The 56,529-nt window shown below is 67.3% G+C and carries 49 protein-coding genes and 1 tRNA gene (1 of these 50 cut by a window edge); 17 read left to right on the forward strand and 33 right to left on the reverse strand.

Annotation, left to right across the window (positions count from 1 at the left end; translation table 11 throughout):
* Nucleotides 1-481 carry the 3' portion of a response regulator transcription factor gene (locus GGR03_RS14710; protein ID WP_246368046.1) on the forward strand. The gene continues 218 nt to the left of window position 1, outside the view, so only the last 481 of its 699 coding nucleotides appear in the window; its start codon lies off the left edge, out of view; the stop codon is at nucleotides 479-481.
* A 24-nt stretch (nucleotides 482-505) separates the two neighbouring features.
* Here GGR03_RS14710 and GGR03_RS14715 read toward each other — a convergent pair whose 3' ends face one another.
* Nucleotides 506-3,970, reverse strand: a complete 3,465-nt coding sequence (locus tag GGR03_RS14715; protein WP_183209373.1) for an ATP-binding protein — start codon at nucleotides 3,968-3,970, stop codon at nucleotides 506-508.
* A 165-nt stretch (nucleotides 3,971-4,135) separates the two neighbouring features.
* Here GGR03_RS14715 and mscL point away from each other — a divergent pair, with 165 nt between their 5' ends.
* From mscL to GGR03_RS14730, 3 genes are all read left to right on the forward strand, one after another.
* Nucleotides 4,136-4,573, forward strand: coding sequence for a large conductance mechanosensitive channel protein MscL (gene mscL / locus GGR03_RS14720; RefSeq protein WP_183209374.1), 438 nt, complete (start codon nucleotides 4,136-4,138; stop codon nucleotides 4,571-4,573).
* Nucleotides 4,574-4,694: 121 nt separating this feature from the next.
* Nucleotides 4,695-5,864, forward strand: coding sequence for a pyridoxal phosphate-dependent aminotransferase (locus tag GGR03_RS14725; protein ID WP_183209375.1), 1,170 nt, complete (start codon nucleotides 4,695-4,697; stop codon nucleotides 5,862-5,864).
* A complete protein-coding gene (locus GGR03_RS14730) occupies nucleotides 5,861-6,964 on the forward strand; it encodes an AbrB family transcriptional regulator (RefSeq protein WP_183209376.1) in 1,104 nt (367 codons plus the stop codon). Before GGR03_RS14725 ends, GGR03_RS14730 begins: the two co-directional genes overlap by 4 nt.
* Here GGR03_RS14730 and GGR03_RS14735 read toward each other — a convergent pair.
* From GGR03_RS14735 to GGR03_RS14745, 3 genes are all read right to left on the reverse strand, one after another.
* Nucleotides 6,932-7,309, reverse strand: a complete 378-nt coding sequence (locus GGR03_RS14735) for a cupin domain-containing protein (protein ID WP_183209377.1) — start codon at nucleotides 7,307-7,309, stop codon at nucleotides 6,932-6,934. The genes GGR03_RS14730 and GGR03_RS14735 overlap by 33 nt on opposite strands.
* A gap of 45 nt (nucleotides 7,310-7,354) precedes the next feature.
* Nucleotides 7,355-8,635, reverse strand: coding sequence for a 5-aminolevulinate synthase (hemA, locus tag GGR03_RS14740; RefSeq protein WP_210292159.1), 1,281 nt, complete (start codon nucleotides 8,633-8,635; stop codon nucleotides 7,355-7,357).
* A gap of 220 nt (nucleotides 8,636-8,855) precedes the next feature.
* The gene (locus GGR03_RS14745) at nucleotides 8,856-9,035 is read right to left on the reverse strand and encodes a hypothetical protein (RefSeq protein ID WP_183209378.1); all 180 of its coding nucleotides are present in this window, start codon (nucleotides 9,033-9,035) and stop codon (nucleotides 8,856-8,858) included.
* Between the two features lie 170 nt (nucleotides 9,036-9,205).
* Between GGR03_RS14745 and GGR03_RS14750 the strand changes: the two genes are divergently transcribed.
* Together GGR03_RS14750 and GGR03_RS14755 are read left to right on the forward strand one after the other, a co-directional pair.
* Nucleotides 9,206-10,522, forward strand: coding sequence for an NAD(P)H-dependent oxidoreductase (locus GGR03_RS14750; RefSeq protein WP_183209380.1), 1,317 nt, complete (start codon nucleotides 9,206-9,208; stop codon nucleotides 10,520-10,522).
* Nucleotides 10,500-11,273 (forward strand): endonuclease/exonuclease/phosphatase family protein, encoded by a 774-nt coding sequence (locus GGR03_RS14755; RefSeq protein WP_183209381.1) that lies wholly within the window; start codon nucleotides 10,500-10,502, stop codon nucleotides 11,271-11,273. The genes GGR03_RS14750 and GGR03_RS14755 overlap by 23 nt, the downstream gene beginning before the upstream one ends.
* On the opposite strand, the gene GGR03_RS14760 is transcribed toward GGR03_RS14755, so the two are convergent.
* The 7 genes from GGR03_RS14760 to GGR03_RS14790 form a co-directional block, all read right to left on the reverse strand.
* A complete protein-coding gene (locus GGR03_RS14760) occupies nucleotides 11,233-11,622 on the reverse strand; it encodes a MarR family winged helix-turn-helix transcriptional regulator (RefSeq protein WP_183209383.1) in 390 nt (129 codons plus the stop codon). The genes GGR03_RS14755 and GGR03_RS14760 overlap by 41 nt on opposite strands.
* A 275-nt stretch (nucleotides 11,623-11,897) precedes the next feature.
* Nucleotides 11,898-12,911, reverse strand: a complete 1,014-nt coding sequence (locus GGR03_RS14765; RefSeq protein ID WP_183209385.1) for an oligopeptide/dipeptide ABC transporter ATP-binding protein — start codon at nucleotides 12,909-12,911, stop codon at nucleotides 11,898-11,900.
* Nucleotides 12,908-13,894, reverse strand: a complete 987-nt coding sequence (locus tag GGR03_RS14770) for an ABC transporter ATP-binding protein (protein ID WP_183209387.1) — start codon at nucleotides 13,892-13,894, stop codon at nucleotides 12,908-12,910. Before GGR03_RS14770 ends, GGR03_RS14765 begins: the two co-directional genes overlap by 4 nt.
* A complete protein-coding gene (locus GGR03_RS14775) occupies nucleotides 13,891-14,742 on the reverse strand; it encodes an ABC transporter permease (RefSeq protein WP_183209389.1) in 852 nt (283 codons plus the stop codon). Before GGR03_RS14775 ends, GGR03_RS14770 begins: the two co-directional genes overlap by 4 nt.
* Nucleotides 14,739-15,686, reverse strand: a complete 948-nt coding sequence (locus GGR03_RS14780; RefSeq protein ID WP_183209390.1) for an ABC transporter permease — start codon at nucleotides 15,684-15,686, stop codon at nucleotides 14,739-14,741. The genes GGR03_RS14775 and GGR03_RS14780 overlap by 4 nt, the downstream gene beginning before the upstream one ends.
* Before the next feature lie 7 nt (nucleotides 15,687-15,693).
* A complete protein-coding gene (locus tag GGR03_RS14785) occupies nucleotides 15,694-17,202 on the reverse strand; it encodes an ABC transporter substrate-binding protein (protein ID WP_183209392.1) in 1,509 nt (502 codons plus the stop codon).
* Between the two features lie 125 nt (nucleotides 17,203-17,327).
* Entirely contained in the window at nucleotides 17,328-18,044 is a 717-nt protein-coding gene (locus GGR03_RS14790; protein ID WP_183209394.1) for a class I SAM-dependent methyltransferase, read from the reverse strand.
* A gap of 194 nt (nucleotides 18,045-18,238) precedes the next feature.
* Here GGR03_RS14790 and GGR03_RS14795 point away from each other — a divergent pair, with 194 nt between their 5' ends.
* Nucleotides 18,239-20,923 carry a bifunctional acetate--CoA ligase family protein/GNAT family N-acetyltransferase gene (locus GGR03_RS14795; protein WP_183209397.1) on the forward strand — a complete coding sequence of 895 codons (2,685 nt, stop codon included), beginning with the start codon at nucleotides 18,239-18,241 and terminating at the stop codon, nucleotides 20,921-20,923.
* Between the two features lie 30 nt (nucleotides 20,924-20,953).
* Here the strand turns inward: GGR03_RS14795 and GGR03_RS14800 are convergent, their stop codons facing one another.
* Entirely contained in the window at nucleotides 20,954-21,118 is a 165-nt protein-coding gene (locus GGR03_RS14800) for a hypothetical protein (RefSeq protein WP_335630777.1), read from the reverse strand.
* A gap of 302 nt (nucleotides 21,119-21,420) precedes the next feature.
* Here GGR03_RS14800 and GGR03_RS14805 point away from each other — a divergent pair, with 302 nt between their 5' ends.
* On the forward strand, nucleotides 21,421-22,098 hold the full coding sequence (locus GGR03_RS14805) for a hypothetical protein (protein WP_183209399.1): 678 nt from the start codon (nucleotides 21,421-21,423) through the stop codon (nucleotides 22,096-22,098).
* 203 nt (nucleotides 22,099-22,301) lie between these two features.
* Here GGR03_RS14805 and GGR03_RS14810 read toward each other — a convergent pair whose 3' ends face one another.
* The 6 genes from GGR03_RS14810 to cpdR form a co-directional block, all read right to left on the reverse strand.
* Complete coding sequence (locus tag GGR03_RS14810) at nucleotides 22,302-22,529, reverse strand: hypothetical protein (protein ID WP_183209401.1); 228 nt, start codon at nucleotides 22,527-22,529, stop codon at nucleotides 22,302-22,304.
* A gap of 86 nt (nucleotides 22,530-22,615) precedes the next feature.
* Complete coding sequence (locus GGR03_RS14815; RefSeq protein ID WP_183209402.1) at nucleotides 22,616-22,843, reverse strand: hypothetical protein; 228 nt, start codon at nucleotides 22,841-22,843, stop codon at nucleotides 22,616-22,618.
* A 38-nt stretch (nucleotides 22,844-22,881) separates the two neighbouring features.
* Entirely contained in the window at nucleotides 22,882-23,361 is a 480-nt protein-coding gene (locus GGR03_RS14820) for a hypothetical protein (protein WP_183209404.1), read from the reverse strand.
* 219 nt (nucleotides 23,362-23,580) lie between these two features.
* A complete protein-coding gene (locus GGR03_RS14825; RefSeq protein ID WP_183209406.1) occupies nucleotides 23,581-24,963 on the reverse strand; it encodes a GGDEF domain-containing protein in 1,383 nt (460 codons plus the stop codon).
* 342 nt (nucleotides 24,964-25,305) lie between these two features.
* Nucleotides 25,306-25,380, reverse strand: a tRNA-Val gene (locus tag GGR03_RS14830).
* An 88-nt stretch (nucleotides 25,381-25,468) separates the two neighbouring features.
* Entirely contained in the window at nucleotides 25,469-25,834 is a 366-nt protein-coding gene (gene cpdR, locus GGR03_RS14835) for a cell cycle two-component system response regulator CpdR (RefSeq protein ID WP_163043860.1), read from the reverse strand.
* A gap of 164 nt (nucleotides 25,835-25,998) precedes the next feature.
* Here cpdR and GGR03_RS14840 point away from each other — a divergent pair, with 164 nt between their 5' ends.
* On the forward strand, nucleotides 25,999-26,895 hold the full coding sequence (locus GGR03_RS14840; RefSeq protein ID WP_425486720.1) for an N-formylglutamate amidohydrolase: 897 nt from the start codon (nucleotides 25,999-26,001) through the stop codon (nucleotides 26,893-26,895).
* A gap of 224 nt (nucleotides 26,896-27,119) precedes the next feature.
* On the forward strand, nucleotides 27,120-27,893 hold the full coding sequence (gene hisN / locus GGR03_RS14845; RefSeq protein ID WP_183209410.1) for a histidinol-phosphatase: 774 nt from the start codon (nucleotides 27,120-27,122) through the stop codon (nucleotides 27,891-27,893).
* Here the strand turns inward: hisN and GGR03_RS14850 are convergent.
* Nucleotides 27,843-28,934 carry an alpha/beta fold hydrolase gene (locus GGR03_RS14850; RefSeq protein WP_183209412.1) on the reverse strand — a complete coding sequence of 364 codons (1,092 nt, stop codon included), beginning with the start codon at nucleotides 28,932-28,934 and terminating at the stop codon, nucleotides 27,843-27,845. The two genes, hisN and GGR03_RS14850, sit on opposite strands and share 51 nt — an antisense overlap.
* Nucleotides 28,935-29,494: 560 nt before the next feature.
* Between GGR03_RS14850 and GGR03_RS14855 the strand changes: the two genes are divergently transcribed.
* Nucleotides 29,495-29,959: an Hsp20 family protein gene (locus GGR03_RS14855; RefSeq protein ID WP_183209414.1), complete on the forward strand. Its 465-nt coding sequence runs from the start codon at nucleotides 29,495-29,497 to the stop codon at nucleotides 29,957-29,959.
* A 94-nt stretch (nucleotides 29,960-30,053) separates the two neighbouring features.
* On the opposite strand, the gene GGR03_RS14860 is transcribed toward GGR03_RS14855, so the two are convergent.
* The 4 genes from GGR03_RS14860 to GGR03_RS14875 all read right to left on the reverse strand — a co-directional run bounded on the left by GGR03_RS14860 (nucleotide 30,054) and on the right by GGR03_RS14875 (nucleotide 32,773).
* Complete coding sequence (locus tag GGR03_RS14860) at nucleotides 30,054-30,275, reverse strand: ribosome modulation factor (protein ID WP_183209416.1); 222 nt, start codon at nucleotides 30,273-30,275, stop codon at nucleotides 30,054-30,056.
* 74 nt (nucleotides 30,276-30,349) lie between these two features.
* Nucleotides 30,350-31,399, reverse strand: coding sequence for a threonine aldolase family protein (locus tag GGR03_RS14865; RefSeq protein ID WP_183209418.1), 1,050 nt, complete (start codon nucleotides 31,397-31,399; stop codon nucleotides 30,350-30,352).
* Between the two features lie 64 nt (nucleotides 31,400-31,463).
* Entirely contained in the window at nucleotides 31,464-31,685 is a 222-nt protein-coding gene (locus tag GGR03_RS14870) for a metal-sensing transcriptional repressor (protein WP_246368050.1), read from the reverse strand.
* Between the two features lie 233 nt (nucleotides 31,686-31,918).
* Complete coding sequence (locus GGR03_RS14875; protein ID WP_183209421.1) at nucleotides 31,919-32,773, reverse strand: manganese catalase family protein; 855 nt, start codon at nucleotides 32,771-32,773, stop codon at nucleotides 31,919-31,921.
* A 492-nt stretch (nucleotides 32,774-33,265) separates the two neighbouring features.
* Between GGR03_RS14875 and gltB the strand changes: the two genes are divergently transcribed.
* A complete protein-coding gene (gene gltB, locus GGR03_RS14880) occupies nucleotides 33,266-37,987 on the forward strand; it encodes a glutamate synthase large subunit (protein WP_183209423.1) in 4,722 nt (1,573 codons plus the stop codon).
* A 229-nt stretch (nucleotides 37,988-38,216) separates the two neighbouring features.
* Entirely contained in the window at nucleotides 38,217-39,671 is a 1,455-nt protein-coding gene (locus GGR03_RS14885; RefSeq protein ID WP_183209425.1) for a glutamate synthase subunit beta, read from the forward strand.
* A gap of 24 nt (nucleotides 39,672-39,695) precedes the next feature.
* Here GGR03_RS14885 and GGR03_RS14890 read toward each other — a convergent pair whose 3' ends face one another.
* Nucleotides 39,696-41,075 carry an SGNH/GDSL hydrolase family protein gene (locus tag GGR03_RS14890; RefSeq protein WP_183209427.1) on the reverse strand — a complete coding sequence of 460 codons (1,380 nt, stop codon included), beginning with the start codon at nucleotides 41,073-41,075 and terminating at the stop codon, nucleotides 39,696-39,698.
* A gap of 22 nt (nucleotides 41,076-41,097) precedes the next feature.
* Nucleotides 41,098-42,327 carry a lytic murein transglycosylase gene (locus GGR03_RS14895; protein WP_183209429.1) on the reverse strand — a complete coding sequence of 410 codons (1,230 nt, stop codon included), beginning with the start codon at nucleotides 42,325-42,327 and terminating at the stop codon, nucleotides 41,098-41,100.
* A gap of 214 nt (nucleotides 42,328-42,541) precedes the next feature.
* Between GGR03_RS14895 and galU the strand changes: the two genes are divergently transcribed.
* Nucleotides 42,542-43,447, forward strand: coding sequence for a UTP--glucose-1-phosphate uridylyltransferase GalU (galU, locus tag GGR03_RS14900; protein WP_183210046.1), 906 nt, complete (start codon nucleotides 42,542-42,544; stop codon nucleotides 43,445-43,447).
* Nucleotides 43,448-43,456: 9 nt separating this feature from the next.
* Here the strand turns inward: galU and GGR03_RS14905 are convergent, their stop codons facing one another.
* Entirely contained in the window at nucleotides 43,457-45,175 is a 1,719-nt protein-coding gene (locus tag GGR03_RS14905) for an outer membrane beta-barrel protein (protein WP_183209430.1), read from the reverse strand.
* A 205-nt stretch (nucleotides 45,176-45,380) separates the two neighbouring features.
* Between GGR03_RS14905 and GGR03_RS14910 the strand changes: the two genes are divergently transcribed.
* Nucleotides 45,381-46,370, forward strand: a complete 990-nt coding sequence (locus tag GGR03_RS14910) for a KpsF/GutQ family sugar-phosphate isomerase (RefSeq protein ID WP_418884981.1) — start codon at nucleotides 45,381-45,383, stop codon at nucleotides 46,368-46,370.
* A 9-nt stretch (nucleotides 46,371-46,379) separates the two neighbouring features.
* Here the strand turns inward: GGR03_RS14910 and GGR03_RS14915 are convergent, their stop codons facing one another.
* From GGR03_RS14915 to GGR03_RS14940, 6 genes are all read right to left on the reverse strand, one after another.
* Complete coding sequence (locus GGR03_RS14915) at nucleotides 46,380-46,847, reverse strand: NfeD family protein (RefSeq protein ID WP_183209432.1); 468 nt, start codon at nucleotides 46,845-46,847, stop codon at nucleotides 46,380-46,382.
* Nucleotides 46,844-47,866 (reverse strand): SPFH domain-containing protein, encoded by a 1,023-nt coding sequence (locus GGR03_RS14920; protein ID WP_246368054.1) that lies wholly within the window; start codon nucleotides 47,864-47,866, stop codon nucleotides 46,844-46,846. The genes GGR03_RS14915 and GGR03_RS14920 overlap by 4 nt, the downstream gene beginning before the upstream one ends.
* A gap of 105 nt (nucleotides 47,867-47,971) precedes the next feature.
* Nucleotides 47,972-49,033 carry a ferrochelatase gene (gene hemH, locus GGR03_RS14925; protein WP_183209434.1) on the reverse strand — a complete coding sequence of 354 codons (1,062 nt, stop codon included), beginning with the start codon at nucleotides 49,031-49,033 and terminating at the stop codon, nucleotides 47,972-47,974.
* Between the two features lie 163 nt (nucleotides 49,034-49,196).
* Entirely contained in the window at nucleotides 49,197-49,574 is a 378-nt protein-coding gene (locus GGR03_RS14930) for an Omp10 family outer membrane lipoprotein (protein ID WP_183209436.1), read from the reverse strand.
* Nucleotides 49,575-49,727: 153 nt separating this feature from the next.
* Nucleotides 49,728-50,171 (reverse strand): nuclear transport factor 2 family protein, encoded by a 444-nt coding sequence (locus GGR03_RS14935; RefSeq protein WP_183209438.1) that lies wholly within the window; start codon nucleotides 50,169-50,171, stop codon nucleotides 49,728-49,730.
* 96 nt (nucleotides 50,172-50,267) lie between these two features.
* Nucleotides 50,268-51,713 carry a homospermidine synthase gene (locus tag GGR03_RS14940; protein WP_183209440.1) on the reverse strand — a complete coding sequence of 482 codons (1,446 nt, stop codon included), beginning with the start codon at nucleotides 51,711-51,713 and terminating at the stop codon, nucleotides 50,268-50,270.
* A gap of 205 nt (nucleotides 51,714-51,918) precedes the next feature.
* Here GGR03_RS14940 and GGR03_RS14945 point away from each other — a divergent pair, with 205 nt between their 5' ends.
* Entirely contained in the window at nucleotides 51,919-52,893 is a 975-nt protein-coding gene (locus GGR03_RS14945) for a small ribosomal subunit Rsm22 family protein (RefSeq protein ID WP_183209441.1), read from the forward strand.
* 9 nt (nucleotides 52,894-52,902) lie between these two features.
* Here the strand turns inward: GGR03_RS14945 and GGR03_RS14950 are convergent, their stop codons facing one another.
* Nucleotides 52,903-54,732: a M3 family oligoendopeptidase gene (locus GGR03_RS14950; RefSeq protein ID WP_183209444.1), complete on the reverse strand. Its 1,830-nt coding sequence runs from the start codon at nucleotides 54,730-54,732 to the stop codon at nucleotides 52,903-52,905.
* A 231-nt stretch (nucleotides 54,733-54,963) separates the two neighbouring features.
* Between GGR03_RS14950 and GGR03_RS14955 the strand changes: the two genes are divergently transcribed.
* Nucleotides 54,964-56,346, forward strand: coding sequence for a sigma-54-dependent transcriptional regulator (locus GGR03_RS14955; RefSeq protein WP_246368056.1), 1,383 nt, complete (start codon nucleotides 54,964-54,966; stop codon nucleotides 56,344-56,346).
* Nucleotides 56,347-56,529: the final 183 nt, after the last annotated feature.

Consider the following 56,529-nt stretch of genomic DNA (forward strand, 5'->3'; position numbering starts at 1 on the left):
GCCCGGCACCAGCGGGCTTTCCGGCCTCGCCTTGCTGCGCGCCGAGCACCCATCGGTCCCGATCGCCATCGTTTCCGGCAGCGAGGATGCGCCGATCGTCGCCCGGGCGCTGGACCTCGGCGCCTCGGGCTTCATCCCCAAATCCACCGGCTTCGACGAGATCCGCCGGGCGATCCAGACCCTCCTCGCCGGCGACGTCTGGCTGCCGCCGGACGTGCCGCTCGACGCCGAGCGCGATCCGGAAGTGACCCAGCTGATCCAGCGGATCCGCACGCTCACCCCGCAGCAGACAAGGGTCCTGACCATGCTCGGCCGGGGCCTCCTCAACAAGCAGATCGCCTACGAGCTCGGAATATCCGAGGCGACGATCAAGGCACATGTTTCGGCGGTCCTGCTCAAGCTCGGCGTCGACAGCCGCACCCAGGCGGTGATCCGGCTCTCCAAGCTCGGCATCGATCTCGATACCGGCTTCCTCGCCTGAGACCTCGTATTCCTGCGGCGATGCTTATTCGGCGGCTTCCCGACTTCCGCCGCGCCGCGCCATGGCGGCCCTCAGCGAGGCCGGCCGCAGCGGCTTGGTGAGGACGTCGACATCGACCGCCAGTGCCTCCTCCCGCAATTGCGGCGAGCGGTCCGCCGTCACCAGGATCGCCGGGAGGGCTGGGTCGAGCACCTTGCGCAGCAGCAGGATCGCCTCCAGGCCGGTGCCGAAGTCGAGATGGTAGTCGACCAGCGCGATGTCGGGGACGACGCCGCGCGCGGCCAAGGCCGCCGCCGCTTCCGTGCCGGTGGCGAAGGTGTCGACCCGGCAGCCCCAGCCGCTCAGGAGCGTCTGCATGCCGTCCCGGATCGACGCCTCGTTGTCGATGCACAGGACATGGGTTCCGCGCAGCGATACGCCGCCGGGCGCCGGCGCTGCCTCCGCCTCGGCGATCTCCACTGGCCGGGTGCGGGCCAAAGGCAGGCCCACGCGGAAGCGGGTGCCGCGGCCATGCTCGGACGTGGCGACGACCGGCAGGTCGAGCACGCGGGCGATCCGGTCCACCACCGAAAGGCCAAGGCCGAGTCCACGCGCGGTCCGGGTTCCTTCGTCGAGGCGCACGAATTCCTGGTAGATCGACTGGAGCTTGTCGGCCGGGATGCCAATGCCGCTGTCGGCGACCTCGATCTCGATACGGCGTTCGCCGCGGTGGCGTACGCCGACGACGACCTTGCCTTCCGGGGTGTATTTCACAGCGTTGGAGACGAGGTTCTGGATCAGCCGCCGCAGCAGATTGCGGTCGGACCGCACCGCGACACTGGTGCCGACGAAACGCAGGGACAGACCCCGCTCGTCGGCCAGCGGCCTAATGTCCGTCTCGATCTGGCGCAGCAGCGGTCCGAGCGGAAAATCCTCGATCTTCGCCTGCATCCCGCCTGCATCCAGCCGGGAGATGTCCAGCACGGCGCCGATGATCGCCTCCACCGCCTCGAGGGAGGACCCGATATTCGCCGCGATCTCGGTGCCGGGCAGGTTCTGGTGCCGCTCCTGCAGCGCGGAGACGTAGAGCCGCGCCGCGTTCAGCGGCTGCAGGATGTCGTGGCCGGCGGCAGCCAGGAAGCGCGTCTTGCCGAGATTGGCGGCATCCGCGGCGTACCGCGCCTTGCCCAGCTCGGCATTGGCGGTGAGAAGTTCCGCGGTGCGGCTGCGCACCCGCTCCTCCAGCGTCTCGTTCATCTCGCGCAGCGCGGCCGCCCGCCGCACCCGCTCGGTCATGTCGGACACGGTGGCGACGAGGCCGCCTTCCGGCATCGGATTGGCGCGGAATTCGAGCACCCGCCCGGACCGGATGAGGCTGATCTGCCGGAGCGCAGGCGGCCGCGTCAGGACCTCGAAGCTCGCCTGGTACTCGGCGCGGTCGATCTCGCCGGCCCCTAGAAGTTCCTCGAGGACGACGGTGAGCGGCGTGCCGATCTGGCCGAATTCCGGCGAGAGCCCCACCAGGTCGCGAAACTGCCGGTTCCAGAAGGTCAGCCGGTAGTCGGCATCGAAGATCGCCAGGCCCTGATCGACCTGCTCGAGCGCGATCCGCAGGAGGTCGCGATTGTACTGCAGCGCCTCGGACGCATCGTCCAGCAGGCGCAGTGCCGAAGGGCTCGACTTTGCGTGCCGCTGGAACAGCAGGGAGAGGACCAGCCGCGACGAGGCCGAGCCGATCGCCGAGGCCAGCAATTGCTCCGAGAATCGGATGGTGGCGCTGTCGGCCGGCGCGGTCTCGACGAGTTCACGCTCTTCGGTTTCGGCGAAGCGGGCGAGCGAGCGGTCCGTACGCTCGGGGCCGAGATACCGGGCGATCGTCGCGCGCAGCTCGCCGACGGTCACGCCCGCACGCGTCCTGCGCATGCCGGCGGTCGGTCCGGCATCCGTGGCGGTGAAGGTCGCGGCCTGGATACGCTCCAGCGGTTTCGACTGCCGGCTGAGCGAGCCGAGGATCAGGAAGGCGACATTCGCGGAGAGACTGACCAGGCAACCATAGAGCAGCGGGTCCATGGCCGGGCCAGGAGCCCCGATGCCGTCGAGGGATTCCGCCACGGCGGCGGGGCCGAAGATCGCCGGCAGCAGCAGCGTGTAGGCCCAGCCGATGATGCCGGCGCTGAGCCCCGCCATGGCGCCCCGGGCGTTGGCCCGCTTCCAGAATAGGCCGGCAAGGAAGGCCGGTGCCAGCTGGGCGATCGCCGCGAAGGAAAGCAGGCCGATCGAGGCGAGGCCGCTGCCCGTGCCGGCGAAGCGGTAGTAGCCATAGCCGAGGAACACCACGACGAGGATCGCCGAACGTCTGACATTGAGGATCAGGCGGGTCTCGTCACGCTTGGGATCGGTGCCGTGGCCGCGATGCTTCAGCAGCCGCGGCAGCACCAGATCGTTCGAGATCATGATCGACAGTGCGACGCTGGCGACGATGACCATGGCCGTCGCCGCGGAAAGCCCGCCGAGAAACGCGATCAGCGCCAGAGCGTCCTGTCCCTGCGACAGCGGCAGGGACAGGACGTAGAGATCGGCGTCGACGGTGGGCCCGAGCATCAGGACGCCGGCGGCGGCGATCGGCGCGACGAACAGGTTGATCAGGATCAGATAGAGCGGGAACAGCCAGCGCGCGCGGCGGATCTCCTCGCGCGTGCGGTTCTCCACCACGGTCATGTGGAACTGCCGCGGCAGCAGCAGGATGACCAGCGCGCTCAGGCCCATCGAGGCGAGGAAATGGCCGCCGATCCCGCCGTCGAAGGAGGCCGCGAAGTCCGGATGCGCCCGGGCCGCCTCGAACAGCGCGCGCGGCTCGAACAGGACGAAGGTAGCCCACACGCCGACGGCGAGAAACGCGCCCAGCTTCACCAGCGACTCCATCGCGACCGCCAGCACCAGCCCGTCCTGGTGCTCGGTGGCGTCGGCGTGGCGGGTGCCGAAGAGGATAGCGAATACGCCGAGCACCATCGTCACCAGCAGCGCGAGATCCGCGAACATCGGCGGCATCTCGGGGGTGGCGTTGTAATGCGTGACCAAGGCCGCGACGCTGGTGGAGATCGCCTTCAGCTGCAGCGAGATGTACGGCACGGTGCCGATGATGGCGATCACCGTCGCCAGCGCCGCCACCGAGGGGTTCTTGCCGTAGCGCGAGCCGATGAAATCGGCGACGGTGGTGATCCGCTCGGCCTTGGCGTGGCGCACCAGCCGCTCGATGAAGCGCGGCGCCAGCAGGAACACGAGGATCGGCCCGATATAGATCGCCAGGAACGAGAACCCGTCCCGGGCCGCGACGCCGACCGAGCCGAAGAACGTCCACGACGTGCAGTAGACCGCAAGGCTCAGCGCATAGACGCCGGGACGGCTGGTGCGCGCCGAGTGGCGGGTGGCGCGGCGGTCGCCCCACCATGCGACGGCGAAGAGCAGCAGCAGATAGGCGATGGCGGTGACGACGATGATACCGCTATGCACCGATGCCTCCCGACCGGCGGCGAGGATCGCCGCAGACGCATCGACAGAAACACCGGCGGCGTCGCAAGTCCAGTTTGCGCACGTCGGCGGCATTTGTTCGGGGACGCGGCGAGAGTATGATCGGCGAATCCCGCTTAAGTCGGGCCGCGTCAGGGAGTCGTGTCCATGCTGAAGGAGTTCAAGGAATTTGCCCTCAGGGGCAACATGGTGGACCTTGCCATCGGCATCATCATTGGCGCCGCCTTTTCCGGGCTGGTCAATTCCATCGTTAGCGACCTGTTCATGCCGGTGGTGGCGGTGATCACCGGCGGCGTCGACTTCTCGAACAAGTTCATCGCGCTGGGCAGCGGGGTGACGGCGAGCGATCTCGCGGGTGCGCGCGAGCAGGGGCCGGTGCTCGCCTACGGAAACTTCCTCACGCTGACGATCAACTTCCTGATCGTCGCCTTCATCCTGTTCCTCGTCGTCAAGGCAATGAACCGGCTGAAGCGCCAGGAGGAGGCGAAGCCTCCCGAGGTCTCCGAGGTGCCCCGGAACGAGAAGCTACTCGAGGAAATCCGTGACCTGATGGCCGTCGCGACCGAGCGCACGCCCCGCGTCTGACCGCCGGCCTTGCCGATCTCGATCCGGTCCCTGCCGGGGCTTGACTGAATCGGCCGGAAGGTCGAAGGCGAAAACGTGGGAGAGCTTCCCGCGTCCCGACCCTTCCCGGAAGGCCCAAGTCATGAGCGATCTGTCACGCCTCAGCCGCGAGGCGGTCGAGGCGCCGGAGAGCGGCATCGTCGCCGTGATGACCTACGCGCGCGGCCGCGAGGGGTTGATCCCGCTCTGGGCGGGGGAGGGCGATCTGTCGACGCCCGCCTTCATCAGCGAGGCCGCCGCCGCCAGTCTTGCCGCCGGCGAGACGTTCTACACCTGGCAGCGCGGCATTCCGGAGCTGCGCCAGGCCCTCGCCACCTATACCGAACGGCTTTACGACCGGCCCACCGCGCCGGACCGGTTCTTCGTCACCGGCTCGGGAATGCAGGCGATCCAGCTCGCCATCGCCTCAGTCGCGAGCCCCGGCGACGAGGTAGTCTATCTCGGCCCCGCCTGGCCGAACTTCGCCGCTGCCGTCGGCGTCAAGGGCGCCGTCGCGCGCGAGGTATCGCTGGACTTCACCGAAGCCGGCTGGCACCTCGACGTGCAGAAGCTGGCGGATGCGATCGGGCCGAAGACCCGCGCCCTGTTCATCAACACGCCGTCCAATCCGACCGGCTGGACCGCCAGCGAGGCCGAGCTTCGGGCGATCCTCGATCTTGCCCGGGCGCGGGGTATCTCGTTGATCGCCGACGAGATCTACAACCGCTTCTATTACGGCGGCGGCCAGGCGCCGTCGTTCCACGACGTCATGGAGGCAGACGACTCGATCTTCTTCGTCAATTCCTTCTCCAAGAACTGGGCGATGACCGGCTGGCGGATCGGCTGGATCGAGACCAGCGCCGCCTATGGCGACGTTCTGGAGAACCTGATCCAGTACTCGACCTCGGGCGTGGCGACCTTCATGCAGCGAGCTGCGGTTGCCGCGCTGGAGGAGGGGGAGAGCTTCGTCGCCGGCCAGGTCGAGCGCGCGGCCAAGGCGCGCGACATCTTCACCGACCGGCTGCTGGCCACCAACCGCGTGTCGATGACCCGGCCGGACGGCGCTTTCTATGCGTTCTTCGCGGTCGACGGCATTACCGACACCCGGGCCGCTGCGTTCCGGCTGGTCGACGAGGCGCTGGTGGGACTGGCGCCCGGAACCGCCTTCGGCCCTGCCGGCACGCCTTTCCTGCGGGCGTGCTTCCACCGCCGGCTCGACGAGGTCGAGATCGCGGCGGACCGCATCGCGGACTGGATCGGCCGGTCGGCGTGAGGGCCGTTTCCCGGCAACGGATCGTCGCGCTCGCCGCGACGCTCGTCCTCGCGGCCCTGGCGGGGGCGGTCGGTGTCGTCCTCGGCTTTCCGGTGCCGTGGCTGCTCGGCCCGGTTCTCGCGGTCTCCGCTGCAAGCATCGCCGGCCTCGATACGCGCCTGCCGCTGACCCTGCGCGGCTTCGCCTTCTTCGTGCTGGGGATCCAGGCCGGTTCCGGCGTCACCCCGGCGGTGCTCGAGCAGCTGGCGCTGTGGCCGGCCTCCTTCGCCATACAGATGGTGGGCGTCGGCTTCGTCATCGCGGCGAGCTACGCTTTCCTGCGGCGCGGACTCGGCTGGGACCATCCGACGTCGCTGTTCGCCTCGATGCCGGGAGCGCTGTCCTTCGTGGTCGCTGCGGCGGCGCAGACCCGGGCGGACATGACGCGCGTCGCGGTGGTCCAGAGCGTGCGACTGCTGATGCTTATCGGAGTGCTCACGCCGACCCTTGCCTGGCTGCAAAGCGACATCGGCATTCTCGCTGCCGGTCATGCCAATACCAGCGCCGGGGAATATGCGGCGATGTTCGCGCTCTGTGGCGTCGGGGGCGTGCTCGGCCATTTCTCCCGCGTGCCGGGTGGGATGATGCTGGGTGCTTTGATCGCCAGCGCCATCCTCCACGGGGGCGGCTTCGTCACCGCGCCAATTCCGGCGACGCTCGCGGCATTCTGCCTCGTGCTGCTCGGGGCGGTGATCGGCGCGCGACTGCGCGGCATCAGCCGGCGTGAACTCGCCGTCCTCCTGCCGGCCTCGGTCGGCTCGTTCATCATCGGGCTCGGTCTGTCGGCCATCGCCGCGATCGCGGCGATCTTCGCGCTCGGCCTCGCCCCCGGCAAGGTTGCGCTGGCCTATGCGCCCGGGGCGCTGGAGGCGCTGACCGTGCTGGCCTTCCAGTTCGACGTGGACCCCGCCTACGTCGCGGCGCATCACGTGGTGCGGTTCCTGGCGATCGCGCTCCTGGTCCCGTTGCTGGCGACCCGCATTGCCCGGAACGGGGTGGTCGAGGACAGTCCTGCGCCGGAAACTGCCTCAGGCGTCGATGGCGGCGAAGACCGAGGGTGACGGTGCCGGGGCCTCGCCGCCCACCGGGCCCCAGAAGATCACCCAGGTGACGAAGTCGTCGGACATGCCCACGAAGCGGTGCTCGATGCCGGCCCGCACGAACAGCGCGTCGCCGGCAGCGACGCTCTCCCGCTCGCCGTCACGGATGAAATCGCTGGTGCCGGACGCGACGATATAGAGCTCGTCCTGGTCGTGCGGCTGCTGGCGATCCTCGCCGCGCGGCGCGAAGACCTGCAGCGACATCGTGCCGTGCGCCAGCGCCTCGACGTCGAAGACGCCGTCGGGCCACTCGGCCGTTGCAGGGCGGGGGAGCTTGGCGAGGAGGGCGGACAGCGAAAGCTTCATCGAAGACCCCTGGTGCGAAAGGGCACCCGAGGTCTCGCGAAGCGTTTAACCGCCTGCCTGCGAGACCACGAGCGACGTGACCGCCGTCGAACGCTCGGCATGCTGCGGCTGTTCCGTGGAAAACCGGATACCGACGGTCTGCCAGGTCTCGACCAGCGCGTCCTTGAGCGACTCGATCAGCCCGTCGCCGTGCAGCGGCGTCGGCGTGATGCGCAGCCGCTCGGTGCCGCGGGGTACGGTCGGATAGTTGATCGGCTGGATATAGATGCCGTGGCGCTGCAGGAGGTGGTCGCTCGCCTTCTTGCAGAGGTCGGCGTCGCCCACCAGCAGCGGCACGATATGGGTATCGGAGGGCATGACCGGCAGATTGGCCTCGCTGAAGACCGCCTTGGCCCGGGCCGCCTGGCGCTGCTGCGCGTCGCGCTCGCCCTGCGAGGTCTTGAGGTGGCGGATGGACGCCGTCGCCGCAGCGGCGAGCGCCGGCGGCAGGGCCGTCGTGAAGATGAAGCCGGGCGCATAGGAGCGGATCGAGTCGATCAGCGCGCGCGTGCCGGTGATGTAGCCGCCGAGCACGCCGAAGGCCTTGGCCAGCGTGCCCTCGATGACGTCGATGCGCTGGGCGAGGCCGTCGCGCTCAGAGATGCCGCCGCCGCGCGGGCCGTACATGCCGACCGCATGGACCTCGTCGATATAGGTCATGGCGTTGTAGTACTCGGCGAGCTCGACGATCTTCTCGATCGGCGCGACATCGCCATCCATCGAGTAGACGCTTTCGAAGACGATCAGCTTCGGCCGGGCCGGGTCTGCTGCCTTCAGAAGCTCTTCCAGATGCGCCACGTCGTTGTGGCGGAAGATCTGCTTCTTGGCGCCGGACTTGCGCACGCCCTCGATCATCGAGGCGTGGTTCAGCTCGTCGGACAGGATCAGGCAGTCGGGCAGCAGCTTGGCGATCGTCGAGATCGAGGCCTCGTTGGAGACGAAGCCGGAGGTGAAGACCAGCGCCGCTTCCTTGCCGTGCAGATCGGCGAGCTCGCGCTCCAGCTCGACCAGCGGATGATTGGTGCCGGAAATGTTGCGCGTGCCGCCGGCGCCGGAGCCCATGGCGGAGACGGTCGAGGTCATCGCCGCGATGACGTCCGGATGCTGGCCCATGCCGAGATAATCGTTGGAGCACCAGACGGTGATCTCGCGCGCCTTGCCGTCATGGCGCCAGAGCGCCGTCGGAAAACGGCCTGCGATACGCTCGAGATCAGCAAACACCCGGTAGCGCTTCTCGGCGTGGAGAGCTTCGATCGCGGACTGGAAATGGCTCTGATAGTCGATCATGAGTGCTCCTTGTCAGAACCGTTCTAAGTCGGCCGTCCGGCGAAGTCCATGCCGTAGGGGGCCTTGCCTGCACATGAATGTCAATCTAAATTGACAGTCGGCGTAATAATAATTGGACACATGCCGGATGGGCATTAGCCGCGTCAGATACTTAGGCCGGATGCCGAGGTACCGCGCAGGGACCCGGACATTCAGGCGCGCCTGCCTCTCGATTCGTCGTTCAGTCGGACGCGTCACCGTCCGTCGGGGGCGGGGTTTCGCCGGGAAGCGCGTCCTCCCTGCGAGGCTCGCGGCGAGCCCGGGCCTGTTCCTTGCGTCGCTTCAGATTGGCGCGAAGTTGTTCCTGAAGTCGTTCCTGGCGGGTGGGTTTGGTCGTCCGGGGTCTGTCGTCGTCGATCATGTAATTGTTCCGTTTCTAGGAAGCGAGTGTGGGAGCGGCCTTGATCGAGGTCAAATCCCCGAGGCGGTGGCGTGATGCGAACGGCGGTTACATCTGTGGCGAAAACCGTTAGATACCCCGCACTTGGCCGGGGCGCTTCCGGCCATTCCCGCATCGAGGACGCCAGCCCCATGATCGAACGCGTCGGCTTCGCTGCCGAACTTGCCGCCTATACCGACCGGCATGGGCCGGTCACGATAGGCCTCGCCGGCGCGGGTCAGATGGGCACCGACATCGTTGTCCAGGTCGCGCTGATGGCCGGCGTCAGGATCGGCGCGGTGGCGGCCAACAGCCCGACGCGCCCCATGGCGGCGATCGCCATGGCCGGCCACGACGCCGGGCACGGGGCGATCGTGTCGAGCGCCGCAGCCATCGACAGCGCGATCGAGGCCGGGCGCATTGCGGTGACCGACGATCTCGGCGCCCTCTGCGCCAGCGGCCATATCGACGTGATCGTCGACGCCACCGGCAGCCCGGAGATCGGCACCTTCCTGGCAATGGAAGCCATCCGCAACGGCAAGCACATCGTCATGCTCAATGTCGAGGCGGACATCACGGTGGGCCGGCTGCTGGCACGCAAGGCGCGGGAAGCCGGCGTCGTCTATACCGGCTCGGCCGGCGACGAGCCCGCGGCGACGCTCGAGCTCATCGGCTTTGCCCAGAGCCTCGGCATGGAGATCATCGCCGCCGGCAAGGGCAAGAACAATCCGCTGCGCCATTCCGCGGTGCCGGAGGAATTCGAGGAAGAGGCGCGCGCCCGCGACATGAATGCGCGGATGCTGGTCGAATTCATCGACGGCTCGAAGACCATGGTCGAAATGACCGCCATCGCCAACTGCACCGGCCTCAAGCCCGACGTTCCCGGCATGCATGGGCCCGAGGCGACTGCCGCCAATCTCGGCCAGATCCTCTGCACGCAGGAAGACGGCGGCATCCTGTCGCAGTCCGGCTGCGTCGACTATACGATCGGCAAGGGCGTCGCCCCGGGCGTCTTCTGCATCGTCAAGCCGCGCCATCCGCGCGCGATCGACCGGATGGCCGATCTCAAGGTCGGCCCCGGCCCCTGCTTCGGGCTGATCCGGCCGTTCCATTTGACAAGCCTGGAGACGCCGCTCTCGGCCGCCCGCGCGGTAATGTACCGGCGCCCCGACATGGTGCCGATCGACCGGCCCGTGGCCGAATGCGGCGCCGTCGCCAAGCGCCGCCTGATGCCCGGCGAGACGCTGGGAAGGATCGGCCAGTCGGACTATCGCGGCTATGCGATGACCTGGGCCGACGGGCGTGCCAGGCGGGCCCTGCCGTTGGGTCTCGCCGAAAAGTCCCGGGTGACGGCGGTGGTCGAGCCGGGCGATCTCCTGACGCATGACAACTGCACGGCGGATTCCGGCCTGCTCGTCACCCGGATGCGCGCGGAACTGGACGCCAGTGACCAGCAATTCCTCGACTGAGCCGGGCGCCAGGCGGCGCCTGCGCATCGTCTCCTGGAACTGCCACGGCTCGATCGGTCGTGGTGGGCGCTGCGATCCGGAACGCACGCTGGCCGTCATCGCCGCGCTCGATCCCGACATCCTCGCGCTACAGGAGGTCGATGGCCGCTCCCATCTCGGTCGCCGCGCTTTGGCCTTCGAGTTCTTCGCGGCGCGCCTCGGCGGGTATCTCGTCGAGGCGCGCACAGTCCCTCGGGAGCGGCGCGACTACGGCCATCTGCTCTGGTCACGCGGCCGGGTTTTGAGAAGCGGCGTCCATTTCCTGCCCGGCGGGAGAATCGAACCTCGCGCGGCGGTGGATGCGGTGTGCCAGACGGCGCTGGGCCCGGTGCGGGTGCTTGCCACCCATCTCGGTCTCGGACCGTGGAGCCGGCGTGTGCAGGCGCGGTTCCTCGCCTCGACCATCGGAGCGGACGCGGGACAACTCGTCGCGCTGGGCGATTTCAACGAGTGGCGCCACGGCGGCCCCGTGGACGCGGCGCTGTGCGAGCGCCTTCCGGTTCGGGTTTCGGTACCGAGCTGGCCGGCACGATGGCCGCTGGTCCACATGGACAGGCTCTACGCCTCGTCCGCCTTCCAGGCCACAGCCCGCGCGGTGCCGGCATGGATGGCGCACGCCTCGGATCATCTACCGCTGGTCGTCGATCTTCTGCCGGCCGAGCCGAGCGGAATCACGGCAGGGCCGGTACCTCGCCGGACTTCGTCGCCTTGATCGCTGTTTCCAAGCTTCTGACCAGGGTCTGCCGTTCTTCCGGGCCGAGACAGGCGAGGGAATCGGCGACTTTGCGAAGCGGGTCCTTTTTCAGCAGCGCAAGCCCACGATCGGTCAGTTCCAACTGCTCGGCGCGTCCCCGCCCGATGGTGCCGCGCTTGACCAGATAGCCTTTGGTGATCAGCGTCCTGACGGTCCTCGCCACGGCGCCGGAAGCAAGGCCCTGGAACCGCGCCAGATCGATCGCCGTGCGACGCTCCGGTGCCGCCAGCTGGACATAGCGGAGCGCCGCCCATTGCGCAGGAAACAGATGCGAAGCATAGCCCTGCGAATGCAGTCTTCGCGCCATTTGTTCCAGCAGGGCTGCCAGTACCGCCGTCGAGATTTCGTCAGTTTCCAATAGTTTATGGCCGAATTAGTTTTGGATCGCGCGATGAGCGCGCCTCCGAGAACAACCTGAGGTACACGCTACTAAGGTAGCATAAATATGGCGCCAGGTATTTATTGCAAATTCACGATCGGTTCCCGCAGCGTCGGTCGGGCAGATATTGTTCCGGTAAGTATCGGATCACCAAATGCTCACTCGAATATATACCGGGGCGGGAAATGGCCTGAAACCGGGTGTTACACTGTCTGCACCGACGCGTCGTAGTCTATGAATTTTGATCCGAGCGCCTCGGCGAAGTGACAGGCGCTTCTCCGGTTCGGGTCGATCTGCCGCAGGAGAGGTTCCTCGGCGCAGATCGGGGCGGCGATGAGGCAGGCGCTGCGATAGTGGCACCCGGTCTCCGCCGGTCCGTCCGATACCACGTCGCGAGCCGCCGCCGTCTGGCGCCGCAGCGACTGGGGCCGGTCGAGCGCGGGCTCTGCCAGTGCGAGCGCCCGCGTGTAGGGGTGGCGGGGATCGCTGAAGATCGCGTCGGAAGGTCCCGTTTCCACCACCCGTCCCCGGTACATGACCGACACTACATCGGCGATCGCGGCGACGGCCGACAGATTGTGGCTGATGAACAGAATCGCCAGCCCCTCCCGCTCCGAGAGATCGAGCAACAGGTTGAGGATCTGCGCCTGGACCGAGAGGTCGAGGGCCGAGACCGCCTCGTCGGCGACGAGCAGCTTCGGTCGGGTGATGAGCGCCCGGGCAATGGCGATGCGCTGGCGCTGCCCGCCGGAAAATTCGTGCGGCCGGCGCATCGCATCCGAAGCGGCGAGCCCGACGCTTTCGAGCACCGACTCGACCCGTGCCGTGCGCTCCGCCCGCGACAGCTTTGGAACGACAAGATGCAGCGGCTCGGCGACGATCCGTCCGACGCGCTGGCGCGGGTCGAGGGAGCCGTAGGGGTCCTGGAAGACCATCTGGATGTCGCGCCGCCGGGCCCGCAGGGCGACGGCCGGAAGACCGTGCAGATCGTCCCCTCCCAGCAGCACGCGGCCGCTGCTCGGTCGCTCCAACGCCGTGACGATGCGCGCCAGCGTGGACTTGCCGCTTCCGCTCTCGCCGACGATGCCGTGGATCTGTCCCGCGTCGACCGTCAGGCTGACGCGGTCGAGCGCCGACAGCGGCGGCCGTCGGCCGAAGAGCCCGCCGCCGGCATAGAGCTTCGAGACCGCCTCGACGGCGAGCAGCGGCGCGCTCATCGCTCCGCACCTTCGGCCGTCGCCCGAATGCAGCGGACGGCCCGATCCGGTCCGATCGCGCGCCAGGGCGGCTCGCCGGCGTCGCAGGCCGGGATATGCGCCGGGCAGCGATCGGCGAAGCGGCAGCCGGGCGGCAGCGCACCGAAAGCCGGCACCGTGCCGGGGATGACCGTGAGGCGCTGGCGGACACCGTCGGTCTTCCGCGGGCGCGGCATCGCGCCGATCAGGCCGCGCGTATAGGGATTGGCGGGCGTGGCCAGCAGCGCCGCCGTCGGCGCTTCCTCGAACCGCGTCCCGGCATAGAGCACCAGGGTCCGGGCGACGGTCCGTGCGATGACCCCGAGATCGTGGCTGACGAGGATCAGCGCCATGTTCGCCTCGGCGACGAGCTCACCGAGAATGTCGAGCACGTCCCGCTGCACCGTCACGTCGAGCGCGGTGGTCGGCTCGTCGGCGATCAGCAGCGCGGGCGAGCGCGCCAGGGCGATGGCTATCACCACACGCTGGCGCTGGCCGCCGGACAATTCGTGCGGGAAGGCATCGATGCGGTTCGCCGCATCCGCGATGCGCACCCGGTCGAGCAGGGCCAGAGCCGCGGCGCGGGCCGCCGCCGGGCGCACCCCGTCGAGACGCAGCCCTTCGGCGATCTGGTCGCCGATCCGCATCGCCGGGTTGAGCGCCGTCATCGGCTCCTGGAAGATCATTGCGATCCGCCGGCCCCTGATGGCGCTGAGCCCGGCCTCGCTCGCCGTGACGAGGTCGCGTCCCTCGAAGCGGATCGCGCCGCTGACCGTGGCGGAGCCGGGCAGGAGCCCGATCAGCGCCAGCGCCAGCAGCGACTTGCCGGAGCCGGATTCGCCGACGATGCCGAGCGTCTCGCCCTTGGCGAGGTTGAATCCGACATCGTGGAGGATCGGCAGCTTCGAGCCGTCCGCCCGGGCGAGTGCCACGCCGAGGTTCTCTACGGACAGCAGCGGGCTCATCGGCCGAGGTCCCGGCGCGGGTCGAGCCGGTCGCGCATGCCGTCGCCGAGGAGATTGAGGCCGAGCACCGCGATGGCGATCGCCGCCCCCGGTGCGATGGCGAGCCAGGGCGCGGTCGCCAGATAGGTCTGCGAATCGGCCAGCATCCGGCCCCAGCTGGGTGCCGGCGGCGCCAATCCGAGGCCCAGAAAGCTCAGCCCCGCCTCGGTCAGGATCGCGAGGCCGAGCTGGATCGTCGCCTGGACGATCAGATCGCCGGAGATGTTCGGTACGACATGCTCGATCGCGATGCGCGGGCCGCTCTTGCCGGCGCCGCGTGCCGCCAGGATGTAGTCGCGGGCGAGGATGCGCATGGCCGCGCCGCGGGTGATGCGCGCGAACACCGGCACCATGAAGACGGCGATCGCGACGATGGCGTTGATCATCCCGGTGCCGAGCAAGGCGGCCAGCATCATCGCGGAAAGGATCGGCGGGAAAGCGAAGACGACGTCCATCGCCCGCATCACCATGGCGCCGATCCAGCCGCGGCGCGACGCCGCGACGAGGCCGAGCAGCGTGCCGAGACTGGCGCCGATGGCGACCGCCGCGACGGCGATCACCAGCGAGTTCACCGCTCCCGCCATCAGCAGCGACAGGACGTCCCGGCCAAGCTGGTCGGTGCCCAGCAGGCCCCCCTCCAGGGGCGGGCGAAGCCGGGCGGCGATGTCGAGCCTGGTCGGGACCGCCGGTGTCCAGACCAGCGACAGGAGGGCGACGGCGATCAGCGCGGCGACGATCGCGCCGCCGACGGCAAGGCGCCATCCGGGCGCGGCCCTGCGTGTCCGCGTCGCCGGGACGACGGCGCTCATGCCGACGCCCTCAGCCGCGGATCGAGGACGAGATAGGAGAGGTCGACCAGGAAGTTCACGACGATCACCAGAGCCGCCATCAGCAGCACGACGTCCTGCATGACGATCAGGTCGCGCTGCTGCAGCGCCTGGAAGGCGAGGCGGCCGAGGCCGGGCAGGCCGAAAACGTTCTCGACCAGCACCGCGCCGGCGATCAGGAAGGTGAACTGCAGGCCGATGACCGTCACCACCGGCAGCAGCGCGTTCGGCACCGCATGACGCCAGAGGGCGGCCCGCCTGGTCAGCCCCTTGGCGCGTGCGGTCCGCACGAAATCCTCGTGCAGCACGTCGAGCACAGCCGACCGGGTAACGCGCGTCAGCACGCCGGCCTGCGGCAGCGCCAGCGCCACCGCGGGCAGCGTCAGGGCGGCAAGCGCAGGCAGGATGCCGGCGTCCCAGCCCGGAAAGCCGCCGGACGGCATGATCCCCAGCGTCGAGGCAAAGACCAGGATGAGCAGGATGCCGACCCAGAAATTGGGCGTCGCGACGCCGATCTGGGCGGCGCCGGTGGCAAGTACGTCCCAGGCACTGCCGCGTCGCGACGCGGCAAGAATGCCGAGCGGCAGGGCCAGCGCGATCGACAGGACGATCGCCATCAGCGCCAGCGGCAGGGTCACGGCCAGCCGGTCCAGGATAAGGCCCGCGACGGGGACGCCGTAAGTGGTGGAGGTTCCGAGATCGCCTGCCAGCACGCCGCCGATCCACGCGGCAAAGCGCAGCGGCAGCGGCCGGTCGAGACCGAGCTCGAGGCGCAGTGCCGCCAGCGTGTCCGGCCGCACCGACGTGCCCAGCATGATGGCGGCCGGATCACCCGGCAGCACGTCCATGACCAGGAACACGGCGACAGAGACCGCCAGCAGCGTGACGACGAGGCCGGCGAGCCGCCAGGCGATCATCCGCAGCATGGACGGGTCAGTCGGTCCACGCGACGTCGGTCAGGTCGTTGGAGGGGATCGGCTCGTTCTCCCAGAGACCGGTGAGGGCGGCGTTCCAGACGCCGAGCTTCGGCATCGCGAAGAGATAGAGGGCAGGGACCTCGTCGGCGAGGATGCGCTGCGCGTCGCCGTATCGGGCAAGCCGCTCCGCCGGATCGATGGCGGTTTCCGCCGCGACGATGGCCGCGTCGAAGGCCGGGTTGGCATAACCGAAATAATAGTCCGGCCGCGCATAGATCCCGATATCGAGCGGTTCGGCATGGGCGACGATGGTCATGTCGAATTCATGCCGCGTGAAGACCTCGTCGACCCAGCGTGCCGGAAACTCGGTGGGGACGATTTCGAGCGTCACCCCGATCTCGGCGAAGAAGGCCTGCAGTACCTCGGCGGAGCGGGTGGCATAGGACATTTGCGGGGTCTTGATCGTCAGCGAGAACCCGTCCGGATAGCCGGCTTCGGCGAGCAGCTGGCGCGCCGCTTCCGGATCGTAAGGATGGGCTTCGGTGAGGTCGACGAAGCCCGGATCGTTCGGGGCGTAATGACTGCCGATCGGCTCGCCGTAGCCGGCATAGACGCCATGGATCAGCGTTTCGCGGTCGACCGCCATCATCAGCGCCCGACGGACCCGCAGATCGTCGAATGGCGCCTTGCGCCCGTTCATCCCTGCTACGACCTTCAGTTCAGTGCTGCCGACGACCGTGGCGAGGTCGGCTACGCCCTCGAGCGTCGCGTAGAGCTCCGGCGCGCCGAATTCCGGGAAGGCATCGATGTCGCCGCTACGGATCGCCGCGGCCTGGGCCTGCGGATCGGCGACGAAGCGGAACGTCGCGGCTGCCAGCGCGGGAACGTCCTCCCTGTTCCAGTAGTCGGCCCGGCGCCGCAGCTCGATCCGGTCGCCCTGTCGCCACTCCGCCAGTGCAAAGGGCCCGGTGCCGACCGGCCGGACATTGTTGGTCGCGGCGGAACTCGGCTCGACCATGACCGCCGCCGGCCAGGCCAGCCAGTAAAGCAGGTTACCGGTCGGCTGCGACAGGGTCACGACCAGCGTCGCCGGGTCGCGCGCCTCGACCGACAGGATCGTCGCGTAGAACTGCTTCTGCGGGTTGGTCGAGCCGTCGCCGCGCGCCCGGTCGAGCGCGAACTTCGCCGTCTCGGCCGTGAAATCCGTCCCGTTGGAGAAGGTGACGTCCGGCTCAAGCGTGAAGACGTAGGTGAGCCCGTCCTCGGAGATGGTCCATTCGCGCGCCAGTTGCGGCTGCACCTGGCCGTCGCTGTCGATGCGGGTCAGCCCCTCGTAGATGTTCTGCCAGGTCACCTGGCCGATGGCGACGGGCGCCGCGGCGGTCGGGTCGAGACCTGCGGGTTCGATCGCCATCCCGATCGTCACCGTGTCGTGCGCCTGCGCCAGGGCAGGCGCAGGAACCGCGGCGAGGACCATCACGATGGCGGAAAGGACCCGAAGGCCGGCGACGGGACGGATCGGCATGGAGCGGCTCCGGAATGCGAGGAAAACGGACGGGCAGAGCCGGCGGCCGGCGCGACGGCCTTCGCGGCATTCGGACGGAAAACCTGCCCTGTTGCAAGACATGGGGTTGATTCTTGCGCGGTCTGTCAGTCGGGAACGCGAAGCCAGTAGATTCGCAGCGGCTGGGCGAGGACCTGGCCGCCGGAGGCATCGGTCGTCGCGCCGGCGGCAAACAGCCGGGCAACCTCGTCGCGTTTTTCTTCGATGACCGCAAGGCGGGACGGTGCGATCTCGACCAGCCGCTGGATGAAAGCCTCGGCATCGGCATAGGGCTGGTGGCGCTGGTAGACGACGTTTCCGCGTAGCTCGAGCAATTGCGACCGCACGGCGTCGGCGACGGCCCGCCCCGCGGCGTCGAGCACGGCCGTCTCGTCTTCCACCGGCCGCATCACCTCGTGTTGCGGGCCCTCCGCCAGCGGCTCGATCAGGAAGATCGTCCCGCCGCGGCGCGTCACCCGGGCGGCTTCCGCAAGCGCCTTGGCCATAAGATCCACGGGGACGTGATGCAGCGAGTTCATGAACACCGCCGCGTCGAATTCGGCATCCGGAAAAGGCAGTGCCTCGGCTCCGCCGATGTCGAAGCGCACATCGGCAACGTCCCGCCGGGCGCGCTCGATAGCCTCGGGGTTCGGATCGATCCCGGTCACCCTGTAGCCACGGCCGCTGAGGGCCTTGGCGAGGCCGCCCACGCCGGCGCCGATGTCGAGCACCGTGCGAGCCTTCTCCTGGGCCAGCCCCGCCGCGATGACCGCTGCCGTGTCGCCGGCCGCGAAAGCCTTGTTGAGTTCGTCCGGTCTCACCATGCCCAATCCTCCCGTTCGAGGCCCGCCCCGTCCGCGCCGACATAGGCGAAGCGGCGCGAAAGAGCGAGGCCGAGGCGATTCCGGTTTGACCCGGATCAGAGCCGTGCGACGTTCGCCGCGTTACCGTATCCCGATCCTGCAACTTTGCCGTGCGGCAAGGGCCGCAGACGCCTTACGACCGCGACGGAGACACGATGAGCATCCGAAATTTCGACGCGATCTTCTCGCCGCGCTCGATCGCCCTCGTCGGCGCCAGCAACGAGCCGGGGACCGTCGGCCGGGTACTGGCGGAGAACCTCCTGCGCGGCGGATTTGCCGGTCCGGTCATGACCGTGAACCCGCACGAATTCGCCATCCAGTCGACGCTGAACTACCGCTCGATCGACGCCCTGCCGATCACGCCGGACCTTGCCGTGGTGGCGACGCCAGCCGCGGCTGTTCCCGGGGTTATCGGCGAACTCGCCCGGCGCGGCTGCCGCGCCGCAGTAGTCATCAGCGCCGGGCTGGGGATCGGCAAGGACGGGCGCGACCTGAAGCGCGAGATGCTGGAGGCCGCCCGCCCGCATCTGATGCGCATCGTCGGACCGAACTGCATCGGCGTCATCTCGCCGGCGAAGGGAATCAATGCCAGCTTCGCGCATCTGACGCCGCGCTCCGGCGACATCGCCCTCGTCAGCCAGTCGGGCGCGATCGTCACCTCGGTGCTGGACTGGGCGGACGAGCGCGGCATCGGCTTCTCGCACGTGATGTCGCTCGGCGACATGGGCGACGTCGATTTCGGCGATATGCTGGATTTCCTCGCCGGCGACCGAGCGACCCGTTCGATCCTGCTCTATGTCGAGAACGTCACCCACGCGAAGAAATTCATGTCCGCCGCGCGCATCGCAGCGCGGGCGAAGCACGTCGTGGTGATCAAGGCGGGGCGCAGCGCCGAGGGTGCCCGCGCGGCACAGTCCCACACCGGTGCGCTCGCCGGCGCCGATGCCGTCTACGACGCCGCCTTCCGCCGCGCCGGCCTGCTCCGGGTCGGCCAGCTCGACGAGATGTTCGAGGCCGCCGCGACCCTCGCCACGCGGCTGCGTGTCGTCGACGACCGGCTGACCATCCTGACCAATGGCGGCGGCGCCGGCGTCCTCGCCGTCGACGCGCTGGACGCGGAGGGCGGCCGGCTGGCGGCGCTGAGCGATCAGGCGATCGCCCGGCTCGACGCGGTGATGCCGGCGGCCTGGTCGCGCGGCAATCCGGTGGACATCATCGGCGACGCGGACGGCGCACGCTATGCCGCTGCCCTCGAAATCCTCGGCGAGGAGCAGGACAGCGACGCCATTCTGGTGATCAACTGCCCGACCGCCGTCGCCAGCCCGATGCAGGGGGCGCAGGCGGTCGCCGACGCGACGGTGCAGCGGCCGCAACTGCCGATCCTGACCACCTGGCTGGGCGGCACCGCGGCGGCGCCCGCAAGAGCCTTCTTCGCTTCCCGCAAGATTGCCACCTTCGACGGCCCGGACAAGGCGATCCGCGCCTTCATGCATCTCCACCGCTACCGGCGGAACCAGGAGATGCTGATGGAGACGCCGGCGGCCGGCGTCGTGATCGGTCCTGTCGACCTCGAGGCGGCGCGGGCGCTGGTGCGCCAAGCCCTTGCGAGCGGGCGCACCGTCCTCACCGAACCGGAATCCAAGCAGCTCCTGTCCTTGTTCGGCATTCCCATCGTCCAGACGCTGCTGGCGGCGGACCCGGAGGAGGCGGGTCGGCGTTTTCAGGATGTCGGCGGGCCGGCCGTGCTGAAGATCGTCTCGCCGGCGATCAGCCACAAATCAGATGTCGGCGGCGTCCGCCTCAACATCCGTTCCGCCGAGGAGATGGTGGCGGCGGCGCGCACGATGCTCGAATCCATCCGGCAGACGCTGCCGGAGGCGCCGCTGGAAGGTTTTTCCGTCCAGCCGATGGTCGTGCGGGCCGATGCGCAGGAGCTGATTGCCGGCATCGCGTCCGATCCGACCTTCGGACCGGTCGTCCTGTTCGGGCGCGGCGGCAAGGCGACGGAGGTGATCGGCGACCGGGCGATCGGCCTACCGCCACTCAACTCCGTGCTGGCGCGTGAAATGATCGCCTCGACGCGGATATCCCGGCTGCTCGCCGGCTTTCGCGATGTGCCGCCGGTTCCCCTCGACCGCATCGTCGACGTGCTGATCCGCCTGTCGGAGCTGGCGGTTCTGCTGCCGGAGGTTGCCGAACTGGACATCAACCCGTTGCTCGCCAATGCCGGCGGGGTGATCGCCCTCGATGCGCGGGTCAGCGTCCGTGCCGTCTCGGGGGCGATCGTCAGCCCGGCGATTCGCCCTTATCCGCGCGAGTTCGAGCAACCGATCGAGCTCGCCGACGGCACGCCGCTTCTGCTGCGGCCGATCCGTCCGGAGGACGAGGCGGCGCTGGTCGCGATGGTCGAGCGCTGTACGCCGCGCGACCTGCGGCTGCGCTTCATGGGGCAGATGCGGGCATTCCCGCACCAGACCGCTGCGCGGTTTTCGCAGATCGACTACGACCGGGAGATGGCGCTGGTGGCGATGGGCGAGCCCGACGAGGCCGGCAAGCTGTCGATCCTCGGTGTGGTGCGGCTGGTGTCCGATCCCGAGAACGGGGCCGCCGAGTTCGCCGTGCTGGTGCGCTCCGACATGAAGGGGCGCGGGCTCGGCTACCGGCTGATGACGGCGATCCTCGACTATGGCCGTCGCCGCGGCCTTCAGCGCGTCTACGGCGAGATCCTGCGGGAGAACGCCACCATGCTGCGCATGGCGCGGGAACTGGGATTCGAGACGGAGGAAAGCGATCCGCAGGACGATACGGTCAAGGTCGTCGTGGCGTTCGACACGCGGTAAGCCCCGCCGGTCTGGTGCGGCTGCATCCGGTCAGCCGTAATGGGCGGTCCTGATCCAGGCGACGGCCTCGTTCAGCGAGGCGAAGGGCGGCGGCTTGGTGCCGGTCGGATCGCAGGGGCCGAAACCTGCCTCGAGGAACCAGTGCCCGTCGTGGGAGCCGTAATGCTCGCCGCACAGCTGCGTGAGCACGGCCAACAGCACCCCGTCGACGAAAACGAGCTGGCCATCCAGTTGCTCGGCCCCGCAGGCGATTGGCGCGGACTGGCATAAGAGAGCTTGTTCCACAGCCTGAGATCCCGTCTTCGATTGACTGGGACAATACGCCGCGCGGGCCATGCGGTTCACGAGAATGGCGGAAAACTCCTGAGCCGGGAAAGCATCGACGTTCTTGCGGCAAAGGATAAGCGGCGCGGCCAGGGCGGCCCGTCACGTGCCGAATGCGCGATGCTCGTCTCGGGAAATCGGCTAAGGGAGTTGCACCAGCCAGGAGGCAGACGATGCGTTTCTTCGATTTCAGTTCGTGGCAGAGCGTGCTCACGACCATTCTCGGGATCGCCATATTCGCGCTGGTCGGGGTCGGCATTCGCGTATTGATGATGCTCACGCTGCAGCAGCGCCAGCAGCGAATGAACCGTCAGATCAACGAGCGCCTCAAGACGCTCATCGCCGCCTACCGGACCCTGGGCGGCTCGTTCACCGGCGAGCTCACGGTCAATCCCGCACATCTGCGGGAGGCGCGCGGCAGCGCTGAAGGGCCGGCGGCCGAGCTGGGCGAGAGCGCGGCAGCGCCTTCCGATCGCCCGCGCCGGATTCGTGACGCGGTCGAGGCGGCTCTTGCCGATGTCCTGCTCCTGGGCACCGAGGAGCATGTCCGGCTGGCTGGACAGGCGGCGCGCGACATGGCCGCCGGAAGACCCATTCACACCGCCGAACTCGTCATCGCCCTGCGCAACTATGTTCGCAAGGCGCTCGATCTGGACCCGATCCCGAACGCCGTCGCGATCCCCCTGCAGGGCCCGACGCGTCCTCAGTCCGGGGCCGCCCGCGGGGGCGGAAAAGCCGACGCTGGCCGGGAGCGAGGCGGAGGCGGCGGCGGTGCAGGCGGCGGAGCCGGAGGCGGCGGGATGGGGATGGGGATGGGGCAAGGTCCCGACGGTCCGGCGGCCAAGACCTAGCAGCCGCGCGACGTCAAACCCCTCCAGCTCAATCACCTTGGCGCGCCACCACCCGGCAATCTAGCCCGTGAGAAAAAGGGCCTTACGAGCAGCGATGCGCCGGTCTTGCTCGGAAGCGAAGGCGCAATGGAGATCGATCGAAGGGGATGGTCGAGCCGCAAACCATCCAAATCTTCAAGGGCGCGGGAAACACCCGGCGGATATCAGGGTTGGTTCAAGGCCGGTGTAGCGGGAGCCATCTGCGAAGCTGGCGATGCCTGCTGGGGAGCGGCAGCGCCTTGCTGGGGAAGGCTGGTATCGGCAGGGCCGCTGCTGCGCAGATCGTAGATGATCAGCGCCGTAATACCGAGGCCGACGATCGCCAGCACGACATACCCGGCCGTCGATCGGTCCGACGCGGATCGGTCCTCGTAGTCGTAGTCTTCTGGCATCGTGGGTTTCCCGACCTGCTTTCAAGATCACACCAGATTACACGGAAGAAGCGTGCGCCACACAGTGGCGCACGCTGATAGCGATGTTAGTTCGCAGGCACGGTGGTGGTCCCGGTCGTCGCCGGTGGCGTGCCCGTCGTCGTTGCGGGCTCTTCGGTTACGACGGGTACCGTCTCGGGCTCTTCGTCAAAGGTTCCGAGCGCCCAGGCCAGGACGATAAGGCCGAGGATCACGGCAAGGGCGATGCCGATCATCTTGCCCATGCTGCTCTTGTTTTCGGTCGTGGTGACTTTGGGATCGCGATAATTGCTCACGGGTTCATTCCTTGGCTAGATTTGGCGCAGTGCCGGGATCAGTTGTCGCGCAGCGGCGAAGTGCGACGATACGAGCGCATGTCGGCATTGGTGTACGCGGGGTCCCGCTCGCCCCGAAGCGCCGGATCGACCGTCCGGGTCGTGTCGCTGGGCGCGAGGAAATCGTAGTCGCGGAATTCTTCGTCGCGAGCGTCGAGATTGTGGGCCTCGGCTTCCGGGCGCCGCATGATGGCCTGGATCCGCTCGATCCGATCGTCGCCGGCGTTGACGGAGACGACATAGTCGCCGTTGCGGATGCTGGCCTGGTAGGTCCGGGCGTCCGCATCCGGCAGATGCAGGTCATGGATCGCGTCGTTGTAGCGCGTGTGGTCACTGTCGGTGGCGTCGACCCCGACACCGCGGTCATGATCCGGAATCACGTGGATGTGGCCGCTCGACACGCCCTCCGCTTCGAGTTCCTGGCGGACCAGCTCGGCGACGGCGTGGGTGCGGTAAATGGCGGTGACGTTGCGGTTCATGTTTTTCCTCCTGGAACATTATCGTTGTGAGGCTAATCCAGCGGACCCTTTGGAGTTCCATGTGCCTTGGCCGCCGACGCTAGGACAGTCGCTCCCGGCGCGACGGTCGGGATGAAGGATTTTCTGTGGTGTCTGTCCCTGATCACTTCGGCGCTCCGCGAGCCTGAGCGCCGAAAGGCCCGGAAGCAGACGAAATACTTCGCCGCTGCGTCGTGAACTCTATGGGAAGGGGAGCGCGTCGCGTGTCGCCGGGATGTCTTCGCACCGCGGACCAGACGGAGGATTTTGCCTCGTCGGAACGTCGGTCTCGCCAGGCGTCGGCAACGGGGCCGGGACCACCGGACGATGCACGACCACCTGGTTGCGCCCTGCCTGCTTTGCCAGATAGAGCGCCGCATCCGCCTGGCGCTGCAGCTGCTCGGGCGACACGTTCCCCGCGCCGGGCGCCTTTACCGCCACGCCGATGCTCAGCGTGACCGAGGGCGACACCCGGGACGTCGGGTTGCACAGGCCCGCCGCTTCGACGGCCATCCGTATCCGCTCCGCCACCTCGAGGGCGTCCCGCTCTCCCGTTGCTGGAAGCACGACGAGAAACTCCTCGCCGCCATAGCGGGCCATCCGATCCTGATCCTGGCGCAGGCAGCCCTTGATGACGCGCGCGACCTCGACGAGGCAGCGGTCGCCCTCGGCGTGGCCCAGATGGTCGTTCAGGTTCTTGAAGTCGTCGAGGTCGCACATCAGCAGGGCGGCGCCGGCTGGCGTGGCCTTGCAGCGCACCCAGAGGTCGTCGAGGATCTCCTTCATCCAGCGCCGGTTTGCAGCGCCCGTCAGTGGATCCGTCCTTGCCAGATGTTCCAGCCGTTGGTTGGCTTTCGCCAGGTCGGCGACCCGCTTCCTGTCGCGAAGCTCGAGAAGAAACGCCTTCTGGGCGAGAATGGTCATGGTGCGCCGCGCGACCACGGTGGCGATGATGCCGCTGGCGAAGAAGAGCGCGCCGTTCACCGCGCTCCATATGCTGATCGCCGGGTTCTGGAACTGGAAGACGACGTAGAGCCCGACTGCGGCGGCGGCGATCAGGATGGTCCATGGCAGGGGGACGCTGAAGATGATGATGCCGGTGATCGCCACGAACAGCATCACGTCGAGATAGCGTTCGTAGAACTCGCCGCCGGCATTGAAGCCCAGCAACGCGACGGAAAGGAGGATGAGGAACATTCCCACGGCGAGCGCCGACCGTTGCAGCCAGTAAGGGTGCGGGTTCCGCCAGATGAAAAGCAGCGCGACCGCGACGAGCAGAAGAGTGCTGGCGGGTAGCAGCATGGCAGCAGTGACGGCCCGGGGCAGTGTCACGAAGCTGACGGCGAGCATCAGCACGTTGAGGATTGCCATCCAGGCCATCCAGGACCGGATGATCTTGGCCGTCTGCGGCCACGAGCGCTGGTGAAACAGCCGGCGAAGCTCGCCCGTCAGATGGACATCGCGGGTGCGTCCCGCCAGAAGCCGCTCGACCTCTGCCATGACGTCGGGAGAAGGTGCCGCCAGTTGTGCCCGTGCGCCGCCGCTCGACGAGCCGGCTTGGACCGTCTTCACCTGAGTCGTCATGGAAGCCAATTTTGGAATGCCTGCTGTCGCAGCCCCGGCAGATCCCAGGGCCGAACCGCATTCTCAGCATCCGGCGAAGGATGCGGTAAGGCGATACATAGGGCCGCCGAAGCCGCGGGCCATTGCCCGCCGTTGCAAATTCCATCGGGGCAGCGAGTCGCACAAGGAGCGGCGTGAACGGACCACCGCGGGGGCGATGGCTTGCGCGGCGCGACGGCGGAAAGGGGAGGGCTACCTTCGCGGAGCTCTTCGCGCGCTGCGCCATCCGGGCAACGAGAGGCCCAAGACATGGGGCCAGTCCAGTTGCCGGCCGGTAGAACCATGAGGGAATGAAGGATCGGATGGTGGGCGTGACAGGGATTGAACCTGTGACCCCTTCGATGTCAACGAAGTGCTCTCCCGCTGAGCTACACGCCCATCCGACGGAGCGGCATAGATCACAGGACCAAAGCCGCCGTCAATAGTCTTCCGCGGCGGACGAACCCGCGTCCCGTGCAGCGCGGCTTCAGGCCGCGTCAGCCAGCATCTTCGCCACTTCGTCGACGAGTTCGCGCAGATGGAACGGCTTGGACAGGATCTTGGCGTCCTTCGGAGCCTTCGAATCGGGATGCAGTGCGACCGCGGCAAAGCCGGTGATGAACATCACCTTGAGGTCGGGATCCAACTCGGTGGCGCGTCGCGCAAGCTCGATTCCGTCCATCTCCGGCATGACGATGTCGGTCAGGAGCAGCGAGAACGGCTCTTCCCGCAGGCGCTCGTAGGCGCTGCCGCCATTGTCGTACGTGACCACCTCGTAGCCGGCGCGCTCCAGCGCCTTGGCGAGGAAGCGGCGCATGTCGTTGTCATCTTCGGCCAGTAGTATCTTTGACATTCACGTTATCCGCATGCGCCGGGGCAACGATACCGGCGGCTGGTTCGTTCATAAGCCAATCCCATAGCAGAATGCCCGAACATTTTCTAAAAGGAATGGCCGGCATGGGTGGTGGTGTGTAAATTTTTGCGTCGCGGTCACCGAAAGGAGCGAGATTGGGGAACGTGCCAACAGTCAGGACGGCCCTTGGCGACGTCCCGGCCTTCGAACTTGTCGAGCCTGCCGAAGTACGCATTCCCTTCGTCTTCTGCTCCCCCCATAGCGGCAGTGACTACCCGCTGGATCTGATCGCGGCAACGCGACTCACCGGCGAAGCCGTCCGTCGCTCCGAGGACCTCTTCGTCGACCGCCTCTTCGACTTCGTGCCGGACCTCGGCGCGCCACTGCTGGCCGCGCGTTTTCCCCGGGCTTATCTCGACGTCAACCGCGAGCCCTATGAGCTCGATCCGGCGATGTTTACCGAGGCGCTGCCCGACTACGCCAATGCCGGATCCATCCGGGTTGCGGGGGGGCTCGGCACGATTCCCAGAATCGTTGCGGAGAACGAGGAAATCTATCGCGCAGCCCTGCCGCTGTCCGAAGGGCTGCGGCGCATCGAGACGGTCTACAAGCCGTTTCACCAGGTACTCGAGGATGCGCTCGACCGGACGCGACAGCGATTCGGCATGGCAATCCTCGTCGATTGCCACTCGATGCCGTCGAGCGTTCGCGCCCTGCCAGGCGGCAGGCGGCCGGACATGGTGATCGGCGACCGCTTCGGCACCAGCGCGGCGGGCCGCCTGGTGACCATCGCAACGTCGCGGCTCGCAGCCCTGGGATACGACGTTGCTCGCAACAAGCCCTATGCCGGGGGCTTCATCACCGAACGCTACGGACGACCGCCCGTCGGATTCCACGCCATCCAGATCGAGATCAACCGCGCTCTCTACGCCGACGAGCGCGCCTATCTGCCCCATGAGGGCTTCGCCCTGCTGAGGGATCGCTTGGCGGCCTTCGTCGCGGGTTTTGCCGCGGACGTGGAGGCGGAATATCTGCAGCCCGCTGCTGCAGCAGCCGAATAGCTGCCGCTCTCCGTCCGGCAAAAAAGAACCGCACTGTTTTGAGACAGTGCGGTCTAGTCTAGGGAGGAAACGCCCGTAAGGGCAACGGCACGCCAATGCCGCATCGCAAAACTACGACTGGCGCCAAAGCGTGTCAAGGCAATTCTGCACGATATCGTGCACATTCAAAAACCGCCGTTTCTTTTTGCACACCCTGCCCAGTGACCGAGCCTGAACGGACCTCCATGCCTTCTCCGGATATCGACTTCCTGCTGTCGCTCGCCGACGTCGCCGACGCCGAAACGCTGCCGCGCTTCCGCAACGGCTCGAGCATCGACAACAAGCTGCTCGCCGCCTTCGATCCGGTTACCGAAGCCGACCGGGCGGCGGAACGGGCGATCGTCGCGGCAATCCGGAGCCGCTATCCGGAACACGCACTGCTCGGCGAGGAATATGGTGCCACCGGCGAAGGCGACCGGCTCTGGGTGATCGATCCGATCGACGGAACGCGCGCCTTCATCGCCGGCCTGCCGGTGTGGGGCACGCTGGTCGGCTACTGCGAAGCGGGCATCGCCCGGCTCGGCCTGATGTCGCAGCCCTTCACGGGCGAGCGCTTCATCGCCGATGCCGATGCCGCCTGGCTGGAGCACGGCGGCCGGCGGAGCCGTCTGGCTGCGCGCCGGACCGAGGAGATCGCGTCCGCGACGCTGTTCACCACCACGCCGCGCCTGTTTGCCGGCGAGGCGCTGCGCCGCTTCGAGGCACTGGAGACGCAAGCCCGCCTGACGCGCTTCGGCGTCGACTGCTACGCCTTCTGCATGCTCGCCGCTGGCCACGTCGATCTCGTCGTGGAGACGGGCCTCAAGCCCTACGACATCGTCGCACTGGTGCCGATCATCGAGCGGGCGGGCGGGGTGATCACAACCTTCGCGGGCGAACGTCCGGAAGCCGGCGGCGATATCGTCGCGTCAGCGACGCCCGCTCTGCATCGCCAGGCTCTCGACATCCTCAACGGCTGAGTCGTCGATAGCCAGGTCGGCCTCGTCGATCGCCAAGGTGTCGTCCGCATCCGGGCTGGGCGTGGCGCCTGCCGGCAGCGGCAGTGCAGTCGACGTGAACGCCTCGAAGGCTTCCAGCAACGGCTCGCGGAAGCGGTCGGCCTCCTGCAGCAATTCATGCCGGGCGAACGGGATGGTGAGGCTCGATCCGCTGCGCATCCGCCACGCCAGCCGTTCGGCCGAAGCCGTGCCCACCACCGCGTCGCTGCCGGCACAGATCATCAGGGTCGGCACGGCGAGCCGTGCGATCTCGTCGGAATCGTCCAGCCGCACCATCGCGCCGGTGACGGCTGCCAGCCATGAGACGGTGGGCTTGCCGAGAAAGAGCTGCGGCGCCGCGGCGACGAGCGCGCGATGCCGCGCGAAGCGTCGCGAATCGCTGGTGAGCACATTGTTCGCCAGGGTCATGTCGCGGTCGGGAACCGTGCGCATCGGTACCGCCAGCCGGCCGAGCCCGAAGAAGCATGCGATCCTGGCGATGCGGTGCAATGCCCGCGTGCCCATCCTGCGTCGCTTGAAGGCGATCAGCGGCGCGCAGAGGACCATGCGCTCGACGATATTGGTCAGCCGTGGTGAGGCGCGCAGCGCCACCAGCGCACCCATCGAATGGGCAAGAATCGCGTAAGGGCCGCGGCAATCCGGCAGCACGATGTCCTGGATGACGCATTCGAGGTCGCTGACATATTGGCCGAAATGCCGGACGTGGCCGAGACTGCTGCCGCGCAGCAGCCGGTCCGATCCGCCCTGGCCGCGCCAGTCGAACGTGACCACCGCGTAGCCACGGCGGTTCAGGTCGGCGATCGTCTCGAAATACTTCTCGATGGCCTCGTTGCGGCCCTGTAGCAGGATGACGGTGCCGCGGGTCGCATCGAGCAGACTGGGAGAGACGGCGCAGCGCAGCCGGGTCCCGTCGAGGGTTCGCAATGTCTGGACGACGATGCCTGCCGGGGGCGCGTTGCCTTCGACGACGACAAGTTCATCCGTCTCGTTGGTGGCGTTCATCGTTCCGGGCCCGGCGCAACGCCCGCTCCGGCCGGTCCGGAGGGTGCACGATGATCGGCTTTTAGGCGGCCCGCGGCGGGCGGTCAAAGCTTCTGTCATCCCTAAGCGCGCAAAGCCAGCAGCATGATCGAAGGAAGGCAAGGAGGCCGGGAACCTCTTTCGAGGCTCCCGGCCGGAGCGGCCGCAACGGAAGGGACGGGACGTTACGACCGTTTGACGGCCCGCCTGACGCGGCGGGCAAACGGTGGATCGCTCGGCTCGTCCCTGTGCTGTCGGGAAATCAACCGGTCGACCATGACGTCCAATATGGGGGTCCCCAGGTGAACGCTGCCGGAAGGCCGCGTTCATCGGCGGTTCACCAACCTCGTCCGTGCGGGCGCCGCGGCCGTCGTGTCGTCACCCGGCGATGGCGCGACCGAAAAAAAACCTCTTGAACCGGAAAATGCCGCCCACCATTTTTATCCTGCGGTCGCCGGAAGGGGCCGCGGACCGGAGGTGTCGCCCATTGCGGGATGCCATGCCGTGTCCACAACGCCAACGTTGCTCAATAGGAGAACACCATGCGTCACATCGATTTTGCCCCGCTCTATCGTTCGACCGTCGGCTTCGACCGGCTCTTTTCGATGCTCGACAGCGTTTCGCAGCCGGATAACGCTCAGACCTATCCGCCGTACAATATCGAGCGCACGGGCGAGAACGCCTATCGCATCACCATGGCAGTCGCCGGTTTCGGCGAAAGCGAGCTCTCGATCGAGTCGCGCGAGAACGTGCTGACGGTGACGGGCGAGAAGTCCGAGAAGCAGGAAGAAGCCGCCGAGACGCTGTATCGCGGCATCGCCGGCCGCGCCTTCGAGCGCCGCTTCCAGCTGGCGGAATATGTCGAGGTGAAGGGCGCGAGCCTGAAGAACGGGCTGCTGCACATCGATCTCGTGCGGGTCATTCCGGAGGCGATGAAGCCGCGGAAGATCGACATCGCCACCGCCGGCAACGAGAATGCCCGACAGATCGAGGCGAACGCCGCCTGATCTGATCGACGGCAGAAAAGAGACGGCGCCCGGTTCGGGCGCCGTTCCCATTTGTGGAGAGCCCGGCCGCGCAAGCGACCGGGCTTTGCGTCTTCTAGGACTCGTGGACGTCCGATTGGCCGACCCGCGTGGCGCGCCTGGCGTCCGCCATCATGCCGGGACGGTCGCCGCTGCCGGCCGGGGTGGCGTTGCGAGCCTCGGTCCAGCCGTCCATCCAGGCCTGCCGAAGCGGCGACCCCTTGGGATATTCGCAGGACGACATCGGGTGATTGTGCTGGAAGGCGAGCTTGCCTTGCTCGTACGCATCTGTGGACATGACAGCCTCCTTTGCGTTCAGGAAGGAATCATACTCGGTACTGTTGGTTCCGTCACTTTGCGATCGTAACCGCCTCAGGCGAGAAGCCGGCTGAAGCGCTCGATCTCCGCTTCCTCCGTCGACCAGCTGGTGACCAGGCGCACCAGCGTCTCGTTCTCCCCGATCAGCGTGTGCAGCGCATGCGGCGGGTTCCAATCGTAGAACGCGGCGCCTTCGGCCCGCAACCGCTCCGCCGTCGGCTTCTCCAGAATGGCGAAGCTCTCGTTGGTGTGTGTTTCCCAGGCCTGGCGCGCATGCGGGCTGGCGTCTATCCCGGCCCGCAGCCGATCCGCCATGGCATTGGCGTGGGCGGCCATTTCCAGCCAGAGCCCGTCATTGAAATATGCCATGAACTGGGCCGCGACGAAGCGCGTCTTCGAAAACAGCTGGGCGCCACGCTTGCGGATATAGGGGAACTGCCGGGCGCGCTGCGGTTCGAAGAAAACCACCGCCTCCGCGCACCAGCAGCCGTTCTTGGTCGCTCCGAATGACAGGATGTCGACGCCGCGCTTCCACGTCATTTCAGCCGGCGACAGGCCGGACGCGATCAGCCCGTTGGCAAAGCGCGCGCCGTCCATGTGCAGGGCGAGATCGCGACCATGGGCGATCCCTGCGATGACCTGGATCTCTTCGGCGGTGTATAGGGTCCCGGCCTCGCCGGGCTGGCTGATCGACACCGCCATCGGCTGGCCGGCGTGCACGAAGTCCGGCTTGAAGCGGCTGAGCTCGCGCTGCAGGTTGACCGGATCGATGCGGCCGCCGTCGCCGTCGATCGGCGCCATGCGCGCACCATGCGTGAAGAACTCGGGCGCGCCGCATTCGTCCTCGATGACATGCGCCTCGCGGTGACAAAGCACCACGCCGCCCGGCCGGTTGACGGCGGCGAAGGCGAGCGAATTGGCCGCCGTGCCGGTGCCGACGAAGAACACCGCCACCTCGCGCTCGAAGATTTCGTTGAAGCGCTGTTCCACCGCGCGATCGAGGGTGCTGGCGCCGTAGGCGGCGGCCATGCCCCCGCTCTCTGCGGCGATGGCGGCATTGATGGCGGGGTGAGCGCCGGACCAGTTGTCGGAAGCAAAGATCATGGAGCGGACGTATAATGCGTCGCAGCAAAGGGCAAGCGGTGAGGGCGGACGGGCCCTCCGGGCATCAGTCGCGCGCCCGCATCGCCGCCCGAAGCACGCGCATCATGTCGTCGACGGCAGCCCTGACGGTTTCGTCGGATTCTGCGTGATCGGAGGCCACCTTCACGCCCTCGGTGACATGCTGGCCGATGATGAGCAGCGACAGTTCGCGTAGCGCGGCCGTGATGGCGTTGACCTGCTGGATCTCGTCCAGGCAGTAGCGGTCTTCGGCGATCATCGCCTTCAAACCACGGACCTGCCCTTCGATACGGTTCAGGCGCTGCAGGAGAGGTTTCTTCTCTTCTTCGCTCCGTCTGAGTTCGATGCGGTCGCCTTCAACCCTGCTCTCGATTTCCCTGCTCCTTCATGCGTGCCCGATCAAAGACATAGCCGACCGGCACCGGGTCGGTGAAGGGCATCAATGATCTCCTGCACAAGTTGCAGGAGGCCCCGCGTGGCGAGGCCTCCCGTCGCAGACTGTTACATCTGCTCCTTCTGGGCGCTGCTGTCGGGGCGTGCGGGGCCGAGGTCCGGGACGTCGCCGAGCGGCTGGTTCTGGAACACCGTGAACTGGCCCTTGCCGTCCATCGACGGACCTTCGGTCCAGCGTCCGGCCGGCGGCGCGGAGCCGTCCGCCGCGGTGGCGAAGAAGTCGTAATTGTGCTCCTGGTTTTCCTCTTCCTGCGGGAAGCTGTTCGGAATTGGCAGCGCACCGGCGTTGCCGCCGAGTTCCTCGATCACCGCCAGCCACTGCTGCTGGTGCATCGTGTCGCGGGCGATCATGAAGCGCAGCATGTCCTTCATGCCGTCGTCATGCGCCGAATTGTAGATGCGGGTGGCCAGGACGCGGCCGGTCGCCTCCGCAGCGACGTTGCAGTACATGTCCGCCGCCAGATTGCCGCTGGCGTAGATATGCGACATGTCGAACGGCACGCCGTCGGCATTGGCCGGGTAGGCCGACATGCCGGTCGACAGGATGTGCCGCTGCAGCATGCCCTCGATGACATGGCGCGGGTTCTCGCCACCCATCACGGCGCCGACGATGCCGTCGGCGGCGCCGGCTTCCTGCAGGCTGGCGGGTGCCTTCTCGAGGTTCAGCGCGACAGCGGTCGCGAGCATCTCGATATGGCCCATTTCTTCGGTGGCGGTGTGCAGGAGCATGTCGCGGTATTTCGGGTTCGGGCCGCGAGCACCCCAAGCCTGGAAGAAATACTGCATGGCGACGCGGATTTCGCCTTCGACGCCGCCGATCGCCTGTTGAAGCATGCGAGCGAAGGCCGGATCGGGGTTCGTGACCTTGACGGGGTACTGCAGGCGCTTGTCATGATAGAGCATTGGTACGGTCCCTTTGTTCATCAGGAGCATGCCGGCGTCGTGTAACGCGGCTTCCAAGATACTCGGGGTGAGTATGTTCTCCTGCTGTGCCAACGGGGTCGCGCCGGGATAGGTTCAGAGCTGGCGGACCGTATTTCATGACCCGGCTACCGACGCTTGGCGGGTTTAGGTCGAACGGGTCGCCGGTGGCGGGGAATGGCGTGCTGCAGCCGGTCTTGTTACGCGGCCGCGCTTCTGTCATATTGCCAAAGATAGGACAGTAGCACTGCCATAAAATGGGCGGCACAGGGCGGATCGGCGCAGGGAGCGCGCCGAAAAGACGCGGCCGGGTTCTATCCTTGACACCGACGGCCATGCGAAAAGGCCGATAATATGGCGAACGATGTTCGGCAGCCTTGGCGCGGCCTTGGGACGATGTGTCCCTGAGCCGCCGCTGGTGCCGGGCGCAACCGCGCGGCCGGTTAGGGCTGCGTGATGACGGGAGACGACGCGATGACGAAGCTGACGCCTGCACAGGTGCCATCCGAGGCGACCGCCACGGCGGTCGAGGCAGCCGCCGCCCGTACCGCACCGCGTATGCCGCCTGAGGCGGTCGGCCTCTACGATCCGCGCAACGAGCACGATGCCTGCGGGGTCGGCTTCATCGCCCACATGAAGAACCGGAAGTCCCACTCGATCATCGAGAAGGGCCTGCAGATCCTGCAGAACCTGACGCATCGCGGCGCCGTCGGCGCCGATCCGCTGATGGGCGACGGGGCGGGCATGCTCGTCCAGATCCCGCACCGCTTCCTCGGCGAAGAGATGGCGGCGCAGGGCGTGACCCTGCCGGAGCCCGGCCATTACGGCGTCGCCCATGTCTTCATGCCGCAGGACGCGGAAAAGCGCGCGCATATCGAGGCGTTGTTCGAGGAGGTGGTGCGCGCAGAGGGCCAGTCGGTGCTCGGCTGGCGCGACGTGCCGGTTTCCAACGAGGAGCTGTCGAAGGCTCCGGAAATCGTCGCGACCGAGCCTGTCCACCGGCAGGTGTTCATCGGCAGGGCACCGGCGCTGGCCTCGGACGACGAGTTCGAGCGCAAGCTCTTCATCCTGCGCAAGGTCGTCTCCAACCGGGTCTACGCGGAGACCGACGGCCGGGACATCGGCTTCTACATCGTCTCGCTGTCGGCGCGCACGCTGGTCTACAAGGGCATGTTCCTCGCCTACCAGCTGGGCGCCTACTACAAGGATCTCACGGACCCGCGCTTCGAGAGCGCGCTCGCGCTCGTGCACCAGCGCTTCTCGACCAACACCTTCCCGTCGTGGAAGCTTGCCCACCCCTACCGGATGGTCGCCCATAACGGCGAGATCAACACGCTCCGCGGCAACGTCAACTGGATGGCGGCGCGCCAGGCGTCGGTGGATTCCGAGCTCTACGGCAACGACATCTCCAAGCTCTGGCCGATCTCCTACGAGGGCCAGTCGGACACCGCCTGTTTCGACAACGCGCTGGAGTTCCTGCACCAGGGTGGCTACCCGCTGACTCACGCGATGATGATGCTGATCCCGGAGGCGTGGGCCGGCAACAAGCAGATGTCGCAGGAGACCAAGGCCTTCTACGAGTACCATGCGGCGTTGATGGAGCCGTGGGACGGGCCGGCGGCCGTCGCCTTCACCGACGGGCGTCAGATCGGCGCGACGCTCGACCGCAACGGCCTGCGGCCGGCGCGCTACGTCGTCACCGACGACGATCTGGTGGTGATGGCTTCCGAGGCCGGCACGCTCGACATTCCCGAGGAGCGGATCGTCAAGAAGTGGCGGCTGCAGCCCGGTCGCATGCTGCTGATCGACCTCGAGAAGGGCGGCATCGTCTCCGACGAGGACATCAAGCGGGAGATCGCCGGCGCCAATCCGTATCGCGACTGGCTGAAGAACACCCAGATCATCCTGGAGGATCTGAAGCCCGTGGCGCCGCGCGCGTCGCGCTCGGACGTCTCGCTGCTCGATCGCCAGCAGGCATTCGGCTATACGATCGAGGACACCCGCACGCTGATGGCGCCGATGGCGACCACGGGGCAGGAAGCCATCGGCTCGATGGGCACCGATACGCCGATCTCGGCGATGTCGGACCAGTCGAAGCTGCTTTACACCTATTTCAAGCAGAACTTCGCGCAGGTGACGAACCCGCCGATCGACCCGATCCGCGAGGAGCTGGTGATGAGCCTCGTCTCCTTCATCGGGCCGCGACCGAACATCTTCGACCTCGAGGGCTCCTCGCGCCGCAAGCGGCTGGAGGTGCGCCAGCCGATCCTGACCAACGGCGATCTCGAGAAGATCCGCAACATCGGCCATACCGAGGACCGTTTCGACACCAAGACCATCGACATGACCTACGCCGCCGAAAGCGGCGCGGGCGGCATGGCGGGCGCGCTCGACCGGCTCTGCGAGCGGGCCGAGGCGGCGGTCGTCGGCGGCTACAACATCATCATCCTGTCGGACCGGCAGATCGGCCCGGACCGGATCCCGATCCCGGCGCTGCTCGCCTGCGCCGCCGTGCACCACCATTTGATCCGCAAGGGCCTGCGCACGGCAGCGGGCCTCGTCATCGAATCGGGCGAGCCGCGCGAGGTGCACCACTTCGCCTGCCTCGCCGGCTACGGCGCCGAGGCGATCAACCCCTATCTTGCCTTCGATACCTTGCTCGACATGCATCGCCGCAAGGAATTCCCGCCGGAGGTGGACGTCAGCGAGGTCGTGTCCCGCTACATCAAGTCGGTGGGCAAGGGGCTGCTGAAGGTCATGTCCAAGATGGGCATCTCGACCTACCAGTCCTATTGCGGCGCCCAGATCTTCGACATCGTCGGCATGCAGTCCGACTTCGTGAAGCGCTACTTCACCGGCACAGCGACCACCATCGAAGGCGTCGGCCTCGACGAGGTGGCGCGCGAGACGGCGGAGCGACACGTCCGCGCCTTCTCCGACGATCCGATCCTTGCCCGCTCGCTCGAAGTCGGCGGCGAATACGTCTACCGGATGCGCGGCGAGAGCCACATCTGGTCGCCGGACGCGGTGGCGACGCTGCAGCACGCGGTGCGCACCGATTCCTGGGACAAGTACCAGGACTACGCCGCGATGATGAACGAGGCGGCGGTCGAGAACTCGACGATCCGCGGCCTGTTCCGCATCCGCAAGGCCGAGGAGGCCGGGCGTGCACCGATCCCGCTCGACGAGGTCGAGCCGGCCAAGGACATCGTCAAGCGCTTCGCCACCGGGGCGATGAGTTTCGGCTCGATCTCGCGCGAGGCCCACACGACGCTGGCCCGCGCGATGAACCAGATCGGCGGCAAGTCGAACACCGGCGAAGGCGGCGAGGAGTCCGACCGCTTCCTGCCGCTGCGCGACGGATCCGCCAATCCCGAGCGTTCGGCCATCAAGCAGATCGCCTCCGGCCGCTTCGGCGTCTCGGCGGAGTATCTGGTCAACGCCGACATGCTGCAGATCAAGGTCGCCCAGGGCGCCAAGCCAGGTGAGGGCGGGCAGCTGCCCGGCCACAAGGTCGACGCGACCATCGCCAAGACCCGGCATTCGACGCCCGGCGTCGGCCTGATCTCGCCGCCGCCGCACCACGACATCTATTCGATCGAGGACCTGGCGCAGCTCATCTACGACCTGAAGAACGTGAACCCGGCAGCCGACATCTCGGTCAAGCTTGTCTCCGAAGTCGGTGTCGGCACGGTGGCGGCCGGCGTCGCCAAGGCACGCGCCGACCACATCATCGTCGCCGGCTATGACGGTGGCACCGGTGCCTCGCCGCTCACCTCGATCAAGCATGCCGGCTCGCCCTGGGAGATGGGCCTCGCCGAGACCCAGCAGACGCTGGTGATGAACGGCCTGCGTTCCCGGGTCTGCCTGCAGGTCGATGGTGGCCTCAGGACCGGCCGCGACGTCATCATCGGCGCGTTGCTCGGCGCCGACGAGTTCGGCTTCTCGACCGCGCCGCTGATCGCCGCCGGCTGCATCATGATGCGCAAGTGCCACCTCAACACGTGCCCGGTCGGCGTCGCGACGCAGGATCCGGTGCTGCGCAAGCGCTTCAAAGGGACGCCCGAGCACGTCATCAACTTCTTCTTCTACGTCGCGGAAGAGGTGCGCCTGCTGATGGCCGAGATGGGCGTGCGCCATCTTTCCGAGCTGATCGGCCGTTCCGACCTGCTCGACCGGCGGGAGATGATCGACCACTGGAAGGCCAAGGGGCTCGACTTCTCCAAGGTGTTCCACAAGCCCGTGGCCGAGCCGGACGAGCTGCGCTGGACCAAGCGCCAGCAGCACCCGATCGACGAGGTGCTCGACCGCCGGCTGATCGCCGAGGCCGAGCCGGCGCTGACGGCCCGCCAGAAGGTGACCATCGAGACGGCGATCACCAATGTCGATCGTTCGACCGGCGCGATGCTGTCCGGCGAAGTCGCCAAGCGCTTCGGCATGAAGGGGCTTCGCGACGATACGATCACGGTCAAGCTCACCGGCACCGCCGGCCAGAGCTTCGGTGCGTTCCTCGCCCGCGGCATCACCTTCGAGCTGACCGGCGACGGCAACGACTATGTCGGCAAGGGCCTTTCGGGCGGGCGCATCGTCGTGCGGCCGCGGCCGAACAGCCGCGTTGTGCCGGAGGAGTCGATCATCGTCGGCAATACCGTGCTCTACGGCGCGATCTCCGGCGAGTGCTACTTCCGCGGCGTCGCGGGCGAGCGCTTTGCCGTCCGCAACTCCGGTGCGATCGCCGTCGTCGAGGGCGCCGGCGACCATGGCTGCGAGTACATGACCGGCGGCGTCGTGGTGATCCTCGGCCAGACTGGCCGCAACTTCGCGGCCGGCATGTCTGGCGGCGTCGCCTATGTCTATGACGAGGCCGGCGACTTCGCCGAGCGCTGCAACATGGCGATGGTCGACCTGGAGCCGGTTCCCGAGGAGGACGACCTGCTCGAGAAGCTGCACCACCACGGCGGCGACCTGCAGCACAAGGGCCGCGTCGACGTCTCGTCCGACATGACCGGCCATGACGACGAACGGCTGTTCCAGCTGATCTCCAACCATCTCCACTACACCGGCTCCGGCCGGGCCAAGGAGATGCTGGAGCACTGGGAGACCTACCGGCCGAAATTCGTCAAGGTCATGCCCGTCGAGTACCGCCGGGCGCTGCAGGAAATGGAACGCATGCGCATGGGCGTGGCCGCCGAGTAGCCGAAGACAGGGAGAACCACCCGAGCGGGCGGTCTCTCCCGCCGGGTTGCACTTGCGGCAGGCCGGCGCCGGCAGCGCCGGCAGCCATGGGAGCCGCGCGCAAGGCTGCGATCGGTGCTTCCCGGTTCAGCGAGAACAGATGAGGGCGCGTCCGTGTCGCCGTTTGGCCGGCACTGGACGACGCGAGACGATTTCGGCAGTAAAGCTGCAGAAGACGATTGGGGATGGAATGGGTAAGGTAACCGGATTTCTCGAGATCGACCGGCAGACGCACAAGTACCAGCCGGCGTCCGACCGCATCCGGCATTTTCGCGAGTTCACGCTGCCGATGTCCGACGAGGAAGTCGGCAAGCAGTCTGCGCGGTGCATGGATTGCGGCATCCCCTATTGCCATGGGCCGACCGGCTGCCCGGTCCACAACCAGATCCCGGACTGGAACGACCTCGTCTATTCCGGCGACTGGGAGGGCGCGGCACGCAACCTGCACTCGACGAACAACTTCCCCGAGTTCACCGGCCGCATCTGTCCCGCGCCGTGCGAAGAGGCATGCACGCTGAACCTTGAGGACGCGCCGGTCGCGATCAAGACGATCGAGCAGGCGATCGCCGACAAGGCCTACCAGCTGGGCCTGATCAAGCCGCAGCCGCCCAAGCAGAAGACCGGCAAGCGCGTCGCCGTCATCGGCTCGGGCCCGGCGGGCATGGCGGCGGCGCAGCAGCTCAGTCGCGCCGGCCACGAGGTCCACGTCTTCGAACGGGAATCGCGCCCGGGCGGCCTGATGCGCTACGGCATTCCCGACTTCAAGATGGAGAAGCACTGGATCGACCGGCGCGTCGAGCAGATGCAGGGCGAGGGCGTGACGTTCTTCTGCGGCGTCAATGTCGGCGTCGATCGCAAGCTCTCCGACATCTCCGCCGAATACGACGCCGTGCTCTATTGCGGCGGCTCGGAACGGCCGCGCGAGGCGGGCATTCCGCGCAACGGCCTCGGCGGCATCTACGACGCGATGCCCTATCTCGTGCAGCAGAACCGCCGGGTCGGCCGCGAGCCGATCGGCAGCGTCGGCTGGCCCTCGGAGGAGATCTGGGCCGGTGGCAAGCATGTCGTGGTGGTGGGCGGCGGCGATACCGCCTCCGACTGCGTCGGCACGGCCTTCCGGCAGGGCGCCGTGAAGGTCACCCAGCTCGACATCCGGCCGCAGCCGCCGAAGACCGAGAACAAGCTCGAGGTCTGGCCCTATTGGGCGACCAAGATGCGCACGTCGTCGAGCCAGGCCGAGGGCGCGATCCGCGAGTTCCAGATCGCCACTCTGGAATTCGTCGGAGAGGACGGCGTGCTGACCGGCGTACGCTGCGCCGAGGTCGACGAGGCCCGCAAGCCGATCCCGGGGACGGACTTCATCATCAAGGCCGATCTCGCCTTCATCGCCATCGGCTTCGCCGGCCCGATCGCCGACGGCTTCTTGAAGGACGCCGGCGAGGCGCTGGCGACGAAGACCGACCGGCGCGGCAACGTCTCCGTCGCGGCGGACGACCAGACCTATCTCACCTCGATCGAGAAGCTCTACACCGCGGGCGACGTTCGCCGCGGGCAGTCGCTGGTCGTCTGGGCGATCCGCGAAGGGCGGCAGGCAGCCCGCGCGATCGACCTCGACCTGATGGGTACGACGACACTGCCGCGCTGACGGACGAGACGTCGCCCGGCCGGGCTATTCCGGCCGGGCCGCCTCGTTCTCGCGGCTCCAGTCCTCGATGATGGCGTCGAGGATCGTCGGCATCTCCTCCGGAGGCTTGAGGCCTCCCGACTCGCGTACGCTCTGCAGATTTAGCGACCCGCGCGAGACGATCGGCGGACCGCTGGGCGTGACGGCGGCGCTCTTCTCGCTCCAGGCGAAATTGTCGGCGCGGCCTTCCGTGCCGCCGGTGCCGCCGCCATTGATCACCAGGCGCTCGCGCGGCGACGGCTCGAGCGAGAAGCCGCCCGCCGAGCCCGTGCCGAGCAGCATGTCGGGCCCATCGAGCGACGGATCGTCGATCGAAACCGGCGCTGCCTGCAGGGCATTGGCGGCATTGCCGATCGGCGGCAGCTGGATGGTCGGCAGCTGGTCGGGGCCGAGGATGAGCGCGCCGGTTGCGGCCAGCGTCGTCCCAAGCAGCCGGTTGATCGCGCGCTCGGCGAAGAACGCGAGCTTGTCCTCGCCGGCATTGGTCATCGTGATGCCGTCGGAGTTGCGCAGCTGGGTCGTCTGACCGTTGACGCCTGGTCCGGAATAGACGAACGCCCCATCGGCATCCACGAAGCCGTCCCAGATGTCGACATACTCGCCGGAGACACTCGATGCGCCCTTGCGGTAGAGGTCGTTGAGGAAGACCATGTCCTCGCTCATGCGGTCGAACTTGAAGGGCGGCATGCCGACCCAGACCAGCGGCACACCCCGGCTCTTGGTCGCCTCGGTGATCTCGCCGATCCGTTCCTCGTAGTTCCTGACCCACTCCTCGGAGCGCGAAGCGAGGGACCGGGAGCCGACGGTCATCGGCTGGCGGTCGTTGGACCCCAGCATCATCACCAGCACCGCGGGCTTGGCCTCGTCGAGGATCGGGCCGAGCTTCTCCGTCCAGTCATAGTGGTCTTCGCGGACGAGACCCGACGAGCCGTCCGTCCGGGCCTCGATCACGATCATCTCGTTGTCGGCGTAGAGATTGGAGAGGCCATCGGCCAGCGAGGCAGCCAGGAAGTCGCCGGCGACGAGGACGGTCTTGGCGTTCTCGTTCTTGGACGCCGGCGCTGCGACCGCCGCGGCAGCGCTTTGCTGCCCGGACGGCTTGGGGCGGGCGGCCTGGGTGCGCTGCTTCTTCTGCCGGGCCGGGCGGGTCGCCCGGACCTTCTTCTTTCGAACCACCGGCTTGCGAACGGCAGGACGTTCCGGCGCGGCCTGCTGGCCGCCGCCGAAGAGCATCTCGAGCACCGTGCGGGGCCGCTGCTGCGCCTCTGCGGAGACGCCCGTCAAGAGGACGGCGAAAGCGGCCAGCAGAGCGACGAGGGCCGTCCGTACGCGCCGGGGGCTTGCTCTGCGTTCTGCTGCCGCCATCCGATGATGTCTCCGTTCCGGTTCAGTTCCGCCTCAGGAAGTCGAGAAGCGCCTTGGACGCGTTGCCGTCCTGCGCCAGTCCGGCATTACCCTGCAGTGCCATGATGGCGGTTTTCGATCCGTCGCCGATCTTACCATCGATCTTGCCGTCATACAGCCCGCGCGAGGCGAGGTGTTTCTGCAGCTCGTAGCGCTCCTGCGTCGAAAGCGGCGTGTAGCCGCGCGGCCAGTCGCGCTGCGGACCGCCATAGCCGGCGATCCGGTCGGCGAGAAGGCCGACGGCGAGCGCGTAGGTGTCGGCATTGTTGTAGTTCTTCAGCACGAAGAAGTTCTTGGTCATCAGGAAAGCCGGCCCGGCATCGCCGGCGAGCCGGACCAGATTGCCGCGATCCGACGGATAGGCGAAGCCCGAGCCGCTCGGCCGCTGGAAGCCGAGGCCCTGCCACTGCGCCAGGGTGCGGTTGTCCCGCTCCAGCTTGCCGCGATACTGGGCCGGTACGTTGACCTCGTAGCCCCAGGTCTTCCCCGTTTGCCAGCCGTTCTTGCGCAGGAGGTTGGCTGCCGTCGCGAGCGCGTCCGGCACCGATTCCCAGATATTGGCGTGGCCGTCGCCGTCCATGTCGGCGGCATAGGCCTGGTAGCTCGTCGGGATGAACTGCGTGTGCCCCATGGCGCCGGCCCATGAACTCGTCAGCTTGTTCGGCGCGACATGACCTGCCTGGGCGATCTTCAGCGCGGCGATCAGCTGCTGGCGGGCAAACTTGGCCCGCCGGCCGTCCTGGTAGGCCAGCGTCGCCAGCGACCGTGGCAGGCTCTTCATCACGCCTTCGCGGGTGAGAGCCGCGCCGTAATTGGTCTCCATCGACCAGATCGCGAGAAGGATGTGGCGGTCGACGCCGAAGCGCTTCTCGATGCGGTCGAGCCAGCTGGCGTATTTGACCGCCATGGCGCGGCCCTCGGCGACGGTCTCGTCGTTGACGCGGTTGTCGACGTAATCCCAGACCTTCGCCTTGAACTCCGGCTGGTAGGCGGCTTTCTGGAGCACCTCGGGATCCGGCGTGGTGACGCCCGCGAAGGCTGCGCGATAGACGTTGCGGCTGACGCCGTTGCTCGCCGCGACGCCTTCGAATTGCTGGATCCAGCGCTGGAACCCGGCATCGGCCGCCGCAGGAAGCGCAAAGGTGGTCGCGATAACCATCGCGACGAGAGCCGAGCCGAGGCGCGTCATCCGAAATGCGGTCGATCGTTGCATGGCAGGCATTCTCCTCGATAGGTCCACGGAAACAGGAACGCTACAGGCGGCGTGGTTAAGAAGCCGTTTACCAATCCCTGTGCACCGCGCGCCGGCAAGGGCTGGCCTTCCCACTCTGTGTCGCTATTTCACGGCAAAAGCACGGCGCCGGGAGGTCCCGGCGCGTTCGCGGCGAGTGGTTGCGGACGATCGAGGGGAACTTCCGAGGATGATGATGAAGAAAGTCAGGAAAGCTGTGTTCCCTGTTGCCGGTCTCGGCACCAGGTTCCTTCCCGCCACGAAGGCGATTCCGAAGGAGATGCTGACGGTCGTCGACCGCCCGGTGATCCAGTACGTGGTCGATGAGGCGTGGGAAGCCGGCATCGAACATTTGATCTTCGTCACGGGTCGTAACAAGGCTGTTATCGAGGACTATTTCGACATTCAGGTCGAGTTGTCGGCAACGCTTGCGGAGCGAGGCAAGACCATGGAGCTCCAGCTCCTGGACGATCTGCAGCCGCATCCCGGCACCGCCAGTTTCACCCGCCAGCAGGCGCCGCTCGGCCTCGGCCATGCCGTCTGGTGCGCGCGCGAACTCGTCGGCGACGAGCCTTTCGCGCTGCTCCTGCCGGACATGATCATGCAGGCCGAGAAGGGCTGCCTGTCGGAGATGGTCGAGCTCTACGAGGCCACTGGCGGCAACGTCATCTCGGTCGAGCAGTGCGATCCGCAGGAAACCCACAAATACGGCATCGTCGGCAGGGGCGAGGACGTCGGCACGGGCTTCCGGGTGACCGGCATGGTGGAAAAGCCGAAGCCGGCGGACGCGCCGTCCAACTATTCGATCTCCGGCCGCTACATCCTTCAGCCGGAGATCTTCGACATATTGTCGACGCAGGAGCGCGGCGCCGGCAACGAGATCCAGCTGACCGACGCCATGCTCAAGCTCGCCGACCAGCAGGATTTCGCTGCCTACCACTTCACCGGGCGTACCTTCGACTGCGGCTCCAAGGAAGGCTTCATCGAAGCGAATGTCGCCTTCGCCCTCTGGCGCCCGGATATCCGCGAGAAGGTCATCGGCAATATCGGCCGCCTGCTGCGGACGGTGGAGCCCGCCGACATCGACAATGCGGCCGGGTAACGCCGCCGTTCAGCGCTGGAGCTTGACGCCGAGGCGCACGGTGTCGGCCCGGTAGTCGGCGCCGGCGACCTCCGAATAAAGCTCGCGGTGGCTGTAGAGGCCGGTCAGCGCGAGGCTGCTTGTCAGCCAGTAGTTGAATCCCGCTTCCCCGAGCCACTCGATCTCGTCGCTGCTCGCCAGAGAGGAGTCGGCGTAGGTGGCTGTGATCGCAGCCGTCAGGTCGGTCCGGGCGGTGAGGATATGCGTCACGCCCAGCGATCCCTCGTAGGAGACCGTCGTGGACTGGCCGGAGCTTTCCGGCTCGAACGTCGTCCGGGCGGCGAGCGTGACGTCGGTGCCGCGGCGGGGCGACCATTGCAGCGCGGCGTCCAGCGTCGGCGCGGCCGTCGTCTCCGCACGGTCGTCTTCGGGCTTGTTCCAGGCGTAGCCGACCGCGATCTCGCCACTCAGCTTTTCGGAAAGGTCGAGCCCGACGCCGGCGCGCAATGACGGGATCAGCGAATCCCGCCCGAGTTCTCCGCTATCCGTCTCGTCGAACAGCCGCTGCCCGAGACTGCTTTCCAGGAACGGTTGCAACGCTGGTGAGAGGCGGTAGCCGGCCCTGAGCGCGCCGGTCAGCGTGGTGTAGCTCTGTGATGGCAATCCCTCGGGCAGTCCGGAGTAGTTTTCCCGCGCCACCGTGCCCGTACCACCCAGCACCAGCCGGCCGAATTCCCGCTGCAGCTGCGCCGAGGCGGAGCCGCTGAGCACCTCCGGCCGCTCGGCCCCGGCCAGCGCGACGTCGATCTCGACAGGGTCCTCGCGCCGATATTCCAGCGCGCCGCGGAACGTGGCGGTGGTGACACGGTCGATGTCGAGCCGCAGGCGGCCATCCACCACGGCACTCGGATCTTCAGGCTCCTCGCCGGCGAAATTCCGCCGATAGGTCAGCCGCGTGTTGAACTCCGCCTCGTGAAGCGACCAGTCCGACAAGAGACGTGCGGAAACCGTGGTCTCGCTGAACACGCCGCCTTCGCCGCCTGGCTCCTCGTCGAGATTGGTCGAGGCGCCGATATCCTGGATCAGCTCCGGAAACAGGATGAAGCTGCCGGCGCGGATGCCGAGCGGCGCGAAGGGATCGCCCGCGGGCCGGCGGACGATCCGCTGCAGCGCGGCTGCCGGGCGGTTGCTGCGCAAGAGGTCGCGCGACCCCGGCGTCTCGCCCGCGATACCGGCCGACAGCGGCGGGTTGCTCGGCGCCGGCAGAGCCGGGGTGGCGGCCGGCCGGGGGAAGGCCGGGTCGTCGGGGGCCCCGTCCATGCCGGATCGGCGAGCTGCGCCAGATATCGGGCGAACCGGGCGGGACGGGCCCGAGAGGTCGGCGGATCCCGCAGGCCGCGGCGGGGCTGCCTCGAACAGGTCGAAGCTTGGCGCCGCCGGCGCCTTCTCCTCGTCCAGATCCTCCGCCAGCGGATCGTATCTTTCGTCCTCCGGCGGCGCCTCGTCGGCAGAACGCCCCGACGGCAGGTCCTGCGATCGCGTGTCGAGCGCCTCGCCGTTCCCGATCCGCGGCTCGTCGGCCTGGCGCCTGATCCCGTCGAGCGCCTCCCCGTCCGTCAGGTCCGAGCCGGTTCGCAGTTCGGGCAGGACAAGCGTCTGGGCCGCGGCCGGATCGGCGGACGCGGCCGAGAGCGCGCCGGCAAGGGCTGCTCCGAACAGGGCCAAAAGGCAGGGGAAAAGCCGGGTCATCGCGATTATTCGGGCACCTTGATCGATCGTCCGCGGACCTCCGGGCTTGCCGAAACGTAAATTTTCTTGGTTAAGGATAGGTTGACGAGATTGCCCGAATCCTGCGCCGGCGCCGCCTTTGCGCTGCGTCATGATTTGGCCCGACGCGCCTGATCAACTGCGCGCCATGCTGGCCGAAGGGCCGTACCGGAGAAGCCAGACCTTGATCCCCCAGACGATTGCCACGCCCGTCAGTCTCGGCTCCGCATCGGCCGTGCATACGATCGAGACCGAGGCCGAGGGGCTGCGGATTCTGGCGGGCCTGCTGCGGACCGAGATGGCAGCGCCCTTCGAGCGCGTCCTGGAGCTGATTTCGCGCGTGACCGGCCGCGTCATCGTTACCGGCGTCGGCAAGAGCGGCCATATCGGCGCGAAGATCGCGGCCACATTCGCCTCCACCGGCACACCGGCCTTCTTCGTCCACCCGTCCGAGGCCAATCACGGCGATCTCGGCATGATCGGCCGCGACGATGCGATCCTGGCGATGTCCTGGTCGGGCGAAAGCGCCGAGCTCAAGGGCATCGTCGCCTATTCGCGGCGGTTCCGCATTCCGCTCGTCGCGCTCACCTCACGGCGCGATTCGACGCTGGGCCGCGAAGCCGATGAGGCGCTGATCCTGCCGCGTGCGGCGGAAGCCTGTCCGCATGGCCTCGCTCCCACGACGTCGACGACGCTCCAGGTGGCGCTGGGTGATGCGCTGGCGGTGGCGCTGCTGGAACGCCGCGGCTTCACGCCGAGCGACTTCCGCGTGTTCCACCCGGGCGGCCAGCTCGGTGCGAGCCTGACCCATGTCGGCGACATCATGCATGTCGGCGAGTCGCTGCCGCTGGTGCCGGAAGGCATGCTGATGTCGGAGGCGATCCTCATCATGTCGCGCAAGGGCTTCGGCTGCGTCGCCGTCGTCGACGGGGAGGGGCTGCTGCGCGGCCTCGTCACCGACGGCGACCTGCGGCGGCATCTGGCCGGCGACCTCCTGAGCAAGCCGGTCGAAGCGGTGATGACCCGCAACCCGAAGACGATCGAGCCCGAGACGATGGCGGCCAAGGCGCTGGACATCGTCAACAGCCTGAACATCACGGCGCTGATGGTTGTCCGGCAGGGCCGCCCGGTGGGCATCGTCCACCTGCACGACCTCCTGCGGATCGGCGCCGCCTGAGACGCCTGGTCAGGTCGCTGGAGGCGGCACCGGCTCGACCTTGAGCACGCTGCCTTCGGCGCCGACGACCCGCACGCGCGTGCCCACCGGCAGGTCGGGCCCCTCGACGCTCCACCAGCTGTCTTCCAGCCCGACCCGTCCGCGTCCGCCGACGATGTCGTCGCTGAGCACCGCCTCGCGGCCGATCAGCCGCTGCGTCCGCCGGTTCAGTGTGTCGGGGGCGGAGGTCTCGGTCTTGGCCCCGTACCATTTTCTGCCAAGGAACACTGCGACCCCTGAAAGCACCACGAAGGCAAGGACCTGCTGCTGCCAGCCGAACCACTCACCGCCGATCAGGAGCACGTTCATCCCGACGACCAGCGCGGCGATCCCGAAGAACAGCAGGTAGACGCCGGGCAGCACCACTTCGAGGACCAGCAGCAGCAGGCCCAGGATCCACCAGCCGTAGTCGGATAGCGCGCCGGCCCAATCGGTCATGCCTCACCCCCGGCCGTCGGAAAGGTCGGAACCGCGCTGCGCCGGCCAGCGCCGCCCTTGCGCGTCGCCGCCGGCTGGGCAGGGCCGGGCGCATTCGGCTCGGCCTCGCCGAAGGTGGCGCGGGCGATCTCGGCGATGCCGGCGATAGAGCCGATGAGGGACGAGGCCTCGAGCGGCATCAGGACGACGCGCTGGTTCGGCGCGGACGCGATCTTGCCGAGCGCCTCGGTGTATTTCTGCGCCACGAAATAGTTGATCGCCTGGACGTCGCCCGCGGCGATCGCTTCGGAGACGAGGCGCGTCGCGGTGGCTTCCGCCTCGGCCAGCCGCTCGCGGCCCTCGGCCTCGCGATAGGCGGCATCCCGCCGGCCCTCGGCCTGCAGGATCTGCGACTGCTTCTCACCCTCGGCCCGCAGGATGGCGGCGTTGCGCGAGCCTTCCGCCTCGAGGATCTCCGCCCGCTTCTCGCGTTCGGCCATCATCTGCCGCGCCATCGAGTCCACGAGGTTCTTCGGCGGGTTGATGTCCTTGATCTCGATGCGGGTGATCTTGATTCCCCAACTGCTCGCCGCCTGGTCGACGACGCGCAGGATTTTCTCGGAGATGGCGTCGCGGTTGGACAGGAGGTCGTCGAGGTCCATCGACCCCATGACCGAGCGCAGGTTGGTCATCACCAGGTTGAGGATGGCGTTCTCGAGGCCTGAGACCTCATAGGCTGCCGCTGCCGCGTCCAGCACCTGATAGAAGGCGACGCCATCGGCCGCGACGGAGGCGTTGTCGCGGGTGATTACCTCCTGGGTCGGCACGTCCAGCACCTGCTCCATCATGTTGAGCTTGCGGCCGACGCGCTCGACGAAGGGCATGATGACGTTGAGGCCGGGGGTCAGCGTGCGGGTGTAGCGGCCGAAATTCTCGACCGTGTAGTTGTAGCCCTGCGGGACGATCTTGATCGTCGAGAACAGGACGACGATCGCGAAGAACAGGACGACGAGGACGAGAATGCCGGTGGCGGTGAGCATGTTGCGGTCTCCGAAGGAGCGAACCGGCTGCGGCTTACGGGCACCACAACGGCGAAGGCGGCACTATCGTCGCCCGGTGGCACTGTCGCAAGCCGTGGCGCGGGTTCAGTCGACCCAGCCCCGGAGTTCGCGCCGTACCATCGCCTCGATGACGTCCATGCCGGGTTCGGAATCGTTGAGGCAGGGAATATGGGCGAAGTGCTCGCCGCCCGCCTCGTGGAAGATCTCGCCCGCCTCGCCGGCGATCTCCTCGAGCGTCTCCAGGCAATCGGAGACGAAGCCCGGATTGAACACCGCGATCGCCTTGATCCCCTCGCGGGCCAGCGCCTCGACGGTCTTGTCGGTATAGGGCTGCAGCCATTCCTCCGGGCCGAAGCGCGACTGGAAGCAGGTCATCAGCCGGCCCTTCGGCCAGCCGAGCCGCTCTTCCAGGAGCCGCGAGGTCTTCTGGCAGTGGCAGTGATACGGGTCGCCCTTGCGAAAATAGCTCTGCGGGATGCCGTGATAGGATGCGATCACCCGCTCGGGCTCGAAGTCGAGCGTCGCCAGGTGCGTTTCGATCGAGCGCGCCAGCGCGTCGATATAGATCGGCTCGTCGTGATAGGGCGGCACAGTGCGGACCGCCGGCATCCACCGCTTGGTCATCATGTGCTCGAAGAACTTGTCGTTGACGGTCGCCGTGGTCGAGGCCGCATATTGCGGGTAGAGCGGGTAGACGAGGATCCGGTCGCAGCCCTGCTCGATCAGATGGTCGGTGCGCTCAGCGATCGACGGGTTGCCGTAGCGCATCGCCCAGTCGACGACGATCTCGCCGCGCCCCGCCAGCCGCAGCGCCAGCTTCTCGCCTTGCGCCCTGGTGAAGGTACGCAGCGGCGACTCGTTGCGCTCGGTGTTCCAGATCTCCGCATAGGCCGCGCCGGACTTCTTCGGGCGGGTGTTCAGCACGATGCCGTAGAGGATCGGGTACCAGGCGGCACGCGGCCATTCGATGACCCGCTTGTCGGAGAGGAACTCCTTCAGATAGCGGCGCATCGGCTTGAAGTCGGTACCGTCCGGCGTCCCGAGATTCACCAGGAGAACCCCGACCTTCGGCTGCTTCACCGTCGGGTGACCGGCGGGGAGCGGGCCGGTCGCCCGTTCGGCGATCGTCTTGGTCAGGGCATTCATCGGCGCATCCTCAGGCAGTTTCGGCACTCCGCTTCGCGCGGCACGGCCACGAGCGGCCGGCCGCTGATGTCCGTACCGCCGCATTCCGTCTCATCAAGGCGATATAGGCGCCTTCGCCTTCAGGCGAAACGCGACGGACCGTCTTGGCGGTGCGACGAATTGCTCAGCCGCGCGCTAGGCTGAAGCTCGAACCGTCGGCGGCAGTGCAGGTCATCTGCCCGGAAGCGTGGTTGCAGTTAGCGGCCAGCTGCTGGTTTCGCTGCAGCGAGCGATAGTTGATCTGGATCTGGCCGGCGCCGGTCGTCGTGTAGGTTCCCTCGGCGAGGAGCCCGTTGGTGGCGCTTTCGGCCGAGGTGAAGCGCCCGTTCTGGAATCGCGCCGTATAGGGGACCGGCCCGCCGACGTTCCGCCAGTTGCCTTCCACGCCGAGCGGCATCTGCTGCTGCTGCGGCAGGGAGGGCGCCAGCGATGCCTGGCGCTCCGACTGGCAGGCAGCCAGCGTCAGGGTGAGAAGGGCAAGGCAGAGGGCAGAACGGCGCATGAAAAGGTCCTTCACTACGACTGCGCTGCCAGCGGCCCGCGCGATACACAACAATGCTGTCGGCAATCAGCCATATGGCATGATTCCGGGGTCACAAGCGCCAAGGTTAACGCATTCATGCAGCACTGTCATCGCGCCCGGAGCACGGCCGGATCAGACGGTTTCCGCCCGCCGCGGCGCGAGGACGGAGTGGATCGACCCGATCGTCTCGATGGAGCGGATGCGGCCATCGGTGGTGAAGGCGAACCAGTACATCGTCGTCCCGGTGATCAGCGTACCGGTCTTCTCGTCCCGGCGCGTCCAGTCGCAGCGGCTGGCGGCCTCGTCGAGCTCGCAGACGATGCCGCGCGGCTCGTAGGAAATATAGGCGGTGCGCTTCATCAGCTCTTGCAGGAAGGCCGTCGCTTCTTCCTCGCCTTGCAGCCGGAACTCACCCTCCATTCGTCCGAACCAGGGAGCATCGGCGAGCGCGGCGTTGCTGCGCTGGGAGAACACGGCTCCCGGCGCGAAATGCTGCGCGATGTTGCCGGGGGTGCCGGCCATCACCGCATCCATCACCGCCTCGACCACCTGCCGCCGGGCCTCGCTATCCGTCATTACTTGCTCCATCACGGCGGCTTCTTCGTAGCCGCCCATGGGTGAAGCGAGTGCTTCACCGGCTCGATCAATATGATCGGCCGGAAAAGCAAACGGTTACCTGACGAGGATGTTCCTGAACTGCCACGGATCCTTGTCGTCGATGTCCTCGGGGAACAAGCCGGGACGATCCTTCAGCGGCGTCCAGTCGGTATAGTAGCCCTTGACCGGGCCGAGATAGGGTCGCTGCACTTCCAGGCAGCGCCGATAGTCCATCTCGTCGGTCTCGACGATTCCCGCCTCCGGGTTCTCCAGCGCCCAGACCATTCCGGCAAGTACCGCGGAACTGACCTGCAACCCGGTGGCACTCTGGTAGGGCGCCAGCTCGCGCGTCTCCTCGAGCGACAGCTGCGAGCCGTACCAGTAGGCGTTCTTGTCGTGGCCGTAGAGCAGCACGCCCAGCTCGTCGATGCCGTCGAGAAGTTCGCTCTCGTCGAGTACGTGATGCTCAGGCTGGATCTTCCCCGCCGCGCCGAACAGCTCGTCCAGCGACAGGACCGCGTCGTTGCACGGGTGATAGGCGTAGTGGCAGGTTGGCCGATACGTCACCTCGTCGTCGCGGTTGCGATGGGTGAAGTAGTCGGCGATCGAGATCGACTCGTTGTGGGTGACGAGGAAGCCGTATTGCGGCCCCGGCGTCGGGCACCAGGAGCGGACCCGCGTGTTCGCGCCGGGCTGCTCCAGGAAGATGCCTGGCTGGTGGCCCTTCTTGTGCTTGCGGGCGTTCTTCGGCATCCACTTCTCGTGGGTGCCCCAGCCGAGTTCAGCCGGCTGCATGCCTTCCGACAGGAAGCCTTCCACCGACCACGTATTCCAGAACACGTTGAGCGGCTTCGGCGCCTTGGCGCGCTGGGTGTCGCGTTCGGCGATGTGGATGCCCTTGACGCCGGCGCGCTTCATCAGCTTTGCCCAGCCTTCGCGGTCATCCGTGGTGGGCTCGGTGAATTCCAGCCCGATCTCGCGCGAGACGTCGAGCAGCGCCTGCTTGACGAACCACGAGACCATGCCCGGATTGGCGCCGCAGCAGGAGACGGCCGTTGTGCCGCCCGGGTGCTTGCGCTTCTCCTTGCGCACCGTTTCGCGCAGCGCGTAGTTGGTGCGGTCGGCGTTCGAGAGCGACTCGTTGAAATAGAAGCCGAGCCACGGCTCTACGACCGTGTCGATGTAGAGAACGCCGAGCTTGCGGCAGAGCTTCATCAGGTCGAGCGAGCCGGTGTCCACCGACAGGTTGACGCAGAAACCCTGGCCCGAGCCTTCGGTCAGCAGCGGCGTCAGCAGTTCCTCGTAATTCTTCTTGGTCACGGCCTCGTGGACGAAGCGGATGCCCCGCTCCTCGAGCAGCGTCTTGCCGGAATCATCGGGGTCGACGACGGTGAAGCGCGACTTGTCGTAGTCGAAATGCCGCTCGATCAGCGGCAGGGTTCCCTTGCCGATCGAACCGAAGCCGATCATCACGATGGGCCCTGAAATCTTGGCGTGGACCGGATGCTTGTCACGTTTCATGGACAGCCCTTCTGGTAGGTGAATTGTGCCGAGGGTTTCGGCGAAGGCGCTAGAACAGTTTCATGACAGGGGCTAGGACAGTTAGGTGACAAATGAAAGGGCAGGAAGCCTGACCGACATTGCGGGCGCAGCTTGGTTTTGCGTCTGGGTGTGGTCAAATGCCCTTGGTTCATCCTCTCCCGAGACCGCTACGGCCGAAACCTGAATGCAGCTTCCCCCGGCCTTGCGCCTTGCCCTCGATGCCCATCTGGACGACCGGCCACTTGCCGGCCTGCGCACCGAAGGCGCGCGCCTGTCGCAGCGCTACCGTGCCGAGACACGTGACGGCAAACGCCATCTGGACGGCGAGGCGGCGGTGCTGGCCTATCTGGCTGCCCGCATGCCGGCGACATTCGCCGCGGTCCGGGCGAGCCTTGCCGCCGTCGCCCTGCGCCGCCCCGACTTCGCGCCGCTCACGCTGCTCGATGTCGGGGCAGGGCCGGGGACGGCACTCTGGGCCGCCCTCGACACGTTCGACAGCCTCGGCGCGGCGACTTTGGTCGAGGCCAGCCCACCGGCCATGGCAATCGGTCAGGCGCTCTGCGAGGCAGGACTGTCGGATGCCGGTCCCGCGGTCGAGTGGGTCGAGGCAGACGTGTTGGCCGGTCTTTCGGCGCGCGAACCGGCCGATCTCGTCTCGCTCGCCTATGTCCTCGACGAATTGCCGCCGGCAGCCACCCCCCGCCTCGTCGCCGAACTCTGGCGCCTGACGCGGGGCGTGCTGGTGATCGTCGAGCCTGGCACCACGGCGGGCTGGCGCCGCATCCTCGCGGCACGCGACCAGCTTCTGGCCGAGGGCGGCGCGATCCTGGCGCCGTGCCCGCACGCCGCCGCCTGTCCGCTGACGCCGCCCGACTGGTGCCATTTCGCCGAACGGGTCGAGCGCTCGCGCACCCACCGCCTGACCAAGGGCGGCACGGTGCCCTACGAGGACGAGAAATTCATCTATCTCGCGGTCGCCCGGCAAGCCGCTCCGCCGCCCGCGGCACGGGTGCTGGCGCCGCCCCGCAGCGGCAGCGGCAAGGTGCAGCTGAAGCTCTGCACCGCCGGCGGCACGCTGCAGGAGCGCCTGGTCACCAAGCGAGAGGGCGAGACCTTCCGCTCCGCACGACGGCTGGAATGGGGCGACGCGTGGGAGTGAGCTGAAGGTTCAATCCTCCATCGCCTCCAGCTCGTCGATGAAGCCGGAGATCATGGCGAGGCCACGGGACCAGAAGGCCGGATCCGAGGCGTCGAGGCCGAAGGGCTTCAGGAGCTCGGAGTGATGCTTCGTGCCGCCGGCCTTGAGCATCGCGAAATACTTCTCCTGGAAGCCGGATTCGGAGTTCTCGTAGACCGCGTAGAGCGAGTTCACCAGGCAGTCGCCGAAGGCGTAGGCATAGACGTAGAAGGGCGAATGGATGAAGTGCGGCACGTAGGTCCAGTAGGTCTCGTAGCCGTCGCCGAGCCGCAGCGACGGGCCGAGGCTGCGGGCCTGGACGTCCATCCAGATTTCGCCGATCCGCTCGGTGGTCAGCTCGCCCTGCCGGCGTTCTTCGTGCAGCGCCCGCTCGAACTGGTAGAAGGCGATCTGGCGCACCACCGTGTTGATCATGTCCTCGACCTTGGAGGCGAGCAGCGTCTTGCGTTCGGCCTTGGTCTTCGTCTGGTCGAGCAGCGATCGGAAGGTCAGCATCTCGCCGAACACCGAGGCGGTCTCGGCCAGCGTCAGCGGCGTCGCCGCCATCAGCGCGCCCTGGCGCCCGGCCAGCACCTGGTGCACGCCGTGGCCGAGCTCGTGGGCGAGCGTCATCACGTCTCGCGGCTTGCCCATGTAATTGAGCAGCACGTAGGGGTGGACGCTGGGCACGGTCGGATGGGCGAAGGCGCCGGGCGACTTGCCGGGACGGATCGCGGCGTCGATCCAGCCATTCTTGAAGAACGGCTCGGCGATCGCCGCCATTTCCGGCGAGAAGCCGGAATAGGCCGAGAGTACAGTCTCGCGCGCCTCGTCCCAAGAGATGTCGCGACGGCGGGCGTCCGGCAGCGGCGCGTTGCGATCCCAGAAATCCAGCACGTCGAGCCCCAGCCACTTCGCCTTCATGGCGTAGTAGCGGTGCGAGATCGATGGATAGGCGTCCGACACCGCCTTCTCCAGCGCATCGACCACTTCCCGCTCGACCCGGTTGGCCAGATGCCGCGAGTCCGCGACGTCCTCGAAGCCGCGCCAGCGATCGGAGATTTCCTTGTCCTTGGCGAGCGTGTTGGTGATCAGCGTGAAGGTGCGCAGGTTCTCGCTGAAGACGTTAGCCAGGGCGCTTGCGGCCTTGCGGCGCTTCTCGCCGTCCGGGTCCTGCAGGAGGTTGAGCGTCGCCTCCAGCGCCAGATCGTCGCCGTCGACGGTGAAGCGCAGCGACGTCAGCGTCTCGTCGAACAACCGGTTCCACGCGCCCCGGCCGGTGATCGCCTTCTCGTGGAAGAGCTCCTCGACCCGGTCCTCGAGCTGGAACGGCTTGTCCTGGCGCAGGTCCACGAGCCACGGCCGGTAGTGGGCGAGCGCCGGGTCCCGCGCCATCGCGGCGTCGACCACCGCATCGTCGATCCGGTTGAGCTCCAGCGGAAAGAACAGGAGCCGCGACGAGATGTCGGTCACGGCGGACTGGATGTCGCCATAGAACTTGGCGCGCGCAGGGTCCGACGTATCGCCGGAATAGATCAGCCCGGCATAGGAGATGATCCGCCCCAGCAGCTCTTCCAGCGCCTCGAACGCGACCACCGCCTCGGCCAGGCTCGGCTCCCCGGTCGTCGCCGCCTGGGTCAGTGTCCCGCGCCAGCGCGTCTGGAAGGCCTCCGCCAGACGGCGCGCCTCGGCAAGATCGTCGGCCAGCTCCTGGCTGTCCATCGACGGATAGAGGTCGGCCAGATTCCACTCGGGCAGCGCCGCGGCATCACCGCCGGCAGCTTCGACGGCGGAAAAGGTCGGACGGAAAGGCAGGTTCATCGCGTCGTGCTCGTTCTGGAGGGCAGGCGGCCATCAGCCGGGTTCGTTCGAATTGCCGGCAAATCGAACCATGACCGTTGATCATGTCCGTTCAGCCGAATTTCAGTCGGTCGTGCCAAATTGGGTCATCCTCGCGTTGGGACGAGGTCGGAGGCTGACGTGTCGCAACGCGTACTCATTGTCGATGACGATCCTATACAACGTCGATTGCTTGACGCCCAAGTCACGCGCATGGGCTACACCCCGATTTGCTGCGCCGGCGGTCGTGCCGCGCTCGAGACGCTCGACGGCAAGCATCGCGGCTCGATCATGGCGGTCGTCCTCGACCTGATGATGCCGGACACCGGCGGGCTCGAGGTGCTGGCGGAGATGCGCCGTCGGGAGATCGCGATCCCCGTTGTCGTCCAGACCGCCCGGGGATCGATCGAGACCGTCGTCGAGGCGATGCGCGCCGGGGCGTTCGACTTCCTGGTGAAGCCCTTCTCGCCTGACAGGTTTCGCGACGTGCTGGGCAGCGCGTCACGCATGCCGGCCGCGCCGCGTCGGCCCGCCCTGGCCGGCAGGAGCAGGCGGCTGCTGGCAACGGCCGATGCTTCCCCTGCGCTCCGCCCGGTGCTGCTGGCAGCGGCGAAGGCCGCGCGCTCGGCCATTCCCGTGCTGATCGAGGGTGAGACCGGCGTCGGCAAGGAATGGCTCGCCGCCGCGATCCAGGCGGAGGGCAACCGCGCGGAGCAGCCCTTCGTCACGCTGAACTGCGGCGCAATCCCTGCGGACCTCGCCGAGAGCATCCTTTTCGGCCACGAGAAGGGGGCCTTCACCGACGCCGGCCAGCGCCACGACGGCAAGTTCCTGCAGGCCGATGGCGGCACGCTCTTCCTCGACGAGGTCGGCGAACTGCCCATGGCCGCGCAGGTCAAGCTGCTGCGGGTGCTGCAGACCGGCGAGGTCGATCTCCTCGGCGGTACCACGAAAAAACGCGTCGACGTCCGGATCATCTCGGCCACCAATCGCGGCCTTGCTGCGGCCGTTGCGGCGGGCCGTTTCCGCGAAGACCTGTTCTACCGGCTGAACGCCTTCGAGATCCATGTCCCGCCGCTGCGGGAGCGCCGCGACGAAATCCCGGGCCTCGCAAAAACCTTCCTCGATCGCTACGGACAGCTCGAGCGGCAGGCGCCCGGCCGCCTGATGTCGCGCGGCGCGCTCGACCTGCTGCAGCGATACGACTGGCCCGGCAATATCCGCCAGCTCGAGAATGCCGTCTATCGCGCCCTTGTCCTCAGCGAATCCGAGACGCTGGAAGCGGCGGATTTTGCCCATGTCGCCGCGCTGGTCACGGCGACGTCGCGACCCGGCCCGCCGTCCGAACCACAGTTGGACTCAACCGATCATCCGAATCCTGGCCGCAGCATCGAGATCGACTCCCACGCTGCGCCGGCGGCATTCCCGCTGCGCGACGAGACGGGGCAGATCCGCCGGATCGAGGATATCGAGGCCGACGTGATCCGGATCGCGCTCTGCCAGTACGAGGGGCAGATGAGCGAGATCGCCCGCCGGCTGGGGATCGGGCGCTCGACGCTCTACCGCAAGATGCGCGAATACAATATCGGCACCTGACGTTCCGCCCGCCGAATCTAACGCGCCGATCCGTGCGAGCAGAGGCCAAGTCCCGGCCAAATAACCTTAATTGGAGCTTAACGCTTTCGGAGCAAAATCCGCGGGAAGTTTGGCGACTGTCATCTTCATGCCGCAGTTCTGGAAAAACTGGACGTGTGGGGTGACAGTTCCTATGACAGCAGT

This window comes from Aurantimonas endophytica, assembly GCF_014196845.1.
GTDB classification, from domain to species: domain Bacteria; phylum Pseudomonadota; class Alphaproteobacteria; order Rhizobiales; family Rhizobiaceae; genus Aurantimonas; species Aurantimonas endophytica.

Excerpts from the sequence above, each read along its gene's own strand:
- mscL (WP_183209374.1), top strand. The coding sequence starts at position 4,136 with ATGCTGAAGGAGTTCAAGGAATTTGCCCTCAGGGGCAACATGGTGGAC.
- GGR03_RS14725 (WP_183209375.1), top strand. The coding sequence starts at position 4,695 with ATGAGCGATCTGTCACGCCTCAGCCGCGAGGCGGTCGAGGCGCCGGAG.
- GGR03_RS14735 (WP_183209377.1), bottom strand. The coding sequence starts at position 7,309 with ATGAAGCTTTCGCTGTCCGCCCTCCTCGCCAAGCTCCCCCGCCCTGCA.
- hemA (WP_210292159.1), bottom strand. The coding sequence starts at position 8,635 with ATGATCGACTATCAGAGCCATTTCCAGTCCGCGATCGAAGCTCTCCAC.
- GGR03_RS14745 (WP_183209378.1), bottom strand. The coding sequence starts at position 9,035 with ATGATCGACGACGACAGACCCCGGACGACCAAACCCACCCGCCAGGAA.
- GGR03_RS14750 (WP_183209380.1), top strand. The coding sequence starts at position 9,206 with ATGATCGAACGCGTCGGCTTCGCTGCCGAACTTGCCGCCTATACCGAC.
- GGR03_RS14760 (WP_183209383.1), bottom strand. The coding sequence starts at position 11,622 with ATGGCGCGAAGACTGCATTCGCAGGGCTATGCTTCGCATCTGTTTCCT.
- GGR03_RS14765 (WP_183209385.1), bottom strand. The coding sequence starts at position 12,911 with ATGAGCGCGCCGCTGCTCGCCGTCGAGGCGGTCTCGAAGCTCTATGCC.
- GGR03_RS14770 (WP_183209387.1), bottom strand. The coding sequence starts at position 13,894 with ATGAGCCCGCTGCTGTCCGTAGAGAACCTCGGCGTGGCACTCGCCCGG.
- GGR03_RS14775 (WP_183209389.1), bottom strand. The coding sequence starts at position 14,742 with ATGAGCGCCGTCGTCCCGGCGACGCGGACACGCAGGGCCGCGCCCGGA.
- GGR03_RS14780 (WP_183209390.1), bottom strand. The coding sequence starts at position 15,686 with ATGCTGCGGATGATCGCCTGGCGGCTCGCCGGCCTCGTCGTCACGCTG.
- GGR03_RS14785 (WP_183209392.1), bottom strand. The coding sequence starts at position 17,202 with ATGCCGATCCGTCCCGTCGCCGGCCTTCGGGTCCTTTCCGCCATCGTG.
- GGR03_RS14790 (WP_183209394.1), bottom strand. The coding sequence starts at position 18,044 with ATGGTGAGACCGGACGAACTCAACAAGGCTTTCGCGGCCGGCGACACG.
- GGR03_RS14795 (WP_183209397.1), top strand. The coding sequence starts at position 18,239 with ATGAGCATCCGAAATTTCGACGCGATCTTCTCGCCGCGCTCGATCGCC.
- GGR03_RS14805 (WP_183209399.1), top strand. The coding sequence starts at position 21,421 with ATGCGTTTCTTCGATTTCAGTTCGTGGCAGAGCGTGCTCACGACCATT.
- GGR03_RS14810 (WP_183209401.1), bottom strand. The coding sequence starts at position 22,529 with ATGCCAGAAGACTACGACTACGAGGACCGATCCGCGTCGGACCGATCG.
- GGR03_RS14820 (WP_183209404.1), bottom strand. The coding sequence starts at position 23,361 with ATGAACCGCAACGTCACCGCCATTTACCGCACCCACGCCGTCGCCGAG.
- GGR03_RS14825 (WP_183209406.1), bottom strand. The coding sequence starts at position 24,963 with ATGACGACTCAGGTGAAGACGGTCCAAGCCGGCTCGTCGAGCGGCGGC.
- cpdR (WP_163043860.1), bottom strand. The coding sequence starts at position 25,834 with ATGTCAAAGATACTACTGGCCGAAGATGACAACGACATGCGCCGCTTC.
- hisN (WP_183209410.1), top strand. The coding sequence starts at position 27,120 with ATGCCTTCTCCGGATATCGACTTCCTGCTGTCGCTCGCCGACGTCGCC.
- GGR03_RS14850 (WP_183209412.1), bottom strand. The coding sequence starts at position 28,934 with ATGAACGCCACCAACGAGACGGATGAACTTGTCGTCGTCGAAGGCAAC.
- GGR03_RS14855 (WP_183209414.1), top strand. The coding sequence starts at position 29,495 with ATGCGTCACATCGATTTTGCCCCGCTCTATCGTTCGACCGTCGGCTTC.
- GGR03_RS14860 (WP_183209416.1), bottom strand. The coding sequence starts at position 30,275 with ATGTCCACAGATGCGTACGAGCAAGGCAAGCTCGCCTTCCAGCACAAT.
- GGR03_RS14865 (WP_183209418.1), bottom strand. The coding sequence starts at position 31,399 with ATGATCTTTGCTTCCGACAACTGGTCCGGCGCTCACCCCGCCATCAAT.
- GGR03_RS14875 (WP_183209421.1), bottom strand. The coding sequence starts at position 32,773 with ATGCTCTATCATGACAAGCGCCTGCAGTACCCCGTCAAGGTCACGAAC.
- gltB (WP_183209423.1), top strand. The coding sequence starts at position 33,266 with ATGACGAAGCTGACGCCTGCACAGGTGCCATCCGAGGCGACCGCCACG.
- GGR03_RS14885 (WP_183209425.1), top strand. The coding sequence starts at position 38,217 with ATGGGTAAGGTAACCGGATTTCTCGAGATCGACCGGCAGACGCACAAG.
- GGR03_RS14890 (WP_183209427.1), bottom strand. The coding sequence starts at position 41,075 with ATGGCGGCAGCAGAACGCAGAGCAAGCCCCCGGCGCGTACGGACGGCC.
- GGR03_RS14895 (WP_183209429.1), bottom strand. The coding sequence starts at position 42,327 with ATGCAACGATCGACCGCATTTCGGATGACGCGCCTCGGCTCGGCTCTC.
- galU (WP_183210046.1), top strand. The coding sequence starts at position 42,542 with ATGAAGAAAGTCAGGAAAGCTGTGTTCCCTGTTGCCGGTCTCGGCACC.
- GGR03_RS14905 (WP_183209430.1), bottom strand. The coding sequence starts at position 45,175 with ATGACCCGGCTTTTCCCCTGCCTTTTGGCCCTGTTCGGAGCAGCCCTT.
- GGR03_RS14915 (WP_183209432.1), bottom strand. The coding sequence starts at position 46,847 with ATGACCGATTGGGCCGGCGCGCTATCCGACTACGGCTGGTGGATCCTG.
- GGR03_RS14920 (WP_246368054.1), bottom strand. The coding sequence starts at position 47,866 with ATGCTCACCGCCACCGGCATTCTCGTCCTCGTCGTCCTGTTCTTCGCG.
- hemH (WP_183209434.1), bottom strand. The coding sequence starts at position 49,033 with ATGAATGCCCTGACCAAGACGATCGCCGAACGGGCGACCGGCCCGCTC.
- GGR03_RS14930 (WP_183209436.1), bottom strand. The coding sequence starts at position 49,574 with ATGCGCCGTTCTGCCCTCTGCCTTGCCCTTCTCACCCTGACGCTGGCT.
- GGR03_RS14935 (WP_183209438.1), bottom strand. The coding sequence starts at position 50,171 with ATGACGGATAGCGAGGCCCGGCGGCAGGTGGTCGAGGCGGTGATGGAT.
- GGR03_RS14940 (WP_183209440.1), bottom strand. The coding sequence starts at position 51,713 with ATGAAACGTGACAAGCATCCGGTCCACGCCAAGATTTCAGGGCCCATC.
- GGR03_RS14945 (WP_183209441.1), top strand. The coding sequence starts at position 51,919 with ATGCAGCTTCCCCCGGCCTTGCGCCTTGCCCTCGATGCCCATCTGGAC.
- GGR03_RS14950 (WP_183209444.1), bottom strand. The coding sequence starts at position 54,732 with ATGAACCTGCCTTTCCGTCCGACCTTTTCCGCCGTCGAAGCTGCCGGC.
- GGR03_RS14955 (WP_246368056.1), top strand. The coding sequence starts at position 54,964 with ATGGGCTACACCCCGATTTGCTGCGCCGGCGGTCGTGCCGCGCTCGAG.